Genomic DNA, 57671 nt, shown 5'->3' on the forward strand with positions numbered 1-57671 from the left:
GGTTATCGCCGCTTAAAGTGAGGGTTTTATCTAGCCAACTAGGGCGCTGCTTCATGAGTTGGAAACTAGTGTCAGGCATCTCTACCAATTTGACTTGGTAATTGGCCTTTTCATCTACACAACTCACTCGTAGCGGTGCTGGTAGGGCATAATCAGGCATGGTTAATTGACATACTGTAATCAGCATTTCGTCGTCACTTTGCACCCCACTAATATGCTGGCGATGATCAGAAGCATCTAAACGGAAGCTGCGGCCACTATGCAGTAACTGACGGTATTGTTTATGCAATGCAATGTAATGGGCAAACGCTTTTTTCTCTTCTGCATCCACGTTGACAGGGTCAAGTTCTACTCCCATATGGCCGCTTAATGCAGTCATTCCGCGTAGGTTAATATGGTGACAACGGCGCGTGGTATGACTTTCATCTGGGCCAATGTGCGCGCCCATCACTTCAGGTGGGAAGAAATAGCTCATCCCCCGCTGAATGGTTTGGCGCTCTAAAGCATCATTACAATCTGAGGCCCAAAAACGGTGCGTACGCTTGAGGATTTCAAAATCGATACGACCACCACCCGATGAACAAGATTCAATCTCTACCCTTGGGTGAGCCTCTATTAGCTTATCCAATAGCGCATATAAGGCGGTGGTTTGACCGTTTACCGCAGGGCGACCATTATGGCCAGGTTGCACCAATTCACGATTCATATCCCACTTCAGGTAGGCGATGTTGTAGCGAGTTAATAATTCACTTAAACGCTCAAATAAGTAATTGAAACAGGCTTGATTTTGCAGGTTAAGTACGTACTGCCAGCGCCCTGAGGGCTGATGGTAGCCGCTTAACTCTAATACCCAGTCAGGGTGTTCACGAAACAGGATAGAATCTTTACTGATCATTTCTGGCTCAACCCACAAGCCAAATTCCATGCCCTGTCGGTTGACATGTTCAATCACCGGTTCTAAACCGTTAGGGTATTTTTTCTCATCAAGATACCAATCGCCCAGCGCACTGCGCTCGCCATTTCGGCCAATAAACCAACCGTCGTCAATAATGAAACGCTCTACCCCCATTTCAGCCGCTTCGCTAGCCATTTGCATGATGTATTGAGGGTCATGATCGAAATAGATCCCTTCCCAAGTATTTAGATGTACCGGACGGGGTTTATTTTCTGGGAATTGGATAATGTTAGCGCGAACATAACGATGAAAACGCTCAGAAATACCGTTTAAACCACGGTTACTGCAGCAAGCATACAACCACGGAGAGCTATAACTTTGCAGATAATCGAGGCAAACTTCGCCAGCCAGCAATAGCTCACCCGCCTGTACAAAGCGACGGCCATCACTTTTTACATCAGCACGTAGCTGGTGGTTGCCACTCCACCCCAAATGGAACCCCCACACTTGGCCATGCTGTTGATCAAAGTGCTTACTTCCCGCAAACAGACCCGGAAAGTTTTCATGGGAAGTGCGGCCACGACGATTCTCTTGCATGAAACCACCGTGAGAAAAGGCCTGGCGATGAGTTTGAAACTCTCGGCTCCAACGGCCATGAAAGGTCATTAATTCGTTGGCATGATGTGGCAATGGTAAGGTAGGTGAAAGCTTTGTCAGTAAGTATTCAGTGTGCGCTAAATTCGTCACTGTGATGCGTTTTTTGACAACATCGCTGTCGTAATCCAGCTCTATTTCAATGCTCAGCTCTAAATTAGCCACGTCGTCACGTAGGGTAAACACCGCGCAACTATCACTGGCATAATGATCGGTGGTCTTAAAAACTGGCGCCCAATCAAAACCATGACGGTGCCCCTCAATACCAGGCGCATTAAAGTGCCCACTGCCCAATTCTGGGCATAGCGTTAAAGGGACATCCACGTCTAATCGAGCTTGCGAAATAGGTCGCTCAGTAGACAGTAAAATATCAGCGTCTAGCTGTTCAATTTTATTGCCCCAATGCAAGATTTCAGGGACCCGTTCTAGCTTAATGATCAAACTGCAGTTTTTGCTACAAAGGTGAATCAGCTGGTTCATGGTAACATCCAATTGTTTGCGTAAACATTGGATACAATATGCGCTAGCGGTTATTAATTCGCTAACATACCGCTTCTTTAATGTGACGACGATCAAATAGGTAAACGTTTACTTGTGAGCCAGATCTAACTATGTTTTCGTAAACACCGTGTGTCAGGTTTATCTAACTCGCGTTTTATCGGCTTGGGTAAGATTTCCTAGCATCTCAGTGTTACAATCTGCCTGAGGCTGACTGGTGAGCAATAAAGCTAAGGAATTCAAAGGTGAGTGTTACATTCAAACAAGTGGCTGAGTTAGCAGGAGTATCGACTCAAACTGTGTCTCGCGTCACCAATGGTGCCAGCAATGTAGCCCAAGATACCCGAGATAAAGTCAACGCTGCCATTGCGCAATTGGGTTATGTGCCAAACAAAGGCGCGCAATTATTAAGCGGAGCTAAATCAAAGGTCATTGGCTTAATCACTTTAGATGTATCGCTGCACGGCATTTCACTTATCGCCAATAACATTCGTATTCAAGCGCAGCGGCACGATTTTGGCACCGCGTTCTCAGTGGTCGATGAGCATGCCTTCGACAAAATTGTTAGTGCCACACGCGAGCTAACATCCCAACGTATCGAATACATCATCGTTAACCTACCGCTAACCAAAAACGAAGCCGAGCAATTGGTTGAGCTGTTTCCCAATTTACATTTTGTATTTATTGATGTGCCCGATGACAGCCAGGTTAATTCGGTCAGTGCGGCGCATTACCAAGGTGCAAGTGATGCCGCTAGCTTGATGCTTAAGCAGCAACGACACAGGTTGTTGTTGCTTACCGGTCCGAGTGATTCCAGCGCTTCCAAATTACGTTTACAAGGTTGGTTGGCCCAAATAGAGCGACAAAAAGCGACTGTGGTGGCCCAACTAGAAGGCGATTGGCTTGCCAGCAGTGGCTACCAACTCACCCGCGAAGCACTGCGTAACGGGGCCCAAATTGATGGGGTGTTGGTGGCGAGTGATCAGATGGCCCTTGGGGTATTGCGTGCACTACATGAGCATGCGTTGACAGTGCCTCAGCAAGTGGCAGTGATAGGCTTTGATGATAGTGCCGACAGTGCTTACTTCTACCCGCCTCTCACCACCATTAAACAAGATTTTTCACTTATATCAGAGCGAGCAATAGCCATGTTGTTTGATGATAAAAGCAGTTCGCTGCCTTTAAAAGCGTCTATAGCAACGCAATTGATTGAGCGCCAAAGTACTCAGCTGTTCACCGAGCAGAGCTATAACAAAGCAGCGTTGGAGCGGCTACTACTGCAAATAAAAAACGCCCTGCCTTAAAGGCTGTGTCAGCCCTTTTTTTGCAGGTAAAGCAGACGCTAAACGATAATCAAGTTAACTACGACTAACCAATCAAGTCACTACAAGCAGCCTTAAATCAACTTTTTTCTGCTCAATGGCTGCATTTGCAAGCCAAATCACATATTGTAGTACAATATTAAGATAGCATTAATAACCAGATAGGCTATTGAACTAAACTTGGATTGATTGCTCACAGGCTAATCATCAGGAAACTGCACAGGGATAACGCTCAGACTCGTGTTGGCCCAATAGTGCTCAATCAATAGTTCTTTTTAGTAAGGGCGGTGCTCGCCGACTCTCCTCATTTGAGCGCCGCCTTTACGCCCTCTTTGTATTGTTTTACCTTGCTATAACAAAGACAGCTCAGCACTTAATCAATCGTTATTTTTAGTTAGTTTAGTAAGGGCGGCGTTCACCGACTCTCCTCATTTGAGCGCCGCCTTTACGCCCTCTTTGCTAAACCCCCTCGTTGCCCAAAGGTAGGTGTCCAGTTTTCACCAAAATAATGGTTTCTTGCTCTACAAAAGGATGGTGCTTGCTCATGTGTGGGCTGCGTAGCCAAGTGTGCTTAGGGTAGCTACCATGCTCGTCTTTAAACTCGCCGGTCAATACTAAGATCTCTTCACCGCCAAAATGACTATGTGGCTGAAATACTTCACCCGCAGGCCATTTAACCAAGGCCACATTCTCGTGCTCAAACTGGTGTAAAGGCATGACCTCAAGGCCGCCAATGCCTGGTAACCAGGGCGTGTTATGGGTATCTACGCGTATCTCGGTAAGATCGCGTGTGTCAAACTGATTAAGCTTAACAAAGATCACACAACCGTCTTTACTAAAAGGGCTGTGCGCACTGCCAGGAGGGTTGCGAATGTATGTCCCTGCTGGGTAGTCGCCATGTTCATCAGAAAATATCCCCTCTAGTACCAGAATTTCTTCGCCCATAGGATGTTGGTGCTCGGGGAAGTAGGAGTCTGGCTGATACTGTACAACGCTAGTGACATGGCCCGATTCCTTGGCTTCACGCTCTAATGGTTTGCGCAATACTCCCGCTGATGGGCTTGTCACCCATTCTATTTGCTCGGTGTTAACTGCCAACGCTTGGCTAAAGTCCATGTTCAACATTGTTTTTCCTAACTGAAGGCTATGTTGAATAGAGTTGACTTATTAGCCACAAATTTCAAGTCGAAGACATATTTCTAAGCGTTCTAGTTGAGCTATATACGCTAAATTTGACAGTCAGCAACGAGGTCAGCATGCTAACTAGCATCCTCTTAGGAACAACCACGCAAGGAATGCGCATGTCTGAATATACCGCGACCGTAGAATGGCAACGTCAAGCCGATGAAACGTACATTAACAATCACTATAGTCGCGCTCACTGGTGGCATTTTGATGGTGGTCAAAGTGTGCCGGCGTCTTCTTCACCACATGTAGTGCCACTGCCTTATTCGGTTGAAGGCAACGTTGACCCCGAAGAAGCCTTTGTCGCCTCATTGTCCAGCTGCCATATGTTATTTTTCTTATCGATTGCAGCCAAAAACCGCTTAGTGGTAGACAGCTATGTTGATAATGCCGTAGGCGTAATGGCACTAAATGATCAAGGGCTTATGGCGATGATAGAGGTAAAGCTTAACCCTAAGGTGAGTTTTGCAAACAAAGACATTAGCCTGGCTAAACTTGAAAAAATGCACCATCAAGCCCACCAGCAGTGTTTTATTGCTAATTCGGTAACCAGCAAAATAACGACCCACATTGTGCGTTAAGTTTATCAATCGGCAATAGCTCCCCGCTTTTTATCCTCTGGGGAGCAAATAGCATGCTTGATTACCCCTTGTTTCTCTGTTGCCCCAACACCACCGATCTTCACTTCCTTGTATATCACCATTAGTCGGTCTTATTGGCATTTCGTCGCAAAGCGACTTTACCAGCCCGTAAACTCAGTAGGCTTAGTGATGTACCCAAACCAGACAAGGAAGCATCATGAAAAAGTTAACACTCGCCAGCCTAATACTCATTTGCAGTTATTCAGCACAGGCCACTGTCGATGAACAACTATTGGATCGTTACTTTACCGCCGCGCAAGGTGATTACTCTGAACTGAATCAAGTTTATAAAGATTTACAACACGCCAATCAGCAACAACCCAGTGACCCTTGGGCGCTCTTTTATTTAGGCGCGAGTGAAACCCTAAAAGGTGATGATGCTTGGCTACCGTGGAGCAAATTAAGCTACACCGAAGACGGCCTAGCGCGCATGGACAAGGCCCTTTCAATGATTGACGACAGTCACTGGCAACAACAATACCGTTATTTGCCTAAAGCCATTTACATGCAAGCCACCGCTGCGGTTACTTTTACCAGTGTGCCTACATTTTTTAATTACCAAGAACGCGGAATGGAGCTATTTGACCAAGTGCTAAGTGACTCTCGCTTTCTTCAATCTCCTGCCCAAGCCACTAGCTGGGTCTACCGCTATGCCATAGAAGCTGCCCTGAATGCAGAACAAACAGCGCTGGCCGAACAGTGGTTTGCACAACTTAAGCAGGCCAGCGTAAACGACCAATATAGCCAAATGGCAGCGCAGTTAATGGCCCAACATAGCAACGGCTAAGCACTACACAACTAGATTGATATAAGGACACATCATGCTGCAATTTAATGGTCTTTCTAAGAGTTACCAAACAGGCCAAATCAAACAGCCAGCGCTAACCCAGATTAGTGAGCAGATCCACACCGGCGAAATGATCGGTTTATGTGGCCCTTCAGGCTCGGGGAAAAGCACCCTGCTGAATATTTGTGGCTTGCTAGATCTCAACTACCAAGGTGAATTGTATTTTGACGGCAAGCTGCTCGATAAAGACCCACAACACTGCATGTTACTACGTCGCCAACACCTGGGTTTTGTGTTTCAACGTTTCAACTTGGTCCCGGTAATGAGTGCCTATGAAAACGTAGAGTACCCACTCATTCTAAACACGATTTCACCAACAGAGCGTAAGCGGCGTGTGATGCAAATTCTCGAGGCGGTAGGCATGGCTGAATTTGCTCAATCCAAGCCAGATAGATTATCAGGGGGGCAGCAGCAGCGTATTGCGGTGGCGCGCGCCCTAGTGCACCAACCACGCCTTGTGATTGCCGACGAACCGACAGCTAGCCTAGATAGCCACACCGCCCACCAAGTTGTGGAGTTAATGAAAGCGATAGGCAGAAGCAATAACACCACTTTTGTTATTGCTACTCACGATAGCCGCATGAGCGACCACTGTGACCGCTTAATTCAACTGCAAGACGGACAAATATTAGCCAAGGAGAAAACCGTATGCGTCGCGTAAAACATGCCTTATTGAATGTACAACGTAATCGCCGCCGCAGCATGATGTCGGTACTGATTATCGCTATTGCGGTTTTAGCGCTCGTCAGTGCGGGGGGGTTTGGTTTATTCACTTATCAATCGCTGGCTGAAGCTGCGGCTCGTGATACCGGCCACTTAACCCTGTCGAGCCAACAGTATTTTACTGAACAAGAAGACTCTCCCTTGCAATATGGCCTAGAAAATTGGCAACAACAACGTCAGCAACTGATGGCCTTGAGCGGAATAAAAGCAGTACAACCACGAATTGAATTTAGCGGCTTAATTAGCAATGGTGATAAGTCGGCGATTTTCATCGGCCAAGGCGTATTACCCAGTGAGTTTACTCAAAAAGGGCCGTTTCTTAACGTCAAGGCAGGGCGACTGCTCAACAACAAAGAAAGCCAAGATCAGCCGCAAGTGTTACTCGGCGAAGAGCTAGCCCGCAACATGAAAGCTCAACCTGGCGATTGGATCACCTTGCTAAGCACCACCACCGAAGGCGCGCTAAACGCCTATGACTTTATGGTGCAAGGCATTGTGTCTACTGGGGTACCAGACATGGACAAACGCTTAGTATATGTATCGCTAGATTATAGCCAAGCACTGCTGGCTACCGATAAAGTGAGTCTGATGTCGGTATTTGCCTTTGCTAACCAAGATATCTCTACTCTGGCGCAACAAGTCGCGCAGCAACAGAGCACACTGTTAGTGACACCATGGTGGAAACAAGCCTTTTTCTACGAGGCAGTAAAAGGCTTATATAACCGAATATTTGGGGTTATGGGCATCATTATGGCCTTGGTGGTATTTGTCGCTCTATTTAATACCTTAAGCATGTCGGTCACCGAGCGAACTCGTGAAATAGGTACCTTGTCAGCATTGGGTACGGCCAACTCCGAGCAACTAATTGGCTTTATCTTAGAGGCGATAGTACTGGCGGTGATTGGCAGTGCAATTGGCTTATTGCTGAGTGGTTCAGTATCGGTGCTCTTATTATTCGCCGATATCCAAATGCCCCCCCCACCGGGGCGCAGTGTGGGTTACCCCTTACACATTACCTTCTCCTTTATGCTGGCGGGCATTGTGTCGTTAGGCGTTGTTTGCATCTGCGCCCTCGCGTCTGCCATCGCCGCCAACAAAGGCTTAAAAAAGCCCATCACCGAGGCACTTATCTATGTTTAAGTTTAACATTTCAAAATATTGGCTGTTGGCGAGTTTATGCTGTGGAGGTCTTGCTCAGGCAGGTGAACAGGTCAGTGATCGACTGTTAGAGGCCGACAGTTATCGGCTACAAAGCCGCTCGGCTAAAGTCGTCACCCAAGTGAGCCAGTACCATAACCAACAGCTTAAAAAACAGCACCGTTACAATGTGTATATCCGTCCTGAGCGTGAATCCTTAGTGGTATTTAAGGCCCAATCCGAGTTAGGGCAAAAAATGTTAATGCTCGGGGATAACTACTGGTTATTGATGCCCAATAGTCGTCGGCCTATCCGCATTACACCGATGCAAAAACTACTGGGAGAAGCATCGGTAGGTGATATCTCAACCCTCACCTGGAGTGAAGACTACCAAGGAGAATTAGGCGAACGCAGCGTAATTAATGGGATAAACGCAATTCACTTGGCACTACAAGCCAAAACCAGTGGTGCCAGCTATCAAAAAATAGACTTATGGGTAGCGCTAGATAATAACTTTCCGCTACAAGCCGATCTTTACTTAAAGTCAGGAAAATTAGCCAAGCAAGCTTATTTTGAGCAGGGCCAGCGGAACGGGCAAACGGTGGTGCAAACTATGACGCTTATCGATAGCATTCAAACCTCTAAAAGTACGGTCATTAACTACGAGTCGGTAGAGCCTCACAGCCTAGCCGACAAATACTACAACCCCGCTTATTTGAGTAAACAATCTCTCGAACAACTCTAAATCAACTTAATCACAGTTGAATTGATAAAAATCGTGGGGTAATTACAGTTAATTGCCTCACGATTTAGCAACTTTCGCCGCATTATTGATCGAGAACCCCCGCCAGCCCTTGTTCCCTGCGTTTCAGCTGGTAAAATCCTTTCCAGAATTTTTAAGCATCGATAAAAAAGAGCATCCCCATGGGCAGAAGTTTTGAAGTACGCAAGGCCTCAATGGCCAAAACCGCTGGTGCAAAAACCAAGGTTTATTCTAAATACAGTAAAGAAATCTACGTTATCGCTAAAAACGGCGGTGCCGATATTGAAGCCAATCTGCAACTACGCAGTGTGGTAGACCGCGCTAAAAAAGATCAGGTGCCTAGCCACGTAATCGATAAAGCCATTGATAAAGCCAAAGGCGGTGCAGGTGAAGATTACGTACCGGCGGTTTACGAAGGTTACGGCCCAGGCGGTTGTATGGTGATTGTTGAATGTTTAACTGACAACAACAGCCGAACCTTTACCGACGTTCGCCAAGCCTTTGTTAAAACCAAATCGAAGATTGGCAACCAAGGTAGCGTGGCTCACATGTTTGATCACCAAGCAATTTTTGCTTTTAAGGGTGACGACGAAGACGCGATTCTAGAAATCTTGCTAATGGATGACGTTGAAGTCACCGACGTAGAGAGTGAAGACGGTATGATTACCGTGTTTGCCCCACATACCGAGTACTTCAAAGTAAAAACCTCGCTAACCCAAGCTATGCCAGAGCTAGATTTTGAGATTGAGCAAATTAGCTTCGTGCCTCAAAACTACACCCAAATATCGGGTGACGACGTGGCAATGTTTGAGAAATTCCAAGCGATGCTTGACGACTGTGACGACGTACAAAACGTTTATCACAATGTAGAGCTCGACTAAAAGCTGAGCCTTTCAACCAAGCCTGTTATTCAGGCTTGGTGGTCGTTTACCTTGCATCACGCCCCTCTCTCATTGCACACTAAACCACACCCGTAGCCGCATAAGCCATAGTTATGAGCCAACTCGACTGTCACCACGATCAACAACATCGCCAGCAACTTCGCCAGAGTATTCGCCAACAACGCCGCGCCTTAAGCCCTGAGCAACAACAACAAGCTGGTTTAGCCATTCTAGAACGACTACAGCAAGACCCAACACTGGCCAGCATGCAACGCTGCGCCTTATATTTGGCCTTTGATGGTGAGTTAGATCTAAGCGTGATCATTGGCTGGTTATGGCAGCAAAATAAACAGGTATTTGTTCCCTTAGTAGACCCAAGCACCAGCGGGGCCATGTGTTTTCATCATTACCATGCCAATAGCCCCATGCAGCTCAACCAGTTTGGCATTGCCGAGCCCGTATTTGACCATGCCGAAGTACAAAACTGCCAACAACTGGATGTGATACTAGCCCCCTTGGTTGCCTTTGACTCTAAAGGTAATCGCTTAGGAATGGGCGGCGGCTATTACGACCGCTTATTGGCCCAATGTGATGGCGAGAAACCAGCAGTAGTGGGCGTAGCTCACGATTGCCAGCAAGTAGACCAAGTGCCGATGCAAGATTGGGATCAGCCACTGAAGCGAATTATTACCCCCAGCAAAGACTGGCAATGGTAAGGCCAAACGCTAACCCCCCCTTGACTAACATTAATCAAAAAATCTGCAATAGCAATTGGCGTTAAATCGAGGGCTTGGTTATAATCCGCGCCAAATGAGCCAGCTTTACTGGCCACTCCCCTACACTTTGCTCGGAGCACTGTAATGACACAAGATGAGATGAAAAAAGCCGCTGGCTGGGCTGCCTTAGAATACGTTCAAGAAAACACTATCGTAGGTGTAGGTACCGGCTCTACCGTCAATCATTTCATTGACGCCTTAGCGACCATGAAAGACAGTATTGTAGGCGCGGTATCAAGCTCTGAGGCGTCAACTGAAAAGTTATTGGCTTACGGTATTGAAGTATTTGACTTAAACAGCGTTAGTGAACTGTCTGTTTATGTAGATGGTGCTGATGAAATTAACGCGCAAAACCACATGATTAAAGGCGGCGGCGCAGCGCTTACTCGTGAAAAGATCATTGCGGCAGTAGCCGATCAATTCATTTGTATTGTCGACAATACCAAAGAAGTACCGGTGCTAGGCGGCTTTCCATTGCCGGTTGAAGTGATCCCAATGGCGCGCAGCTATGTGGCACGCCAGTTGGTGAAATTGGGTGGAGACCCGGTATATCGTGAAGGGGTGGTGACCGACAACGGCAACGTGATTTTAGATGTACACAACATGAAAATTACTGATCCACTAAGCATGGAGCGCGATATCAATGCCATAGTAGGTGTTGTGACTAATGGTCTATTTGCGGCTCGTGGTGCAAACCAAGTCATTATAGGCACCCCTGAAGGGGCTAAAAAGCGCTAATCAAGCGGACAAATAAAAAAAAGAGTGCCTAGCGCACTCTTTTTTTTGTGTAATATTCTAACCATCCATAGATTAATCCATACAAACTCTATGGAAACTTATCTCGCCAGTAGTATATTTTTTAAAATCAACTATTGTCAGTTAATTATCTACAATATGAATTTAATTTGATGTAATAAAATTACATTCCCTAAGTGCTGCTTTTTTGCTAAATTTAGCCGCTCAGCGGTAACATGGGTATTAGGAAGCAAACATGGCAAAGTATTCGTTAGGCAAGGAAAAAATTAAGGTTTTGTTGTTAGAGGGTCTGCACCCTAGTTCACTACAATCCTTCCAATCTGCGGGTTATGAAAATGTAGAGATGATCAAAACCTCTCTTGCAGAAGATGATCTGATTGAGAAAATCAAAGATGTTCACTTCATTGGTATTCGCTCCCGTACAGACCTAAACGAACGCGTACTTGCCGCGGCTAATAAGCTAGTTGCTATTGGTTGTTTCTGTATTGGTACCAACCAAGTAGACCTAAAAGCAGCTCAGCAGAAAGGTATTCCTGTATTTAACGCACCGTTCTCTAATACTCGAAGCGTAGCCGAATTAGTATTAGGTGAAATTATCTTACTACTTCGTGGTATCCCAGAGAAAAACGCTAAAGCTCACCGTGGTGAGTGGATTAAATCTGCCGATAACTCTTACGAAGCACGCGGTAAAAAGCTAGGCATTATTGGTTATGGTCACATTGGTACTCAATTAAGTATTCTTGCCGAAACCTTAGGTATGCAAGTCTATTACTACGACATTGAGAACAAATTGTCGTTAGGTAATGCTACTCAAGTCGCCGACTTGGACCAGCTACTGGCTATGAGCGACGTAGTAAGCCTACACGTGCCAGAAACAGCACAAACTAAATACATGTTTGGTGAAGCGCAGTTTGCTGCAATGAAACAAGGTTCTATCCTGATCAATGCATCACGCGGTACTGTTGTAGACATCGACGCGCTAGTCTCTGTATTAGAAAACAAAAAACTGGCTGGTGCTGCCATTGATGTATTCCCAACAGAGCCAAAATCAAACAAAGAAGCCTTTGAATCGCCACTACTCGCTTTTGATAATGTGATTCTTAGTCCACACGTAGGTGGCTCAACTCAAGAAGCGCAAGAGAACATTGGTATTGAAGTGGCGTCAAAAATGGCCAAGTACTCAGACAACGGTTCAACCTTGTCTGCAGTAAACTTCCCAGAAGTTGCACTACCGGGCCACACTGGCACTAGCCGTTTATTGCACATTCACCACAACCAACCGGGTGTGCTAACTAAAATTAACTTGGCCTTTGCTGAAGACTCAATCAACATTGCCGCGCAATACCTACAAACCAACGACAGCATTGGTTACGTAGTCATTGACGTAGAGACCGCTCAATCTGAGCAAGCTATCGCCAAGCTTAAAGAGATTGAAGGCACCATTCGCGCCCGTATTCTTCACTAACAAAATGCCGATACGCGAATCAAACAAGCCAGTCTCAAGACTGGCTTTTTTTATCGCCCAAGGCCTCACTAAAATCACCGCTAGACCCCAAGCCAACTAGCCGTATAATGCCTTTATATATCACCATGTACGGCCTATTTTGCAGCAACTAAACCAACAAATTGAACGGTGCTTTCTGCAAGCAGAACAGCATTTTCAACGGTCCTTTACTCGACCAGAAATAATATTATCGAAGCGACGTAGCAAAGTGGCCGGCAGCGCGAACCTAAGCCAGTGGAAACTGCGTTTTAATGCGCATTTTTACCAGCAGCAACCCGCGGATTTTTTGGCGCAAACCGTGCCGCATGAAGTAGCACATTTACTATGCCACGCACTATATGGACGTGTAAAACCGCACGGTAAAGAGTGGCAACAGATCATGCAGCAGGTATTTAATTGTCCAGCAAACACAACTCACAGTTACTCTATCGAGCAACTACAACTCAGCACATTTGAATACCGCTGTGCCTGCCAACGCCATCTTTTAAGCGTACGCCGACACAATAAAGTGCTGAGAGGAGCGAGTTATCAGTGCACAAAATGCCAGCAACGATTAAGCTTCGTTACAATCCTCAATAGTGATAACCCTGGTCGGTAACCCATTTCTTCCCCCAGTGAAGTTAACCATGTAGCCCATACCATCTTGCAGAGCGCCAAATTCCACATGAGAATTACAAACGTTATTAGCTAATCGAAGCTGAGAGTCAGAAATAGAATTTGCATTCCATTCCCTGCGCTTGTCGCGAAGACGGTGCTCAATAACCAATACATCACCCACAACATAACAATGCGTTTGTAAATAACTCACAGAACTTACTCTTTTATTGCAACGCTCAACGAGTAACTGTTTAGTAGTTTCGGTAACAACCGAAGGAGGATTGGGTTGATAGTTCAACGCTATTTCTTCCACTTTTTGATTGGTCGCAGCGCAACCTAAAAGCCCCATCATAGAAACAACCAAACCAAGTTTAATTACTTTCATATTCAGTCCCTTGAAAAAGGTACAGACTATAATAAATAACGAATAAATCAATATAGAAATATCCTAAGTACTAATGGATTACTAGGCATAAGTAAGCAATAGGTTTATCCTTTAACGGTCAAATCCTTAACCATAAAAACTACCCAAGGGCCTATTTTTAACCATGCGCATACCACGAATTTTCCACTCTCAACCACTCTCGCTCAACATGGCCACAGAACTTGATGATGAAGCTGCTAGTCACGTTGGGCGGGTACTACGCATGGAAGCCGGGCAATACTTAGAACTGTTCAATAGTGATGGTAATAATTATGCTGCGGTGATCGAAACCAGCAGTAAAAAGCATGTTTCAGTGAAAATCACCGCTGTTCAGGCCAACCATTCAGAATCACCACTTAATATTCATCTAGGGCAAGTGATTTCTCGTGGTGACCGCATGGAATTTACCATTCAAAAATCGGTAGAATTAGGCGTAAACAAAATCACCCCGCTCACCAGTGAGCGTTGTGGAGTGAGGCTGAATCAAGAGCGCTTTGAAAAGAAACGCCAGCAATGGCAAAAAATAGCGATCGCCGCGTGTGAACAATCGGGGCGTAGTATCGTGCCTGAAGTGGCCGCACTGCAAAGCCTAGAGCAATGGGCCAGTGAAAACACTGACGCCATGAAGTTGAATTTACATCCAAAGGCCCCATATAGCATTAAGACCCTTCCTATTCCGCAACATGGAGTTAGGTTGTTAATTGGGCCAGAAGGTGGCTTATCAGAACAAGAAATTGACGTCTGTAATCAGCATCAATTTCAGGAAACAATATTAGGCCCGCGTGTCTTACGCACAGAAACCGCCGCGCTTACGGCAATTACCGCTTTGCAATGTCAATTTGGAGACTTAGCATAAATGAGTATTAGACTCGGTATCGTGATGGACCCCATCACCAAAATCAATATTAAGAAAGACTCTAGCTTCGCCATGTTGATGGAAGCCCAAGCACGCGGTTACGAAATCTATTACATGGAAATGCAAGACCTCTATTTAGACGGTGGTCGTGCGGCCGCAAATATGTCTCCCTTAGCCGTTCAGCAAGACTCTCGATCTTGGTTTGAGCTTGGCGAATCGGTGGATCAGAGCTTAAGTGAATTGGATGTGATCTTAATGCGTAAAGATCCTCCATTTGACACCGAGTTTATTTACGCCACCTACATATTGGAGCGTGCAGAGGCCGAGGGCAGCTTAATCATTAATAAGCCACAAAGCTTACGCGATGCCAATGAAAAGCTGTTTACCGCTTGGTTCTCAGAATTTACCCCGACCACTTTAGTGAGCAGTGATATGCCTCGCCTTAAGGCTTTTCATCAACAGCACAAAGACGTGATCATGAAGCCATTAGATGGTATGGGTGGGGCGTCAATCTTCCGCCTTAAAGAAGGCGATCCTAACGTGGGAGTGATCTTGGAAACCTTAACCAATCACGGTCAAGAATACTGTATGGCACAGTGTTTTATCCCCGAAATTGTTGATGGTGACAAGCGTATACTGATCGTCGATGGTGAGCCTATGCCTTATTGTTTAGCCCGTATTCCTTCGAAGGGCGAAACACGCGGTAATTTAGCGGCTGGCGGCCGAGGTGTAGCTCAACCTTTATCGGAAAGCGACTGGAGAATTGCTAAGGCCATTGGCCCAGCGTTGAAAGCAAAGGGTTTGGTGTTTGTTGGCCTAGACGTGATTGGCGACAAAGTCACGGAAATAAACGTCACCAGCCCAACCTGTATTAAAGAAATTGAAGCGGCCTACGATATTTCGATTACAGGCAAGTTAATGGATGCAATTGAAGCTAGACTTAACGCATCAGCCTAAGCAGTAATAAGGTTAACCATTAATAGATGAATACTTTGCAGAATCAATTTTTATTGGCCATGCCAAGCCTCAATGATCCGTTCTTCAAACGCTCGGTTGTCTACCTATGCGAGCACAATGACGAAGGCGCGATGGGTTTGGTGATCAATGTGCCAGTAGATTTATCGGTAGAGTCATTACTTGAGCAAATAGAATTACAAAATCAAGTAGAGTTATTGCGCGAGAATCTTGACCGACCCGTTTACCAAGGCGGGCCGGTAGCCCAAGAACGTGGCTTTGTTTTACATTCGCCGGTAAAGGGCTTTAGTAGCAGTTTAAAAGTCAGTGACGAGCTAATGGTGACCACGTCTAAGGACGTGTTAGATACCTTAGGCACCGAGTCACAGCCTGATGATTATATTGTGACTTTAGGATATGCCAGTTGGGAAGCAGGACAATTAGAGCAAGAGATTGCCGAAAACTCTTGGCTAACCTTACCGGCCAGCGCTGACATTATTTTTGATGTACCCAGCCATAAACGTTGGGAAGCAGCCGCTAAAAGCTTAGGTATCGATATTTGGCAACTGTCTAGCCAAGTGGGACACGCGTAATGGCTAGAGCAGGAGAACGTTCGGCCTTGGCTTTTGACTTTGGTACCAAAAGTATTGGTGTGGCAATAGGTCAAGAGCTCACCGGTACCGCCAAGCCCTTAGCAGCGATAAAGGCCCAAGATGGTATTCCTAATTGGCCCAATCTCGAAAAGCTGCTTGAACAATGGCAGCCCGATTTATTGGTGATTGGCTTACCGCTCAATATGGATGGCAGCGAGCAAGAGCTTACGACTCGCGCCAAAAAATTTGCCAACCGTTTGCATGGCCGTTTTGGTTATGCCATTGAAATGCAAGATGAGCGTTTAACCACCGTCGATGCGAAAGAAAAGCTTTTTGAATTAGGCGGTTATAAAGCCCTTGAAAAAGGCGCCGTCGACAGCCTTGCGGCAGCACTGATTTTTGAGAGCTGGTGCACCGAGCAATACGAAGCCTAAACGCAACACTTTTACCTTCTCATCAGTTATAACAGGTAGCTAAAGCCAAACACTTAAAGGATGTAACTGCACACAACGTAACAACCAGCAGCGCCCTAATACCGCCCCTACTAGCAACAAAACCGGCGCAACGTAGTGCTTAATGCGAGGTTTATTCGTTCGCTACAGGCCTATCTAGCGGCCTCAACAGCCACTCATGGCTTTAATTATGTCTTTGTTAGCCGAAACGAAGCAGAGAGTTTGACGAAAGTGGCAAAGCTTTTGGTCGAGTAGTCAGCGAGAAGTCGGTATGTTTGATAATAAAAGCCTTTGAATAATAAAAAGCCAACTGACCAGCAGTTGGCTTTTAACCCATCAACGTAGGTTTAAGACTTGTTGGAGCCCGACCAAATATCAGAACTGAGCTGCTTCTTAAGCTCGGGGAAATCATCGCTGTTGAACGTAGGCACTTTACCTGCGTCTAATTGGCGGTTGTAATCTTTTGCCAACTTAACCACAACGCCTGACAGCAACAAGATAGCTATCAAGTTAACAATGGCCATGAAGCCCATCGACACATCGGCTAAATTCCAAATGATGTCAATTTTAACCACCGCACCAAACATTACCATTGCTAGCACCAACAAACGGAAAATCCACAAACCCGCTTTATGATTATGCTCTAAGAAAACTAAATTTGTTTCTGCGTAGGAGTAGTTCGCCACAATAGAGGTAAAGGCAAAAAAGATGATTGCCACTCCCACAAAGTAACTGCCCCAATCGCCCACTTGACTGCTCAAGGCTTGCTGAGTTAGCGCAATACCATCACCGGTCAATTGTTCGTTGTGACTCAGTAAGATAATGGCCGCTGTAGCAGTACAAATAACCACGGTGTCAATGAACACACCTAACATCTGCACGTAACCTTGCGAAGCAGGGTGTGGCGGGTAAGGAGTCGCCGTTGCCGCAGCGTTCGGGGCGCTTCCCATACCTGCTTCGTTAGAGAACAAACCACGTTTAATACCATTCATCATGGCGGCACCCAGGGCGCCCGCACCGGCCTCTTCAAAACCAAAAGCAGAACGGAAAATTAAGCTAAACACTTCAGGCATTTGCTGAATGTTCATCATAACAACCACTAAAGCCACGATGACATAAGCTAGCGCCATAAACGGAACCACTAGTTCAGCGAAGCGAGCAATACTGCGAATGCCACCAAAAATAATCAGTGCGGCAGCGGCGACTAATATGCCACCCACAATGGCTTTATCAAAGCCAAAAGCTTCGTTCATCGCTGAGGCGATGGCGTTAGCTTGTACCGCATTAAATACCAGGCCAAAAGCCACGATCAAGCAAATAGCGAAGATCACGCCCATCCAGCGCTTACCTAAGCCTTGCTCCATATAATAAGAAGGACCACCACGGAAATTGCCATCGCTGTCTTTTACTTTGTAAAGCTGGGCTAAGCTGCTTTCCGCAAAGCTAGTTGCCATCCCTAACAAGGCAATTAGCCACATCCAAAATACAGCGCCAGGGCCACCTAATGTCACCGCGATCGCAACCCCCGCGAGGTTGCCAGTGCCGACTCTAGCAGCCAAGCTCGTGCATAAAGCCTGAAATGACGATATGCCGTTGGCATCACCTCTTCGGCTAGACTTCATCACCGAGAACATATGTCCAAAATGGCGAAACTGTATGAACCCAGTACGAAGGGTAAACAGAACTCCAGTGCCCACCAGCAAATAGATCAGCAAGTTGCCCCACAGTACGTCGTTTAACCAGTTAACTATTTCATTCATGGTTCAAAATCACCTTATGTTAGTAGTGCTTCATAAAACTAAGCCCAATTTAAGCGAGCGCAGATTCTAGGTGTCTGCAAACGACTATGCTTTGACTTATAACAAAAACAAGATAAAAACACGCCTATATATAAATAAAAGGTATTAATGTTGCCTATAAACCTAGCGAGAAAGCAGAAGTAACAGATAATTCTAGTGAAAACGCAAAAAAAAGTGACCAAGCATAACCTTTTTGTAACATTTATATTTTACTTTTTGTGTGGGTGTGGTACTTATTAATTGTGACAACATACAAGGAGATAACCATGGATAGGCTAGACTTGGATACTGTTGAAACCAGCAAATCTTCTCGCGGTTCAAACAAAAAACGAAAGTGGCGAGAGATAGAAGCAATTAAAGAAAAAATTCGCTTACAAAAAGAGCTACAGTCAATCGACAGTAGTTTTGACCTTCAAACCGAATACGAATACTAAAATGAAAAAACCCGGCTAAGCCGGGTTTTTTATTGGATTAGCATCCACTTAGTCTTCTTCTACTGGTTGAGACAGTTTGATCCGCTCAGACAAGGCTTTGTATTGCTCCGCAACTCGATGTCCAAATAATGGGTCTTCGTGATTGCCATGTTGCCAGCTTTGCTCTATCGCTCGCCAGTCGTCCGCAGTCAAATGACGCTTAAGCGCTGGGAATACCACCTCTTCTTCATAATTTAAGTGTTCCCATTGGGCTTTAATAAAGGCTTCTAACTTGTCACTAAATTGATCTAGAGGCACTACCGCATCTAACAAAATGATATCTAGAATATCGCTCAGCTCACTGGTCATTTCTAACAAGTGTTCGTGTTGCTGCTTTAGTTGGTTAGATAAATCATCTTCTACCACTCGATATTTAACGTAGTAATCGTAGATAAGATCTTCTTGGGGGTGATGGTAACGATCAGCATACTCTTGCATGTAGCTAATGATATGAGCAATTAATTTGTATTTAACCGCTTTTTCATCACGTATATGAGCTAATTTTTGCTCTAATACCTTAAGCAACTTGGCGATATTTTTATGATCTTCTTGAAGACTTTGTAACATTGCTTCTCCTTGGCTAACCAGCACTCTTTGATTCAGTATAAAGTACTCAATGTTGAATTATTATTGCGCTAGATCGTTAATTAGACAGATTTGTATTTCTCACAGTTCACAGTTTTTACCAATAATTCTATTTTCACTCTATTTTTTATAGGCTTACTCGCTAGAGATGGCCACTTAAACAGCGTTTGTTTAACTAATATACACAATTTGTATAGTGAATACCCAACAGCAATAAAACAACAAGCACAATTTTCACAAGCACCACTTAATCTTAATCAACAAAGAGAATAATAAAAAACAAAAAAAACCCTTTTTTGATTAAGGTCAATTGTAGTATAGTTACAGCAAGTGGCGATATTGATTCAATAAATGGCTCGGGCATCGCTATAACATGTAATAAAATTACAACAATTAGCTAATGAGGTATGTTATGACCACAGGTATTCAAATCACTAAAGCAGACAACGACGCGCTATTAGGCTCTTTTTGGCTACTAGACAACGAGCAAAACCAAGCCCGTTGCTTATGTGTAAAAGATGAGCTTTACGCTGAAGATGAAGTGGTAGCTATCGATGCATTGGGTCAAATCGAGTATCGCGAAGTACCAATGAAAGCTCAGGCTATCGAAGAAGGTGGTCAACACCTTAACGTAAACGTACTACGTCGCGAAACGTTGCAAGACGCAGTTAAGCACCCTGAAAAATACCCACAACTAACCATTCGTGTTTCTGGTTATGCGGTACGCTTTAACTCGCTAACTACTGAGCAACAACAGGACGTAATTACACGTACCTTTACTGAATCTCTATAAGACTCAGTGTCGCTCAATAAAAAAGCATGCCTAGGCATGCTTTTTTGATATCTGAAGCAGGATAAATCGCTTAACTGCGTTCTCTAATTAAGCCTTCCTGAATGGTTGAGGCAACCAGTTTACCGTCACGGGTGAAAAACTGCCCTCGAACTAAGCCCCTTCCCTGTGATGCTGCAGGGCTATCTACCACGTAGAGCAACCATTCATCTAAGCGGAAGTCTTGGTGGTACCACATGCTGTGATCAATCGTCGCGGTTTGAATGGTGGGTTCAATAAACGAACGGCCATGCGGCTGCAATGCTGTGGGTAAGAAATTGAAATCAGACGCATAAGCTAAAAGGTAACGGTGTATTCGGCTGTCATCAGGCATCTGACCATTAGCCTTAAACCAAACGCAACGTTTAGCGGGAAGTATTTCCGGCTGCAAAGGATTAACAAATTCTACCGGGCGCATCTCCAAGGGTTTATCACAGATAAACTTGTCACGAACCGAATCAGGCAACATTTCACGCAACTGGAAAGCGTACTCTTGTTCAGATTGGAGCTCTTCTGGGGCTGGTACGTCTGGCATCTGATCTTGATGCTCAAAGCCGGGAGCCACTTCTTGAAAAGAAGCCGTCATATAGAAAATAGGCTTACCAAACTGAATTGCTTTGATTCGTCGAGTAGATACACTGCGTCCATCACGAATGCTCTCTACGTCGTATACGATGCGATGATTAGTGTCACCAGGTCGTAGGAAGTAAGAGTGGAAGGAGTGAACTTGGCGATGTTCGGCCACTGTTTCTTTAGCCGCAGACAAGGCCTGCCCCATCACTTGACCACCAAACACCGCACCAAAACCTAAATCTTGGCTTTGACCACGATATATACCTTCTTCTATACGCTCTAAGCTCAGTAGCTCAAGCAAATCTTTTAACACTTTACTCATAGATATCGAATCTTTAAAAACTAGTCGGTGCAATATGCGCGAGAAGCAACAAAAGATCAACGTCTACACATTAGAATAAGCTAATTGATAACTAACTAAATGTTAGATAAAGGTATAACAAGAGCTGAAAAACTCGCTTAGACGAAACAATAGCTAAATTTAAACAAAAAAAGCAGCGATAATAATATCACTGCTTAGTTAGAGCCTTACTTCAAATAAACTAGAGTTTTAACAGCACTGCTCGCAATTGAGCAAAGTCTGCAGGCATCTCTAAAGACAGTAACTCTAGATCAGCTCTGTCGGCTAAAGGCTTTGGTATCTCAATAGCACGTTGCAAGATATCTTCTACGCTTTCTTTAAACTTAGCTGGATGCGCAGTACATAAGAATAAACCATGCTCACCCTCAGCTAATTGCTCAGTTAATTGCTGATAGGCAATCGCGCCGTGTGGTTCACACAAGTAACCCTCGGCATCGAGTGCTTTAACCGCTTCAGCTGTTTGTAGATCGGTCATTACCCCTTTACCTAGCTGGTTTAAGTCCCAGCCTTGGGTCTTGAATAGCTCTTCAACACGAGGCCAGTTGTTTGGCTGACTCACATCCATGGCATTAGACAGCGTCGCTTGAGTAGGCTTAGGCTCCCAGTTTCCTGATGCTAAATAACGCGGTACCGTATCATTAACATTGGTCGCGGCAATAAAACGCTTAATTGGCAAGCCCATGGCTTTAGCAATAAGACCCGCGGTTAAATTACCGAAGTTACCAGAAGGTACAGAAACCACTAGCTGAGCGCGTTGTTCTTTAGGTAGTTGAGCCGCTGCTTCGAAGTAATAACAAACCTGTGCCGCTAAGCGACTAATATTAATTGAGTTAGCAGAGTTGAGGCCAATGGCCGCTTTTAACTCTTGGTCATCAAAAGCTTGTTTAACCATCGCTTGGCAAGCATCAAAATCTGACTCTACAGCCACGGTGGTAATGTTGCCACCAAGAGTACAAAACAGCTTCTCTTGTAGAGGGCTAATTTTGCCTTTTGGATAAAGCACTACCACGTTGATGTTTTCCATGCCGTAAAAAGCATGGGCCACTGCTGCGCCAGTGTCTCCAGAAGTCGCCGTTAAGATAGTGGTTTTTTTGCCTTCTGAAAATTGTGCTAAACATTGCGCCATAAACCGGCCGCCAAAATCTTTAAAGGCTAACGTAGGGCCATGAAACAGCTCTAAAGCGCTTATTTGATCAGTCACTTTTTCTAGCGGTGCAGGAAATGTAAACGCTTTGCTTACCATCTCAAACAAGGTGTCTTCAGATAACTCGTTATCTAATAAAGCAGCCAGTAATTTGGCGCAACGTGCATGAAAATCGAGATCTAATACCGCATCAATGTCATCAAATTGCGGAATAGTATCGGGGAAAAACAAACCTTGCTGCTGGCCTAAGCCCTGTTTTACCGCTTGAGTAAAACTCACTTGTTCTTCATGGTGTTTTAGATTGTATAAGTTCATAGCGACGTTCCTGTTACTCGTGTGCCTTGTTCATCGATTTTACAAACATGGCAAAATCCATCTTCGTTTTGAATAAAGTGTTGTTCTAACCAGTCTTTGGCGCGCTGGGCTTGCTCTAATACTGGTGTAACAATGAATATTGTAGGGCCCGAACCCGATATTCCACTAGCTAATGCGCCACTTTGCGCGGCATAACTGCGTACTTGCTCAAAGCCGGGAATAAGCGCAGCGCGGTAAGGTTCTGCAATAATATTGTCTTTTAATAAACTGGCTGCCAATGCAGGCTGCTTACTGTAACTCGCATGTACAAAGCCAGCTAAATTACGGCCAAATTCTAAGGTGTCTTGGCGACGATATTGGGCCGGAAGAATTGAACGAGCTTGCGCAGTAGAAATATTAATACCTGGGTAGGCAACAATCCAATACCAATCTTCAAAGTGAGGAATGGCTTGGCTAGTCGCCCCAGCTTGTTGCAACATAAGTTGCATACCGCCAAGGTAACAAGGTGCAACATTATCGTAATGCACGCTGCCACTAATTTGCCCTTCCAGCTCACCCATCATAATCAGCATTTGCTCTTTATTGAAAGGCGTATTAACAAAAGCATTTAAGCCTTCTAGTGCAGCAACGACCGAGCAAGCACTAGACCCTAGGCCGCTACCAATGGGCAAGTTCTTTTCTAGGGTCATTTTTACACAACCCAGCTGCTTACCATGATGTTCAGCGTACTGCTTAACAAAGTAATGATAACAATCGTAAAGAATGTTTTGTTTAGGATCGGCTGGCAGTTTGTGCGCATAGCTACCCACATTCTCTATGATCACATCACTGCCTTCGGCGGCTTCAACCATGACCCTGTCACCCAGTAGCTGACCATCAATGGGCGATAAGGCCGCACCTAAAGAATCAAAACCGACACTGACATTCGCGGTTGAGGCTGGAGCATAAACAACGACACTCATATTACACCTCTTGGTTCCAGTTTAGTGTTCTTAATACGTCGGCAAACACACCTGCGGCGGTGACTGCTGTTCCCGCACCATAACCACGCAATACTAACGGAATCGGCTGATAGTAACGGCTGTAAAATGCTAAGGCATTTTCACCATCTTTCACTCGGTTAAGCGGGTCATCAGCGGCTACAGCGCTTAGCGATACCTTACACACGCCGTTATCAATGTTACCTAAGTAGCGAAGAACCTTACCTTCGGCCGCCGCGTCTTGCTGTAATTTAGCAAAATAGGCATCGGCTTCTGGCAAACGCGCCATAAACGCTTCAGTGTCACCACTTGAATCAAAGTTTGGCGGTAAGGCCTTATCAATTTGAATGTCTTCAATGCTCAGTGGCATACCCGCTTCACGGGCAAGAATAAGCAACTTACGAGCAACGTCCATACCTGATAAATCATCACGAGGATCGGGCTCGGTAAAGCCATTTTCACGTGCAATAGTGGTGGCTTCTGAGAAACTCATCCCTTCATCTAACTTACCAAAGATGAATGATAATGACCCCGATAAGATGCCGTTGAAGCGCTCTAGTTTGTCGCCCGCTTTTAGCAAGTTTTGTAAGTTTTCAATTACTGGCAAACCCGCACCAACGTTAGTGTCGTATAAGAACTTACGACGCATAGCTAAGGCTGTTTTACGTAATTGCTGGTAATACTCCATACTAGAAGTATTCGCCTTTTTATTGGCGGTCACTACATGGAAACCGTTAGCTAGAAATTCTGCGTATTTACCGGCGATATCATCGTTACTGGTACAGTCCACTATCACAGGGTTAATCAAATGACTTTGATCTACCAAGCTAGCCACATTGTCTAAACTAAAGCCGCCATTTTCGGTGGTTGCTTCTAATTGCTGTTGCCAATGCTCTAAATCAAGGCCCTTAGCGTCGAGCAACAATTTACGGCTATTGGCGACACCGCAAACACGAATACCAATTTGTTGTTCTTTAAGGTGTTGCTGCTGAGCATGAATTTGCTCTAATAACGCTCCGCCTACGCCACCTACACCGATAAGGAATAAATCAATGTAGTGCATGCTGTTAAAGAAGTTTTGATGACAGGCACGTATCGCCTCTGCCGCTTTCTCTTGTGAAACGACCGCTGAGATAGAGCGCTCTGAAGAACCTTGAGCAATCGCCACGATGTTAATCGCCACTTCAGCTAGCGAAGTGAAGAACCGAGCGGCAACGCCTTTACTACGGCGCATGCTATCGCCCACTAGCGAGATAATAGCCAATTTATCAATCGCTTCAATTGGCTCTAATAACTGGTTAGCCAACTCTAACTCAAACTCTTCGTTTAAAGCGCTTAAAGCGCGCGAGGCGTCGATGCTATGGATACAAAAACTAATACTGTATTCGCAGCTAGATTGAGTAATTAAGGCCACTGAAATCTGGCTGCGTGAAATGCTTTCAAAAATTCGGCCAGCCATGCCAACCATACCTTTCATGCCAGGGCCTGAAACAGTAAGCATGGTAAGCTCTGATAAGCTAGATAAAGCTTTAACCGGTAAATCATCTTGGGCCGGGCTTTGTGCGCCAATTAAGGTGCCTTCACCCTGAGGATTAAAGGTATTCTTAATCAAGCAAGGAATATGATATTGAGCAATAGGAGCAATGGTTTTTGGGTGCAACACTTTAGCACCGAAATAGCTAAGTTCCATCGCCTCTGGGTAACTTAAACTGCGTAGCAAACGCGCATCATCAACAATCCGTGGGTCGCAGTTATAAACGCCATCGACGTCTGTCCAAATTTCACAGCACTCAGCGTCTAAACAAGCGGCCAATACTGCGGCGCTGTAATCAGAGCCATTGCGCCCCAGCACTACCGTATCACCGTGTTGGTTTCCAGCGGTAAAGCCAGGCATCAAGTAAATCAGGCCTTCTTGGATCATCGCGCGATTTAAACGTTGTTTACTGGCTTGAATATCGACCACTGCTTCAAGGTAACCACCGGTAGTGGCAACCAATTTTTGCTGTGGAATGATAATTTCAGCACGTTGGCCTCGCACCGACAATAAGTGGTTCATTGTATGAATGCTTAGTTTCTCGCCGGTAGACAAGACCTTAGCGCGAATGTTGTCAGGGCATTGCTGTAATAAGGCAACACCTTTTAATAGTTGACGTAATTCACCGAGCTCTTGATGCACCATCAATTGCATTTGTTCGATGGCAAAACCCGCATATTTTGCTTTTAAATCGGAGAGCAACTGCTGGAACGTTGCTTCAATACGGGTTAAATAGCTTTCACCATCGTTACCGTGGCTAACTTTATCTACCACAGCGACAAGATCGTTAGTCACCCCAGCGGGGGCCGACAACACCACCGCCATTTGCGACTGATGCTGATTACTTAATACAATATCAGCTGCCCGATTAAATCGCTCAGCGTCTGCTAAAGATGATCCACCAAATTTTAAAACTCGCATTGTTCCTCCCAAAAAAAAACCCGTATCGTGAGTGATACGGGCTTTCTTAGATGTAGTTAGTAGCTACAACCAGCCCGACCCGCATGTGGTGGTGCGGGTAATCGTTGTGGTGGTTGTGTAAGCAAAACGTACTGACATCTGAATAAAAAACTAAGTCCAATTTATGTTCATACCATAACCAGCTGTGTTTCAGAGTCAAGTTTTATTTGTTCAAACTACCTTTATAAGGCGAATTTCGCCACCGCTAAACGACAATATGAAACCAGCAAGAGCGAACCGAACTTAACGCATAATGCGCAGCCAATTAATCGCGCATTGCAATGCCCCCAAAACACAAAGGCAAACCCTCATTCACCAAAGCGGGATCATTTGTCATCAGCCACAAACAAAAATTTGAACAGGTGTTTAAATCCTGCCATAGTGAATAAAAAAACAACAATAAGAAGACAAGCATGGATCAACGGATGGAACACCAAGCAGCACATGCGATGCTGCAACGCTTTAATAGTTTTTACCAATGTTTTCTCGAAGTGACTCGCGGTGCTAAACAGCGTTTTGAAGATGCCGATTGGATGTCTGTTCAATTGGCTTCTCGAGAACGGATCCGACTTTATGACCACCACGTTACCGAAGCGCGCGCTGCCATTAAAGCGCTGACTGGTCACATGCAGCGTAGTGATGCTTTTTGTGCAGCGGTAAAATCTCATTACTCAGAGCTGCTTACTCAACATGAAAACTTCGAAGTTGCCGAATCATTCTTCAACTCGGTTTATCAACGTTTATTTCATCATCGCTATATAGAAGAGAACCAGCTATTCATTCGCCCCAGCCGATGCAGCAAATTGTTCGACTACCAACTGCTCACCTGCAGCTACCAAAATACTCACTTGGAAAACCTACTGCATACCCTGTTTGATAACTATAGCTTTAGCATTGCCTATGAGGATCTTGCTCGCGACATCGCCTTTATTTGCCAACGGCTGGTACAAATACCGCAACTCAGTGACCAGCAGCTGCATAAAATCACCATGTTAACGCCGGTGTTCTATCGCAATAAAGCCGCTTACTTAATTGGCCAATATCAAAGTGAAGGCCTGAGTTTTCCTATTGTATTCCCCTTACTTAACCAACAAGGTAAAGTGGCAATAGATAGTGTACTTATCGACACCGACGAAGTGAGTATTATTTTTGGCTTTGCCCGCTCTTACTTTATGGTGGACGCCCCTGCACCACGCCGTATAGTTAACTTTCTTAAACAACTCTTACCCAACAAGACCGATTACGAGCTATTTACCGCCATTGGTTGTCAAAAACACGGGAAAACCGAGCTTTATCGGCATTACCTGAATCACTTACATAATTCGACTGATCAATTCGAATTAGCGCCGGGTATCAAAGGCATGGTAATGACGGTATTTACTCTGCCTTCTTACGATGTGGTATTTAAGATCATTAAAGACGAATTTACCCCCCCTAAGGATGTTAGCCATGCCATTGTTAAAGAAAAATATCGCTTAGTAAAACAACATGACCGGGTGGGTAGAATGGCTGATACCCAAGAATTTTCTAATGTGGAGTTTCCCTTGGCTCGGTTTAGCCAGAGCTTATTGGACGAGTTACAAGCCGTGGCGCCATCGGTGTTATCTATTGAGGGCGAGTCATTAACTATTAAGCACCTCTATATTGAACGCAAAATGATCCCACTAAACATGTATTTAGACCAAGCTGACGAGGCTCAAACTCGCCAAGTCATTGATGAATACGGCAATGCCATAAAACAGCTTGCGGCAGCGAATATCTTCCCTGGAGATATGCTATTTAAAAACTTCGGTGTCACCCGTCATGGCCGGGTAGTGTTTTATGATTACGATGAAATCTCATATATGACTGAGTGTAATTTTAGAGAGTTGCCTAAATCTCAATACCCTGAAGATATGTGGGACTATCAGCCAAGCTTCTCTGTGGGCCCTAACGATATATTTCCTGAAGAGTTTGCCACTTTTCTACTCGGTAAACCGACCGTAAAACAAGTCTTTCAAGAGCTACACCAAGACCTATTTCAAGCCAACTATTGGCAACAACTGCAACGCAACATTGAGAAAGGTCTATTCGAAGACGTATATCCCTATAGAAGACGGAGGCGTTTTATAAATCGTTAATATAATCTGCTATTAAAACCGGTAAACGAATGATTTATTAATCTAATCTCGGTTTTTTTAAGATCAGCAATGATCTTCTTAGGCAGATCAACCATACTAGATTAGGAAATAAAAATAACAATAAGGAGCAGTGATGGCTAAGTTACGTTTTCAGCATACTATTGCTGCTTTATTGGTTATTGCTAGCAGTTCGGTATTAGCCGCTGATATCGAAAGTAAAACAAGCATCAGCTATGGTGACGGAGAGCATCTCAACTTGTCTACCCGTAGCCAACTAAACAATTGGTATTTAACTGGATTTAACTCCAGCCAGTTTGTCAGTAACGGCGAACAAGATAGCAACCAAGAATGGTTTTTCAATGGTGGCTACCAACACAAATTATACAACGAGCTATCGCTATTTGTGGAAGCCGGTGTCAATAACCAATACGACGATATTGCAACACGCAAGGGGTTCAATTTGTCTACGGGTGTGAACTACCAACCACTTAAAAGTTTATCTATTCAAAGTAAGTTAGTTCAAGTTCACCAGCCAAAATACGACAACACCGAGAATAGCTTAGAGTTGTCGAGCACCTATCACCTTTTAAACAACATCGATGTTAAAGCGGTTTATCAAATTGAAGCCCAAAAAGAGCAAACTCAGCAACAAGTTCAATTTGGCTTAGGCTACCGCTTCTAAACAAAACCTTCAGGCAAGTTTAGCATCTGTTGGCTGATCAATACGCCATTCTCGTCTGCATATAAATACATCCCTGAATCTATAGACACTCCAGCAATGCTGACAGTGCCATCAACCTCTCCCAACCCTTTACGTTCGGTTTTCATTGGGCAAGCTGCCAACGCTCGAACACCTAGATCAATAGTGTTAATGGTGGTTACGTCTCGAATAGCCCCATTAATGACGACCCCAGCCCAACCATTGATATAGGCAGAATCAGCGATTAAGTCGCCCATTAATGCGCGTTGAAGATCTCCCCCTCCATCTACCACTAATACTCGCCCCTCGCCCGCAGTGGCCAGCAGCTCTTTTACTCGGCTATTGTCTTGCCAGCATTTTACCGTCACCACTTCGCCATGAAACAGCCTTTTTAAACCATAAATCTGAAATACCGGCGCGAATAACTGGACTTGCTCTGGGTAGAGATCGCATAACTCGGGAAGTAAATCTTGCATCTAATCATTCCTTGATAGCAGTAAGCATGAGCCTGTCATAATTAAAGCACTGTGAAGGTCTAAGGCCAAGTAGCAAATACTTCTATACTCGACTTTCACTGGCCACTTGGCATAACTCGTCAATAAGCCCAGATACGCCACAGCCTTGTTGATTAATTAACGAACATACAACAATCACAGCAAATTATTAAAACTTTCCCTAAAGTTACCTTACAAAGCTGTTTTGCTTCAAGGCATTAGCGCCCTTTAAACATGTAAGTTAATGACAACTTAAGCGCAGGTTAACAATGCGATTTATAAGCATTAAGTACCAACGACAAGAAAAGGTAGCGGCAAGCTTTTGATATTTAAGGCTAGACTTGCTGAAAGCTAGCGCTTAACGACAGAAAACAAGATGTAGTTTATTTTCAGTAATGTTTGCTGAAAATGACAATAATGACTAATTCCGATTGATTTGAATCAAATCCATCGCAGAAAACGTAAGCTTTTTTCAGACTCAAGTTGTTATATCACTGTTAAGCCAATAGAATATGTTTATTGCTTGTAACGAACAATGCATTTAGAAGGTGTCTCTCGCTGATTTATCACGCGTTTTGAACAAACTTATTGCCTATTTTTTTGCCATTCAACGAGTTTTAACACAAACTCAACATGGAAGAATTTGTAGCGTTTGCTTTACCTTCTATATAGCTACTTGTTCGCAAGCCACTTTATTCTAAACAGCATTGGGGAAGACCATGACACCAAATATTTTAATTGTCGAGGACGAATTGGTCACTCGGAATACGCTAAAAAGCACTTTTGAAGCCGAAGGCTACAATGTGTTTGAAGCTATCGACGGCAATGAAATGAATAGCATTCTGGAAGCACATTCGGTTCACCTAATTATCATGGATATCAATCTTCCTGGTAAAAATGGTTTGTTGCTGGCCCGTGAACTTCGCGACCGCGAACAAATAGCCTTAATGTTTTTAACTGGCCGAGACAATGAAGTAGATAAAATCTTGGGCTTAGAAATAGGCGCCGACGATTACATTACTAAGCCATTTAATCCTCGTGAACTTACCATTCGCGCTCGCAACTTGCTAAACCGCACCGTAAACGGTCAAGCAGCCAGTGAAGACAAAGGCACAGTTGAAGAATATCGCTTCAACGGATGGGCCCTAGATATCAATAGTCGCTCGCTAATTAGTCCTAACCAAGAAACTTACAAACTGCCACGTAGTGAATTTCGTGCCATGTTGCACTTTGTTGAGAACCCAGGACAAATACAAACTCGCGCAGACTTATTGAAAAAAATGACTGGCCGCGAGCTAAAGCCGCATGATCGTACTGTAGATGTAACGATTCGTCGCATTAGAAAGCACTTTGAATCGATACCTGAAACGCCTGAAATCATCGCGACGATTCACGGTGAAGGCTATCGTTTTTGTGGTGAAATCGAATAAGTAATAAATAAACACCAAAACCTCGCAGTTTCGCGAGGTTTTTTTATACTTGCAAGATGCTCAAATTATGAGCAGCCCAGCAAGCTTTTACAAAATTGAACAATTAAAAAGCCACATTTGTGAATTATAAATCGACATTATTTTGATCGACATGCTGATTTGTAGTTATTTTTCTACATATCCTTTTGTGATCAATCTTGTATAATGTGCGCAGATTTTTTTACTAGTATCCTTAACGGAGAGTCACTTCAATGAAGAAAACCAAAATAGTTTGTACCATTGGTCCAAAAACTGAATCGGTAGAAATGCTAACTAAGTTAGTTGAATCAGGCATGAACGTTATGCGCCTTAACTTCTCGCACGGCGACTTTGCAGAACACGGCGTTCGCATCAACAACCTTCGCGAAGTAGTGAAAAACACTGGCAAGTCAGCCGCTGTTTTACTAGACACTAAAGGCCCTGAAATCCGTACTATTAAATTAGCTGGCGGCGACGATGTTAGCTTAGTAGCGGGTCAAGAGTTCACTTTCACTACTGACCAAACAGTGATTGGTGATGCCACTCGCGTAGCCGTAACTTACACAGGTTTTGCTGCAGACTTGAAAGTAGGCAACATCATTTTAGTAGACGACGGTCTAATTGAAATGGAAGTTATTGCCGTTTCTGACGACGAAGTTAAGTGTACTGTTCTTAATAACGGTGACCTAGGCGAAAACAAAGGTGTTAACCTTCCTGGTGTAATCGTTCAACTTCCTGCTCTTTCTGCTAAAGACAAAGGCGACTTAGTATTTGGTTGTGAGCAAGGCGTTGATTTCATCGCTGCATCTTTCATTCGTAAAAAAGAAGACGTTTTAGAAATTCGTCAACTACTTAGCGAAAATGGTGGCGAAAAAATCCAAATCATCTCTAAAATCGAAAACCAAGAAGGTGTAGATAACTTCGACGAAATTCTAGAAGTGTCTGACGGTATCATGGTTGCTCGTGGTGATTTAGGTGTTGAAATCCCAGTTGAAGAAGTAATCTTCGCGCAAAAAATGATGATTGAGAAATGTAACCGTGCACGTAAGTTGGTTATTACTGCAACTCAAATGCTTGACTCAATGATCAAAAACCCACGCCCAACTCGCGCAGAAGCTGGCGACGTTGCTAACGCAATCTTAGACGGTACTGACGCTGTAATGCTTTCAGGTGAGTCTGCTAAAGGTAAATACCCTGTTGAAGCGGTATCTATCATGGCAACTATTTGTGAGCGTACTGATGCAGTAATGCCTTCTAACCTTGATCCAGCTCGTGATAGCGGTAAATTACGTATCACTGAAGCGGTATGTAAAGGCGCAGTAGAAGCATCTGAGAAGCTAAGCGCTCCTCTAATTGTTGTTGCTACTGAAGGCGGTAAGTCAGCTAAGTCTGTACGTAAGTACTTCCCTAAAGCTAACATCCTAGCTATTACTACCAACATCAAAACTGCAGCTCAACTTTGTTTGACTAAAGGTGTTGTTCCTCACGTAGTAGACAGCATTGAAAGTACTGACGCGTTCTACGTATCAGGCAAAGAATTAGCGATTGCTTCTGGCCTAGCTAAGAAAGGCGACATCATTGTTATGGTTTCTGGTGCGCTAGTACCATCAGGTACTACTAACACTTCTTCTGTACACGTACTTTAATAGCAACGTTTACTGAAGTTTAAAAAGGCGCCTTAGGCGCCTTTTTTATTGCTTGTTATTCAAGGGATGATAGGCACTGAGGTGCTCCATCTCCGTTAATATCGAATCAATCTGCTGTAACGCCAAACCATCAATATTGGCAGCCCTAGGATAAAGAGGTTGATGGCGGTCATCCACCCAGTGATGGACCCAGTAGTTGGTAGATAATAAAAACTCTCGAGCGTATTGCTCACTAATTGCTAAACACCCTCGCAAACACACATCTAAGTAAGATTGCAAAATAGGGCTAGTCGCTTGGGGGTGCCAATAATCATTAGCCACGTAGGTATAAATTTTGGCCGCTTGCTCTGGTAACTCAGATAAAACCTCTATTTGTGGTAGCTGTATACAGATACGCTGATAATCTCGTTCCCGTTCGTCTAACTCCGGCAAAAATGCTTCATCAAAGGGGATCAAAACCCCGTTCACACTGGCTTTTTCATCGGGGGCAATGACCACCGCTGAGCGATCGTCACCACTTTTCAAACCGCTCCAGTAACGTTGAAAGCCCTTTAACCTAGCGGCATAGGCGTGCTGTGCCGGAAACGTGCATTGCCGACAGTCGGCATCAATTAAGCTGCCATACCCAAAAATATAAACCATTTATTCTCCCTGCTTAAAACAGTGCTAATTGCTGGCTGTCACTGCCCACTGAGAAATCAAACTGTGAACAATCATTGTTTACTGCTGCGCCATTTAGCCATTGTAAACCTTGTTCCAAAGTAAACAACACGGGCATTCGGTGATGATATTCACTTAAGCTAGCCACTGCCGTTTGGGTCAAAACCACCATCGACTGGCTGTCATCTTGGGGCTCAGAAAAATACAGCCCCGCAATAAACAGGGGGGAGACTTGCTGGGTAGAAAACTCGAAGCGTTGCTGGTTACGCCACTCATGCCAAGCTTTAATTGGCACTAAGCAGCGCTGCTTTAGCCAAGCATTTTTAAAAGTGGTTTTATGCGCCGCCGACTCAATACGGGCGTTAATTAATCGTTGAGGGTGATAAGTCGACTTCACTCCCCAGTAATAAGGTTCACACCGCAATTGCTGCCCGCTGAGAGACAAGGCCGGTAACCGCTGACCCGGTCGATATTGTTGGTTATCACCAAACTCTAAAAATAACGAATCTACACCAACGGCTTGTCTTATTTGGTACTCGCCGCCAATCATTACACTACCACACACAGTTTTACCTCACGCCAGAAATAAACCCAGTTCAGCTGCTAGCTAATCATTAATACAAACAGTACCATAAACCCTAGTAAACGCTTTCAAACTACTGGAAAAAAAGAGGTAACATGGACACCACTACCCGCAAGATGCAGGTTAGCAAGCGTATCGCGCTTGTGGCTCACGACCATAAGAAAGGCGCATTAATTAAATGGGCAAATAGGCATCGCGACGAATTAGTTAAGCACCAATTATTTGGCACTGGCACCACCGGTACGCTGTTAAGCCAACAAGGTTTTGAGGTAGAAGCTTTACTGAGTGGCCCCATGGGTGGCGACCAACAATTAGGCGCCATGATTGCAGAAGGAAAAGTCGATCTAATGATTTTCTTCTGGGACCCACTCGATGCGGTACCGCACGACCCAGACGTTAAAGCCTTATTACGCTTAGCGGCGGTATGGAACATTCCTATGGCTACCAATCAAGCAACGGCTGACTTTATCTTAGCCAGCCGCCATTTTAATCAAGAGTTCTCAGTGGACGTTCCTGATTACGCAGGATATTTGAAACAAAGAACCGAGCCAAAGTAGTTTAAGCAGCGGTTCTGCTCTCTTCATCACCAGCGCGGATCCGAAATAACTTACCAGAGTGAGTTCTGTTAGCTTTGTAGTCGGCTTGTAAAAAACGGGGACGGATAGACTTTAAATGCTCTATTTGTTCCTCGTTCAATTTACCCACTGGCAACCCTAAGGCTTTATAGCTTAACAATGGCCGAGCGGCCAAATTGATCATCATGTCAACGTTGGTTCGTTGCTCTTGAACATGCTGCATGTTCATCGGTTTTAATACGCCGTTTTCCATCAAATTCATCACCGCGGGTTCAGCCAAAGGCAGGCTTAACACCGTGCGACGAGTTATCACAAACTCACGTAACACCGCTCGCTCTGAATGGTCAAGACACGCGACCATCGACGACAAACGATGTAACTCTCGGCGATGCTGCATACTGCGGCTTAAACTCGCTACCAACAACAACAAACTGCGACTGATAAAATAAGCCAAACCTGCTACACAGCTAATGGTTAATACCAAACTTAACTGAGGATTTAATCCAGCCTCTGGTAGCCATTGCTTAGGAATAACCAGTAGTAAGCCACTGGCTACCACCAACCACGCCATTAAAACGTCTAATACCCCCCAACGGGCAATTAACCTACTCAAAAATTCCATTGCTTCACTCTCCTGCCAAAATGCTGACGCTTGCAGGTAGTAATAGCAAGGCTTGTGCCAAAGAGTAAATTGACAGTGAGAGCGCTACGCTAAAACCTCACTGAAATTAAACACAAGGTTTAAGCGCTTACCCCCTCGGGCACTAAGGCTAAAGCGGCATGCATCACGTCGATACCGGCACCGCTTTTGTGAGCGTTTTCACTTAAATGTCTACGCCACGCTCTAGCCCCCACACAGCCTTGAAATAAACCTAATATATGACGGCTTATATGCTGTAAACGGCCACCAGCCGCTAGGTGCTGCTCAATATAAGGGAGCATTAATTCGGCCACTTGGTGACGGGTTAAGCTGGCTTCTTTACTGGCAAAAATTTGCTGGTCAACCGCCGCCAATAAGTAGGGGTTATGATAAGCCTCACGCCCCATCATTACGCCATCTAAGTGCTCTAAATGTTCTAGCGATTGCGCTAAGCTAGTAATACCACCATTTACACTAATAGTTAGCTGCGGGTAATCTTGCTTCACTTGATAAGCCCGAGAGTAGTCTAAAGGGGGGATATCTCTATTTTGCTTAGGGCTTAAGCCCGATAGCCACGCTTTGCGCGCATGAATAATAAAGGTTTCGCAGCCCGCCGCGGCAACCTGATCGATAAACGTACGTAGGAACGAGTAACTGTCTTGCTCGTCGATGCCAATTCGCGTTTTCACGGTAACCGGAATATTCACTTGCTGCTGCATAGTGCTAATACACTCTGCCACCAAGCTAGGCTCAGCCATTAAGCAAGCGCCAAACCGGCCGTTTTGCACCCGATCAGATGGGCAGCCTACATTCAGGTTAACTTCATCATAGCCTAGGTCTTCAGCGCGCTTTGCACACTCAGCTAACTCACTAGGGTTAGAGCCCCCTAACTGCAAGGCCACTGGGTGTTCTTGCTCAGAAAACCCTAAATAATCACCTTTACCATGAAGTATCGCCCCGGTTGTAACCATTTCGGTATATAGCAAAGTCTGCTTACTCATCAAACGATGAAAAAAACGGCAATGTCTATCGGTCCAATCGAGCATTGGGGCAACGGAAAAACGAGATGGTAAGTAATTCATTGGTAAACCTTTTATTATCAATACCTTAACCGCAACGCCATTTCGAATTATTTAAGGCTATTCTGTCTGATTTTGTCATATTTTGACATGTCATTGCCCCCTAGGGGGCAAAATTTGGGGGCAAATCCCCCCTTAAATCGGGCCGGAGATTATACAAGGAAACAACTACGCCCACCAACCTTCAGCGGCTTTTTCGTACACTCAAATTTATTTCGACTTTTTATTAAAAGTTTTAGGATTTGTGTCGAAAACGCCTATCTCATCCGCATAAGTAAAGCACTTGTGCGTCTTTTGGAAAGCGTTGAAGGTATTAACATGGCATCTATTGAAATAACACAAGTAAACAACAAAAAGGGCATTAGCTTTAAAGCCCGCGTTAAGTCGACACGAAAGGGGGTTGTTATAAATAGCGCAAGCTGCACATTTGAGACCAAACCTCAAGCTGACAGGTGGGCAAAGAAAAAGAAGGCTGAGTTCGAATACCTTCAAGATAACTCGCTAAGTATCGAACAAGTGCAACAGAAACTTGAACATGCCACCATCTCGACTCTTATCTATAAGTACCTCAACGATCCCGACAACCTAAGAAAATATGAAGGTAGTGACAAATACTACGTTCTACAACGTCTGGCTATTTCTGATTTAGGAATGATTTTCGCACATCAGATCACAGCTAAGGATCTTGAGAGACACTGTAAACAACGAATCAACTCTCCTACGTCGCCTAGCCCATCAACGGTAATGACAGACGTAATTTACTTAAAAACGGTGATGGATGACGCTGGGGAAGAATTCGGTATAAAGGCTAATATTGACTACCATGACAAGGCGTATAAGAAGTTAGTAGACAAAGGGTTAATCGCTAGAAGTAAAGGGCGTACACGTCGACCTACTAGCAGAGAGCTTGATCGAATTATGGGAGAGTTGAAGAAAAGAGAAGTGCATCGTGCCGCACATATCCCTTACAGCTCAGTTGTCCCATTCTCCATCCTTTCTTGCTTACGCATTGGCGAGTTATGCAATGTTAAGCTCTCAGACTACGATGCTGATAAAAAAACACTGTTAGTCCGAGATAGAAAACACCCTACGAAGAAAATCGGTAATGATATGGCTCTCCCACTTTGTGATGAGATGGTAAAAATTATTGAATCTCAGCCTAAAAGCGATGATGGAAGAATCTTCCCTTACAATTCTAAGTCTGTAACGACTGGGTGGCAGCGAGTAAGAAACAAGTTGGGTATAACTGACTTGTGTTATAGAGACCTTAGAGCAGAAGGAGCATCACGCTTAATTGAAAGTGGAATGGATATCGCTATAGTGGCAAAAATTACTGGGCATAAAGACTTTCGGATTCTTCAGGAACACTACAATCGAGTCAAAGCCAGTGACATTAGTGTAATGCTAAACAATGTGCGAAGAGCGTCTTAATCATAATAATTAGAGCGAGCGGATCTAAAAGGCTCGCTCTATCGCATAAATACATTTGCATCCTCTATAGAAAAAATCTACTCATTAAGGACCACACATAAAGCGTGGGACTAAACCCAAATATAATTAATGAAAAAATTTTACAATTTAGTTAACCAACTCAAAAATGAAACAACTAACCACTTAGAGAAATTTGGAAGCCTCATGTTCTCCAGAGGCTCTGCAGGATATGACCAACAATCCCAATGGCTAATCAAAGACTATATCCCAAGCCTTTCATTTGGTGTCGTTTACGGAGCAAGTGGGACCCTAAAATCATTTCAAGCCATCGATTTAGCTTGTTGCATCGCGACTAATAAACCATGGTGTGATAGAGACGTTGACCACGGGGCTGTTGTGTATGTCGCAGCTGAAGGGCAAATTGGAATATCAAAGCGTATAAAAGCTTGGGAGCTAACCAATGGATTGGATGCTAACAACCTATTTGTTTTAGGAACTAGCTTGCTTTTGTCTGAATCTGAAACTCAAGAAGAAATGATAAACGCAATACAACAAATTGAAGAGCGAGAAAATGTAAAAGTAAAGTTACTTATCCTAGATACCCTAGCAAGGTGCTTTAGCGGTGATGAAAACTCTTCACGAGATATGAGCGCATTTATTTCTGGCTGTGACAAAGTAAAAGCAGCCACAAGCACCAGCATTATGTGCGTTCATCATACTGGTAAGGATGCGAGTAAAGGAGCAAGAGGCAGCAGTGTATTAAGGGCTGCATGTGATTACGAGTATCATGTAAAACGCAATGGGCAAGCCAAACGACTCTCATTTAGCAATACCAAGCAAAAAGATGGCACTGAGATGCCCTGTATGGACTTTGAAATGGAGATGGTAGACCTAGGCATAGTATGTGAGGTGCGTAAACCCGTAACATCACTAGCTAGAGTAAAAGAAGCTATTGCTAAAACAACTCATAGCGGCCCCAGAAAAGACCCCATCTTGGAAGTGTTGAATGAAGCCTTCAAAGGAAAGGCAACTCGTGAGCAGTTACGTTCCAAACTCTACCCCGCCGCAACAATGACAGATGCACAAAGAAAGAGTTTTAGCCGCTCAATCAAAACTCTTACCGAAAACAATCTAATTTTCTTAGAACAACTCTCTAGCAAAGCTACAAATAACGATGTCATAACAGCTGTCAGTTAAGCTGTGACATGTGACACACCTATAAGGTGTGTCACTTTGTCACAATGATTATTATCTTAAAACAACGTAGCTTTATACGTTGCCACCAATATGTTCTTGATATGAATGTGGTTTATTAAGGCTAAAGTTCATATTTATTTGATTTATACGCACCATATTCCTGAGCCATAACTATGAAAAACTGAATAATTCCTGGATTTTCTCATGGAGATTGCTTACCATAGCCGTAAGTTAATTTTGAGTATATGACTATGAATCATATTGAATTGTTTGCGGGTTGTGGCGGTCTGTCCTTGGGACTAGAGCAAGCAGGATTTATACGTGTATTAGCCAACGAGTTATCACCTATGGCAGCTGAGACTTTCTCTTATAACTTTCTACATGAAGATTTAGAAGAAATTGCAGTTCAAAAAGACATGCCAATTACTGTGAAGTGGATTAAAAGTGATCATCAGGATCTCAAAAACCGATTAAGAGAGAATCCATTTTCGGTCTCTGGTTTTTTTAGTGATATCGATAGGCTAGATAATTATGAAGATCTTCAAGGAAATCTACTGGTCGGTAGTATTGTTGACTTAAATTCAATAATTACAGCATCTCCCAAGTTGGAAGCTCTTTTATCTCAAGGCTTTGAGAATGGTGGGGACTTAGAACTTGTTTCTGGAGGGCCTCCTTGTCAAAGCTTTAGTATGGCAGGAAAAAGAGAACAAGATAATGAGAAGAACACTTTACCGTGGGAGTTCGCTAGATTTGTTGAGATGACGACTCCTAAGCTCGTCCTTCTTGAAAACGTAACAGGTATACTGAGAGCATTCAAATCATCAGAAACAGGTGAAAAATTCCATGCTTGGTTTGAGGTTGCCAAAGTCTTTGCTTCTATTGGATACGTTCCTTTATGTCTTCACGTAAATGCTCGTCATGTTGGAGTTCCACAAAATAGGCCTAGGTTTATCATGATTGCTGTACGAAGAGATGTTCTTACTATGATTATGGCTAATAGTAATAACGTTGATAATGAATTATGGCGTCAACCTCTTAGTTTTTTTGATTTAGTTAGGAATACGAACGGTGATGTAGATTTTGGAGAGCTAGATTATCTAGACTCAATGAAACAACAAGATAGAGAAAGGTTTGAGAACTCATTCTTAGCACCACTAGTACATATGGCTAATGATGAAGTTTCAGTTGGAGAAGCTATTGGAGACCTCAAGAAAAATAAGCCTGAAGACGAATCACCTTATGTAACTCAACTAAATGAAATGTTTGACTTTTTACACAAACATGCAAAGGAATTAAACCATGAACTTAGAAACAATAGTCCGATAGTTAGACGTAGATTTAGACTATATCAAATATTGAGACAAGTTGATGACCGGCAGATAACGCGCCATGTCTTTGATGTGTTGCGCGGTAATGCAAAGGAATTACCAATAGATATTTGGGAAGTCTTAAGCCAACACCAGTACTTACATGAAGATGGTGAGATTAGACCATTTGATACTAAAGTTAGTTTTGAGAACTACTTATCATCGCACCCGACAAAAAAGCAAACACAAAAGGCTCTTGTTGCGCATGAACCTGCCCCCGCAGCTTTATCTATTCCTGACGATGCATGTCATTATGATGAACAGGAACTGAGAGTATTAAGTGTTCGCGAAATGGCTCGTATTCAATCTTTTCCAGATAACTTTGTTTTTCGTTCAAAAGTCACGACTGGTGGTCAAATGCGTAAGTTTCAAGTACCGCAGTATACTCAAGTAGGTAATGCAGTACCTCCCTTATTGGGAGCAGCTTTAGGTCAGGTCTTATCGGAACTATTAAATAGAACTTAAACTTAAAAAAGAGCGCAGTGCGCTCTTTTTTGCTTTAAAGCTGGAAGACGTTGTCACTTGACCTCATGTTCTGGACTTCAATAGCTATATCATTGTGCCATCCATTGCTGTAGTTACTATGACTTGTGTGGAAGTTGTTCTGAATGATGCCAAAGAGGTTAGATGCAATACCTGTACTAGAAGGTAGCCCCCAATAATTTCCCCCTGACAAATTTTTAACTCGCATAACCGCAGTTGATGTTGCTTTAAATCTACTTGGTTCTACAGTCGGCACTGTTACAAACGAATATGTAAATTTTTTTAGTGTTCTATGACTAAATCCATTCGTGCCGACTTTAGCACTAGATGAAAAGCCTTGAGATGCATAAATTAAGTCCCAAAGCATTGGAATTTGCGCATTATCATTCCAGTTGGTTTTGCACTGGATAATACCCAGCTCTGTATCTGTGAAGTTCTGCTCGACTGCTTCACTTAAGAGCTCCATTAGGGCTTTATGACTTCCAGTGAATGAAACAGATAGCTCTGGAGTATCGGGAAATGTTATGGCTAATAAGTCACTTTCAGTATTGGAAGTAAAATTACCATAATTAACGTTTATACTGTCTGAAATACACTGTGGTATATTAGCTTTTTTCGATTTTACAATTACTGTTCGGCTACCTATTAAACATAAGTTTAAATACCAACAAACTAGAGCTTCCCACGCAGCTCCTCCAGACGATACATCTGATTGCCCCCGCCCATTACTCGTACTCCTAAACGTATCGTATAAATTATTGCCAATTGCAATTAAGTCTCTTGATGTTAACTGAGAAGTATCGACTAGAGAACGAATATGACTTTGCCAGATTGGCCATACGGTTTGGATTGTAGGTAATAAGTGAAGTTCTCGTATCACGGTGTACCGAAGAATTTCTGTTGGTTGCATTTGTATACCTAAGTGGTTGGTGGCCCGTCACATTATCACTGGACATTTTGTATATAACAACCCTAGGTTCAAGGGCATCAATGATTACTTTAAACATTACAAATATTTAAAGTGTTTTATCTGGGATGTTGCCCTTGCCAGTTAACCGTCTCACTAGTCTAATGCAGGAGATGTATCCAAAATTCTTTTTGCTATATTTCGACTTACTGTATCTATCTTCAATTCTACGATGCTCCGAGCCTCTCCTGTAGTAACAGCATTCTTGCCGACCAAAACCATAGGCGCCATCAACTGTTGTGACTGTAGATTTCTCTCTACTGCTGCTAAAAGTAGATTGTAACGAGGTGTGTTTTCCTCGACGTCATACTGTGAAATGTAACCAGCTGAAACACTCCTTTTAACGATTGTTTTTTCAATATGTAATTTAAGTAGTTCAGGTTGATTCAAAATACTAAAAAATGATTTATCCAAAACAGTGTTAGTCATGTTTTTATAAAACATAGTATTTCCAACAGTAAACTCAAAATTTTCATGGGGGTTTCGAAAGGGTCTCCCTTTCGCAAGTAGACATCCCAGCGGAGCTATGGGTTGTCCTATCTTGAATACCTAGCCATAAACATAGTTAGTGAGCAGTTGTATGTAAGCTAAATAATTATTTACACTTAATAAAAACATGCTTAAAAACTGGACTGTAACAACACAAGCGGTAAAAGCCGGAACGGAAGGGGTTATCGCTAGAGAACGCTATTTGTTGGCTCAAAAACACCCTAACCACCGCTGTACTGAAGAACTTTTACCCTTATTCGGAAATGCTTCAACTGCGCGGCGAATAGCTCTTGCAGGTGAACAATTTCGACTTAAACAACAACTAAATAAGAAAGGTGGCAGACCGCTTTCTAGCTACGCCATGGAATACTGTTTAACCCTACCACAAGGATATCGACCGACCTTAACCCAATGGAAAAACGTAATGGCAGATTGCTGTAAAGCGTTAGCTGAATTGCTGCAGCTTAACTCTAGTGAGATGAAGTCATTTCAATCTCAAATACGTGCCGTTCTGCATCAGCAAGAACAAACAAACTCTAGGGGGGCTGGTGACCATGTTCACCTAGTTGTTGGCAAAGTGGTTGATGGAAGAGTGCTAAAAGCACTACAGCAAAAACAAGGGACAAAGATACTTAAAAGCGCCTTCAACACAGCTGTATTAACTCATATAGGCATAGATCATCGAGACTACAAACCACATGAGCTAAGCAGGGGGGAGCGGCTAGAAAAATGGCAATATGAGCAAAGAAATGCTGCCGCTAGTTTAGAAACTCAAAAGCTAACTGCGAAGCTGCAAAATCAAGCTGACAAGTGGTTTGATGCTAGGCTGAACAGAGAGATAAAGCAGCAACAGAGACAGCTAAATAGACTCAAAAAAACGTTTGAAGAACTCAGTGACGTAAGCCTTTCAGACTCGCAAGCCAACTCTATTGAACAACTAAGAGTTCGGCTTAAATTATAATCCGATCATCAAATCGTAAGTGATGACTTCAACTATCATCACTTACAAAATTCAAAGCTATAGGTACAAAGAGTTCATGTACTCTTCATTTAAAATTCGATTTAAACCTTTTTGTTGATTAAATAATCGCATAATAGCAAACACCCCCTCTAACTCTCGAGGTGCTAAACTGCGAAGCAAGTAGCATAAATCGACCGATGGTTCTGAATAAGCATTATTAATGTTCCTAAACACTTGCTTAAGCTCAAATGAGCGACTTGCTGACCGGAAAAGTTCGGTTAAGTTTTGTTTATCTTTCGCATCCGGAAAAAGCTCAATATTTACAAAGTCGGTAACATTGCTCATGAGTTGCTTCTCCGCCACTGTTGTTTTGCGTATTTGCTCTGCTCTTCAACATACTCGGCAAGAGCATTCAAGCATACAAACCAAGGTGCTTTTTGTGTTTTGCCAAGTCTGAATGCTGGGAACGGCAGTTCATTTAATCTAGCTTTACGTTGAGCGGTATTAAACGACATATCAAGAAACTCTTGAGTCACCTCTTGAAGTGGTACGCATGGTTTCATTCCAAACATGCCAGCCAGCATAGCTTTAGTAGAAAATAGATTGTTGTTTACGCGGGTATTTCGTTCTGTCATTTTTACCTCTGATAGATGACGTGAACGTATGAGCAAAATTGCCCATACCCAAAGTTATTACAAAGTATTTTGAGTAAATCCAAATTTATTTGTAAAAAAAGTCGATTTTTTTTTGAAGGGCAATAATATGAGCTTTGAAGGTTGTTCGGAGCATTGTAGAAATAGCTAATCTAAGTTTGCCCCCTAATTGCCCCCTAATATTAACGTAAGACTTTTAGTTATTGATTTTAATGGATATTTTCTAAAAGTTCTTCCAATCGAGCATGGGGGCTACCGAAAAACGATGGGGTTGGAACAGGGAAACTTCAGTCATGGGGCTCAACACATAAAAAGAAAAATTAAGTAGGTACTTTACGTTTATGACCCTACCCCTTTGAGTATGGTCAAACAAACATCAATAGCAACATGCTAGGCTAACGAATCGCTAGCCGGATAGTATACTACCGAGAGCGAAAACTTGGTAATTTTTGCCTAATTAACGAAGGATTTAGCATGGACGCAAAAACCTCTGTCATTATCCCCTATTACAATAATGATCAGTATATTGATAAAGCCTTACAATCAGTGTTTCAGCAAACGGCACCCGCCTTAGAAATCCTAGTTGTCAATGATGGCTCTAAAGAAGACTCCCGCTCATTTCTAGAAAAATATGCTCAGCAAGTTACCATTATTGACCACCCGATGAACCGGGGTATTGCTGAAGCCAGAAATACCGGCGCTAAACAGGCTAAAGGGGAGTTTTTGGCTTTTCTAGACGCTGATGATTATTGGGAAAGCAACAAATTAGCGCTGCAACAACAGCTAATGCAAGACGAAGCAGAGCTGTCGGGCTGTCACTGTGGAACCCGCATTTTTAGTGAAGAAGGCAGCGCCAATGAAACTTGCATCAATAAACCCGAATATTTAGCCTTAAAAGACAGCCTGGTAGATTCTCATATTGTTCCATCTAGCTGGCTAGTAAAACGAGAGCATTTTATTCAAGCTGGCGGCTTTGATCCCAACGTCGTTGCCGAAGATTACGACTTGTTTCTTACCCTGCTAAGTCAGGGTCATCAATACAAGTTTATTAACCAAGCACTGGTGTGGTTTAGACGATCTAATCAAGGCAATGAATCAGCGCGCTGGCAATACATTTATTATGGACGACTCAAGGTTTTCAAAAAACATTGGAAAGATCTTTATAAAGAAGGCGGATTATGGGCGCTTAGTAACAACTTACAACGCACTTTTGAGTTAGCCAGCTGGCGAGCTCAAGGGCTTAGGCATTACCTATTCAGGCTAGTATCTATTGGCCTGCCCCAAAACTATAAGGGTAAGTAACAACATAACCAGAGCAGCAACTGGCCTATAGCGACCACTGTAGGCCACCAACATACCTTTGACATAAGCCTATGCGATGAGCAAATAGAAGCGACTAGCTAATGAGAATAAGCAACTAAGCCTAAAACCACTTGGCCTAAACGCAATGAACAACTAACAAAAGAAATAATAAAGCCTGCTTTAATGCTGCCACTGGAGGCAATCAGGACTATAGTAATCAGTGAGTGAGCTCGTAGTTTTATTTGTAAAAGTTGCAGCACATCGGATCTCATGCGATGCTTAAGCCAAAGCAACGCTATTTGGCTGTAGAATACCTTATTTGCAGCAATGCTAAATTCATTCAGACTAGGAAGTTATCTGAAACTATGGACGTAAATTTTGTAAACCCTTTTCTTAAATCTCTTCTCAATGTTCTGGAAACGATGGCTCAGTTAGAGCTGAAACCAGGAAAACCTGGTTTAAAACGAGATGAATTGGCTCGCGGTGACGTATCAGGGCTGATCGGTATGGTTGGACCGCAAACCAAGGGCTCACTTTCAATTAGCTTTGATAAGGGCTTAGCCATAGAGATCATGCGCCGTATGCTAGGCGAAGCGCCCGACTCTATAAATGAAGAAGTGACCGACATGGTGGGCGAAATCACCAACATGGTAACCGGCGGAGCCAAGCGCTTATTAGCCGACAGTGGTTATGACTTTGACATGGCTACACCGGTTGTTGTGTCTGGCCCATCTCATACTATTACCCATAAAACCGAAGGCCCTAAGGTGTTGATCCCTTTCACTTCAATTCATGGGCACGCCACCATTGAAATTTGTTTTGAAAACGTCTAACTAATCTTTAACGATAAAATGTAAGGCCTGCTCGAGGAGTTTAGTTCTCATTATTTACCGTGGGCGGGCTTACATTTAGCTATTAGCACTTTCTTCCACAGCCCACGCCTTAATCATTACTCGACAAGAACACACCCAGCAAGCCCACGGTTACCCAAACGTTGGCGAAACCATCCACCAGCGGTAGCTCATCTGCAACGCTCCGTTCGCAGCCTTTAACTCATGCTATGGCTTTTGAGGCGGTGAGTTATTCTTTCAACCAAGCGGTAATCACCTCCTTATTGGGTACGCCGCCAGAATGCACTAACTGTTCATTGAGCACCACAGCGGGTGTAGACATCACCTGATAATTCATAATGGTTTCAAGATCCGTGACTTTTTCGACTACCACCTTGATATGTAGATCATTGGCCGTTTGTTCAATCCGTTTGGCCGTGTTTACACAGTTGGCACAACCCGAGCCTAGCACTTTAAATGTTTTCATTTTTCTCTCCTAAAAACCCCATATAGATAAATTAAATACCCAACCCATTACGGTAAATGCCGTAAGTAGCAAGGCAAACAGTAACCCTAATAGGCGCCATTGCATGACTTGTTTTAGCATCACAAACTCAGGGATACTGGCCGCAACCGTACTCATGCAAAACGCCAAAGTAGTACCTATTGGTAATCCATTTCTGAGCAAACTTTCCATAATCGGAATCACGCCAGTAGCATTTGAATAAAGCGGAATGCCCACCAATACAGCGGCAGGTACAGACCACCATTGCCCTGCCCCCAAATGCGCTTCTATCCAGCCCTCTGGAACAAAGCCATGCAAACCGGCACCAATGCCCACACCAATAAATACCCACTTCCAAACCCGCCCCACTATCTCAGCCATCTCTTGTTTGGCGAAAGTATGCCTAGCACTTAATGAGAGCCTGCCGGATGGCTGATCGCCTAAAGGAGATTGCCGTTGCGCCTTAGCGGCTTTCATCGCTTTGGTCGCAAACGGTTGCAACCAACGCTCTGCCCCTATCACATCCAAAAAAAGGCCACTTAATACCCCAATCAACATCCCTACACCCACATACAGCAAGGTAAACTTCCAACCCAGCAAGCTAAATAGCAACAGAATGGCAATTTCATTAATCAATGGAGAGGTGATCAAAAATGCCATAGTAATGCCCAGCGGAATGCCTGCCGACGTAAACCCTAAAAACACCGGAATACTAGAACAAGAACAAAAAGGTGTAATGGCCCCAAAAAAACTGCCGCTCAAATAACCAAAAACCCGCTTTTTACCCGCCAAATAGTAACGAACCTTCTCCACATTGAGCGAAGCACGAAACAGGGCGATGACATAAATCATTACCACTAATAGCAGCATGATTTTGCTGGTATCTTCGATAAAAAAATGTACTGCCCCCGCCAACTTCGAAGCGCGAGGCAAAGCCAATACCTGATAAGTTAACCAGTCGGCCAGCAGGGCAAAAATTTCAAACATATCGGCTCCTATATTCCTACAAGCAAGGCTTAGCGATGTTTAGCCGATGCTTTCTAATAAGACGCATGCACGCCCTAAAAGATGCACATTAATCTTGGCTGAGAATATAAAGAGATGTGAAAGAGGGCTTAACTCGAGGTTTTTGGTACATAGCAACAAACCCGCTGCTGCTCATCTAGCCGAATTTGACACTGCTTTTTTAGGGTGAGTTTAAGCTTATTGCGGGCGCGTTGAATGCGCGACTTGGTGGCACTTAAGCTTAAGCCATGTTGGTTTGCGAACTGTTGCTGCGCCATGCCTTTCAGATCACAAGCTTCTATGATGTTTTGATCGGCCGGGCTTAACTGCTTTAGGGCGATAGGTAAACACTGAGCAAGGCTATCAACAACGGGCTGCTCCTCCGTAGTGTCTGCGTAAGCAGAAAGCAATAAGCCATCATCATAGCTAAGTCGCTTAGATTGCCTCAACATATCTACATACAAATTTCGGGCAACCCGAAATAGCCACGAACGTTGGTTTTTGATATCACAAAAGGCTTTTTTTTGCTGTAAGGCCCGTAGAAAGGTTTCTTGTAGCAAATCAAAAGCAATGTCTTGATTGGCCGATTGTTTAAGTAACCAGTAATAAAGTTCAGACTCGGTTAAATGCCACGTGTCTAGAAGGCATGGCACTGTTAACGAATCACATATATCAGACATGGTATTATCACTTATCATCTAATGGGCAATATTTGGCGTAGCGGGTAAGCCCTATTAACGAGTGTAATGGATTAAAACAGAATCTGTAGTGTGGCGGGTTAAAGTTTCGCTCATACCCAGAAGTGTTGGCAAAGATATCCCGAACAATCAGCACTTGGTTAAGCTTACTACTCAACTGCCCCCGCCAAACAAATCGAGGAAACGGTCATGAAGGATATTGTCTTAGAATCTGAGATAACGTGCCCAAACTGTGGCCATAAAAAAGTAGAAATGATGCCCACAAACGCCTGCCAGTGGTATTACCCATGTGAACAATGCCAACAGCTATTAACACCTAAAGCCGGGGACTGTTGTGTGTATTGCTCCTACGGCACGGTGCCTTGCCCCCCAATACAACAAAACCCCGCTAACAAAGGTTGCTGCGCGAGTTAAACCAATAAAGCCCAATAACAACGGGAGCATGGGCCTAATGGGTTATTAAGGTTGAGAGGCATTAAGGAAATTTAAGACACTAATTTGAACTGCTTTTTTGCGGTACTATGTCTGCTTATCAAAGCCGACAACCGATAAACACGGGTTATAATTGACTACCAGCGTAGCTCAACATAATGGAGATGGTTACTCACATGGAATTAGTTGATTGGTATAAAGCTAAGCACTCTGACTTCAAAGGCTGTAATCTACCGAATGCAAGCTCATTGACCTACCTTGAAACGCTGCAAGAAAGCATTCTTACCCCTATAGAGCATGCCTTAGGAAAAACAACAATTTCTTATGGTTTTACCAGCTTTGAGTTGCTTCGGTATATCACAAAATACAGCGATGGTGATATGGCTCCTGATATTGACCAGCATGCCGCAATGGAGTTGAATTCGCGAAACAACCCTATATGCAAACGCGATGGTGCGGCTTGCGATATTTTGGTAGAAGGCTACGAACACCAAATGCACCTTGTTGCTCAATACATTTGTAAAGAACTGCCATTTGATAGGCTCTATTTCTATGGGAAGTGTCGTCCTTTGCACGTCAGTGTTGGCCCTGAAGAATCCAAATATGCATTGATACGTATGCCGAATACTCTGGGTGTTCGTGTCAATTCAAAAAGTGCGACGGGCGATGCCACAACTAGCCTTTTCGAACATCTATAATTGTTGTTCAAAGAACTGAGGCCACATATGGACGCACAACGATACTCGCAACTAGTGAAACAAGCTAAAATCGGCAAACAACTGCCCGACGCCATTTATCTACACATAGACGCGATGTTTAGTTTGCCGAGTGAGCTACAAAGCTTTATCCCCGCTGTAGCAAACGCAGTAAAGTTAGGGCCTGAACAATGGAATATCATCAAGCTATTTAAGCGCGATTTTCGCTTATCATTACTGCATTACCCTAACTTTTATGATGACCCTTACCCAGCCTTATCGCAGAGCTTAAACGTCGACTTAACTCGTTTGAATCACAAAATCACCAGCTACTCAGAGACAGATAACCCGCCGATACTGCACCGCAAAGAAACCATGATTGACCCGAATCATCCAGAATTTGAAAACTTTAAAATGATAACTCAAGAAGGTGAAACAGCAGGCCTATATGAGAATTCTAGGCTCATTGGTTTTAAAAGTTCTTGGCTACATCTAATTGCACGACATGGGTATGAGTTAGTCGACGGCCGGTTATTTCGCTCATCGGCACTAGCAGCGCCAACGCAGGTAGCGGGTATAGATAGACACCGCACTGCTATTGTCAGACACGAGTTGTCGTCACCCATGAAAACCTTGGTTAAACATGGGTATTTGGAAGGTGATTACTCTATTTTTGATTATGGTTGCGGACGCGGTGACGACCTGCGTGAGCTAGAAGCTCACGGACTAGATGCCATAGGCTGGGATCCTAACTTTAGCCCCGATACTGAAAAACTAAACTCTGATATCGTTAATATTGGTTTTGTACTTAACGTTATCGAAGACCAACACGAACGCCTAGATGCACTGCTTGGCGCTTGGGAGTTAAGTGGCAAGTTACTGGTGGTTTCTGTGATGTTGGCTAACGAGAGTTACATTGCCCAGTTCAAGCCATATAAAGATGGAGTAATCACCTCCCGTAATACCTTTCAAAAGTATTATGCCCAATCTGAAGTTAAGTCTTATATCGAACGCAGTTTACAAGAACAAGCTATCGCCGTGGCCCCCGGCATATTTTACGTGTTTAAAGACAAACTAGAAGAACAAAGCTACCTACAACGTAAATACAAACGAAACCAACGTTGGGAGCAACTGACAAGCCCGCAAACCTTAGAGTCCAAAGACAAAGCCAAGTTGGTCATAGCTCAACAGCAAGAACTGTTTACTCGCTTTTGGAATCAGTGCCTAGCGCTGGGCCGCATTCCTGCCAACGACGAGTTTGCAGAGTCTGAAACAATCAGGGCTTTAGTTGGCTCGCACAAAAAAGCCTTTGGCCTGCTCAAAGAACTATATGACACCAGCGAATATGAAAAAGCTGAGAAAAGCCGTAAAGAAGATTTACTGCTCTACTTTGCAATGGGACTGTTCGAAAAAAGAAAGCCATATACCCAACAGCCTGAAGAATTAAAGCGCGACATAAAAGCGTTGTTTGGGGAATACAAAACAGCACTGAACTTGGCCACAGAACTACTGTTCGCAATTGCCGATACCAAGCTGATTAACAGCCAATGCGAGAAGGCCCATAAAACCATGTCGGCCAGCCTTCTCAATCAAGGGCACTCGCTAATATTCCACAAACAGTTTGTAGACCAGCTACCGCTATTGCTGCGCACCTACGTGGGCGCAGCCCTACAAATGTATGGTGAGCTAGATGAAGCCATTGATCTTATTAAAATTCATAGTACCTCGAGCAAACTAACACTTACCGCCTATGACGATTTCGAAAAGTCAGTGCCCTTTTTAGTTGAGCGAATAAAGATAAAAATGGCAGACCAAGACATCGACTTTTTTGACTATGTGGATGAGAAGCTTAGGCCGCCGCTACTGAATAAGCATTTGTATCTAACCACCGATGCGGAGAACTACAAGAAACAGTATAGTTTTGATAAACGGCTTCAATCATTGTTAAGCGCTGTTGAAATAATGAATACAGAAAACATCACGTTTCAGCAATTGCAGTTTGCGCTATCCTCTTCAAACAAGCACATAGTAAACTACACGCTGAAAACAGGTAATTGAGGTAGCTAAGCATAAAGCTACGTAAGACTAAGAGAAAATCTAGAACATATAATTTGCTTCCAAATGCATAAGCTATTTAATTACTTGAACCCTTGCATTAGAATACGAAATCATGAAATCCAGTAACGTTTCCTCAAAACAAACTAACGTGATTGAATAACGTTTGCTATACTGTAAAAACGTTAATTAACACGTTAGGTGCACTTCGTGAATACAACTCAAGACGGATACTGCTTTTCGTTCCCCGCAGTCCGGGGGCTACAGGCCGGAAAACCCTTCTTTATTGCAACTTGTCCACTAAATACAATCCCCAAAATATTTGTATTCGATGAAGACGAAGTGCCGCCGGAGCTGCGTGCTCAACGTACATTGAATAAAGCGCGAATTCCAGAAATGGTTCGTTACTTGGTAGAAAACCCCAAGGAATATGTGTTTTCGGCGCTTACCGCTTCGGTTGCGTCATCCGTGTCTTTTATTGAGCACGATGAAATCAATACACCTAACTTAGGTACTTTGCGCATCCCTATGGATGCACAAATACTGATTAATGACGGTCAGCATCGACGCGCTGCAATTGAAGCCGCACTTAAAGAAAACCCGGATATAGCACACGACAATATTGCTGTTTTGTTTTTCGTTGATGAAGGCTTAGCCCGCAGTCAGCAAATGTTTGCCGACCTAAACAAGTACGCAGTTAAACCGAGTCCTTCGTTAGGTGCGCTCTATGACCACAGAGACGAAAGCGCCCTACTAGCGAGGCACCTAGCCAAAACGATAAAACCTTTTGATGGATTTACTGAAATGGAAAAATCCAGCATCAGCTCTAAAAGTGGCAAGTTGTTTACCCTAAGTAGTTTAAAGCAAGCGAATCGAGCTTTATTGGGGAAAGGAGTTAAAGATGGTTACACCGAGCAAGAAACTGCATTGGCTGTCGAATATTGGAGCGCTGTGTACCAAGCCACACCTGAATGGCAAATGGTCATCGATAAAAAGCTAGCGCCTTCTTCATTTCGTCAAGATTATATTCATGCTCACGGTTTAGGGCTACATGCTTTGGGCGCACTGGGCTGCGCCTTAATAACAGCTCAACCAGAACACTGGAAAGAAACGGTCAAAAACCTTAAAGCGGTTGATTGGCGCAAGTCAAACCCGCTTTGGGCTAATCGCAGTATGCTGCACGGAAAACTAAGTAAAGCCCAAACCAACATTATCCTAACCACCAATGCCTTAAAACAAGCTTTGTCGTTACCATTAACACCGGATGAAAGAGCATTAGAGCATCAACATATACCTACGAGTGAGAACCATAATGGCTGATACCTTTAATGCTGCCGGACTAAGTGAAGAGCAGCTTGCATATGTACAAGCCGAGTATTTTGCCGGATTCCAGCGCTATAAAAATGCGGATACACTACCCACAGATTTAGGTCGCTATAACGCTTTAGATGACGAGCTTAAACATGTGGTCAGTCTTAATCTAAGTCGTGACTTAATTCGCGAACAAGAAGCATCAGAAGGGTTACCATTAAAACATTTTATTGATGATGTTCAGGCCGTATATTGCGCGGATAAACGCCCATGGGTGATAGGCTACAGCGGTGGCAAAGACTCGTCGGCGGTCGTGACCTTAATCTATCTAGCTCTACTTGCTTTAGATGAATCTAAACGCACCAAGCCTATTTACGTGGTTGCCTCTGATACCCTGGTTGAAACCCCCTTAGTCGTTGACCATGTAAATCGTTCTTTAGAAAGCATTGGCTCGCAAGCCAAGCGTGACGGGCTACCAATTACAACGCATAAAGTGCTACCAAAACCAGACCAATCCTTCTGGGCTTGTCTTCTCGGTAAGGGCTACCCAGCACCGACTCAAAGTTTTCGTTGGTGTACAGAGCGTATGAAGATTGACCCGGTGAGCGACTTTATCAAAGACAAAGTTTCTCAACACGACGAAGTGATTGTGATTTTGGGTTCAAGAAGCCAAGAAAGTGCCTCTCGTGCGCAGGTGATTTCGAAACACAAAATCGACAACTCTAGGTTGGCGCGTCACACCACCCTTGCCAATGCGTTCATCTATACGCCAATTGATACCTGGAGTATGGATGATGTTTGGAAACTGATTCGAGCTTGCAGCCTAGAAGTGACCGTTTCCCCTATGGGGATTGGTAAAAAATGGGCTGATGACTACGAGCTTGAGTGGGAAAACCCATGGGGCGGCAAAAACCTCACCCTTTGGAATCTATACAAAGACTCCTCTGATCAGGGCGAATGCCCCATGGTGATTGATGACAGCACACCGTCTTGTGGTAACTCTCGCTTCGGCTGCTGGACTTGCACAGTGGTAACCAAAGACCGCGCCATGGAGAGCCTGATAAAAAATGGCGAAGAATGGATGCAACCGCTACTTAACTTTAGAAATAAGCTTGCAAAAACTAACGTACCGGCCAATAAAGACATTTACCGTAACTTTAAGCGCCGACAAGGCCGCGTTAATTACCAGCGAGTAAAAGAAGGCCAAGAGTTAAGTGAAACCCGAGCCCATGTACCCGGCCCTTATTGGTTAAAATACCGTAAAGCCTGGGTAAAAGAGTTGCTAGCCCAGCAGTTTGCCTTTAACCAAGACGGCTACCAAGTAACGCTGATCACCGAGCCAGAGCTACATGCTATTCGTCAAGAATGGTTAAACGACCCTAACGAACCGGACTGGGCAGACTCCTTGCCCAAAATCTACCGTGATATTTTTGGTAAAGATCTAAATTGGGTGATTAATGACAACAATAGTTTTGGCGAAGTCGAAGCACAATTACTGGCAGAGCTGAGCCAGAACTATGCTGTGGAGCCAGAAATGGTTCAAAAACTACTCGATTTGGAAGTATCACTCGAGGGCCTAAGCCGGCGTACCGGCGTATTTGATAAGCTCGGTAGTCTTCTACGAAAAGATTGGGGCAGTCTTGAGGAAATTAAACTTCGGCACTCCCAGCACCAAAGCAAAGCGGACTTTGATGTGCATAAAGACCAAATATCAAAATACGAAGACGAAATTTTGGCCCTAGACAAACAAGCAAAAGTGGAGCTGTAAATGATAATCAAAAGTTTGATCATCAATAACTTTCGAGTATTTCGCGGCGTACACGAGATTGACCTCGCACCACGCGCTAAAAGCAAATTTGTAGACCCCTCGCCCATTATCTTGTTTGGTGGATTAAACGGTGCAGGTAAAACTTCTATTTTGTCTGCAGTGCGCGTGGCCCTTTACGGACGTGCTGCTTTTGGCCGCGGCATGCATGCGGCTGAATATCAAAAACAACTCGACGCTCTCATTCACAAGGGCGTTGGCATCAGCGACGATAAAGCATCTATTCAGTTGGTATTTACCCATAGTCAAAATGGCGTAGAAAGCGAATATCGTATTACCCGTGGATGGAAGCGCGGCCAAAAAGACAAGTTAGTGTTAGAGCAAAACAACGCTGAGCTCAGCAGCATGAGCTACGACCAATGTCAGAGCTTTCTTAACGAGTTAATCCCCGCGGGTATATCTGAGCTATTCTTCTTCGATGGTGAAAAAATTGCTGATCTTGCAGAAGATGAATCCGGTGAAGTACTGCAAACCGCCGTACGTCGACTATTAGGCATAGACGTAGCCGAGCGACTACGTAACGATTTAGCCATCTATTTGAAGCGCAACGACGTGGCAGCCATGCCTGACAACATCAAACAACAAATAGAAAAGCTCGAACAACAACGTAAAGCCCACGAGCAAGCGGCGCAGGAACTTAGCAACAATGCATCCTTATGTAGAGCTAAGATTGACCTAGTCAAAAACGACATCGCAAAAACCGAGCAAGAGCTCTCGCAGCGCGGCGGTGCTTGGGCGCAAAGTCGCGAGCAAGAACAAGCAAAACAGGCCGAACTAGAAGCTGAGCGTAAAGAACTTGAGCGCACCCTACGCAACGAAATAGAAACTGACTTGCCCTTTGCGCTGGCTCCAAAGGCGATGCAAAACCTGCTTGCGCAACTAGAAGCAGAAAAACAAAGCAAACAAGCGCTGAGCTTTAATAACGAGCTTGATAGCTTTATGAGCGCGGTCGAAACTAAACTAACCCACTCACTACCCAATCCCGAACAAGTACTTGCTACAATTAAAGGTTGCGCGGCTGATAGACAAGCTCAAACACAGCTAACCGAAATAAAACTCGACCTTTCTGAGCGCGAATATGAGCAAGTAAAGGCGCAAGTTAACATTCAAGCACCTGCATCATACAAGCGCTTTAACACGGCTCGCATTCGCTTAGCAGAAGTTGAAGAGCTGGTAGCTTCCATATCTGTCAATATCTCTCGGGCTCCAGAACAAGAACAGTTAGAAACTCAGTTGCAAGCATTGAATGCCTTGAACCAACAACGCACCCAAAAAGTAGTGGAACATAAAACCATTACTGAAGCCGCCAAAAAAGCCTACCGCGAAGCAATTGATTGTGCGCGTAAAATCCAAAAGCTACATGACAAGCATAAAGTAGCAGCAAACGCAGAAGCATCGCTTACCAATGCGCAGAACACCCATGCGCTGCTGGCAGAATTCAGTGAACAGTTAACCACGATTCGGGTTAAGCAATTAGAAGCTGAGTTTATCAAAAGCTATCAAAAACTAGCGCGTAAAGACGACCTACAGCTCTCTGCTCGCATCAATACCCAAACCTTTGATGTCGAACTCATCGATGAACATGAACATGTGATTAATCGTAAAGGTTTATCTGCCGGTGAAAAGCAAATATATGCGATTTCAATACTTGAGGCCTTGGGTAAAACTTCAGGTAAAAAGCTTCCAATTATTATCGATACACCCTTAGGCCGGCTTGACTCAAAGCACAGAGACAAACTAATCGAACACTACTTCCCAGAGGCTAGCCATCAAGTGATTATTCTCTCAACCGATACAGAGATTGATGAGTCTTATTTCAGTAGTGACTACCTAAAAGACGATATTTCGCATGCTTTTGAGATTCAATTTGATGGCAGTACTAAATCATCCAAACTTCGAGAAGGCTACTTCTGGGAAAAGAATCTAAGCGAGGCAATATAATGCTACCTAACAGAATGAACTTGAGCCGTTCAACAGAAGAACAGTTAAAAAAGCTGAAAGCCTACACTGGGGTTACCCCTAATGTGTCTGCTCGTATTGCATTTTTTCGCTCTATCGAAAGCGATTTTCGTTTCCAAGGCCAAGAAACCAAATTAGATGGCTCACTAGTCTTAGATAAGTACACTTGGCTAGGTGAAACAGGTGATGTGACTGAGTTAGTTCTAAATATGTACTACTCAGAATTGGACACGAAGCAATACCAGCAGGCTTGGGCTGCTCATGTTGAGGATGGAATTGCTTCTTTAAGAAACCATAAAAACCTCCGCGACTTTGCGATGGCTATCTAGCCTTATCCACCGAGAAGTGTTCGCTTTCTCGGTGGATAAGCTCTACTATAAATCTAATTGTTCTTTCAATTCATCTCTTATCTGACCCCGACCAATACCAGAAAAATTAACATCCAGAACTTCAATTTTCTTTATGTCTAATTTCTCCAGTTGTCTTAATATTTCCTGTATATTTGTACCATGTACTTTTGTCAATTCTCTTAGAACATCAAACAGAGCCTGAATACCAATTGTCTTGTACATAAATGAAGCAAGTCGATTATTCCAAGCAAATCCTCTCCAAAAATTGAAATAATCATTTACCAAATCATAGAGCTGACCATCTTGATTTTTAATATAATATTCTCTTAGCGGTGCATTAGATTTTATTTTATTCAACACCTCTCGTTTATTTCTTATGATTTTTTTCTTGTGTAAGACATACCTGTCTGCGGTTGGATTAGTAGAAATCAATCTAGTTATTCCTTCTACAATTGTGGATGTTGATATCGACCATTCATCTAATACGTCTAGAGTTTTTGGGGGATCTATTTCAACTACTTTTTTCTTCATCCCAAAATTAACTTTGTTATAAAACGCAGAGTCTTTTTCTTTATTTAAAAGACGGGAAAAGTATATTGCTAAAGTATCTGGAGCCCAATAATCACTTTCAGTCGAGTCTAAGTCATAACCAAATAGTTGGTAGGCTAGGCTTTTATCCACTTTCTGCTGATTAAAGTTAATGGTAGCAAAAACTTCTGCTTGTTGTGGGGAAGTCAACTCAAAATATATTGCGCATACAACTGAAAAATCTTCATCTAACTCCCCTTCATTCAATGCTTTTTTTAATCCTTCTATTCTATGCTGTCCATCCACAATAGATGCTAATTCGTCATTGGTAGGGATAATCAATTCACTATTATCATTAATTTCCCATGCCCCTTCTTCTGGTGTAGTACCATCTTTTAGGATATTGGCAGATAAAATAATTGAGTTTGGAAATAATGCAGAATCTGTTTGACTATATTCAGAAATATCCTTAATTCTTTTCTTATTCAAGCCTCTTTGCACACCATTAAGTATCTCATCTCCGTACACAGCAGGAAATGAGTAACAGACTTCAATTAGCTTGCTAACGGGAATTGCTGCGATGTAAAAACCACCAAATGGTTGGTTGACATATATTGCTGCAGTTTCAAAAAAATTCTTCACTTTAACCTCCGCGCTTAAGCAATCCACGAT

At 43.7% G+C, this 57671-nt stretch carries 58 protein-coding genes (2 of these 58 cut by a window edge); 35 read left to right on the forward strand and 23 right to left on the reverse strand.

The features are described from left to right. On the reverse strand, positions 1-2029 hold the 5' portion of the coding sequence (locus ACVFI8_RS06005; protein WP_457873346.1) for an alpha-galactosidase. Its footprint begins 74 nt before the window's first position; 2029 of the gene's 2103 nt are visible here — the first part of the coding sequence; the start codon lies at positions 2027-2029; its stop codon lies off the left edge, out of view. 263 nt (positions 2030-2292) lie between these two features. Between ACVFI8_RS06005 and ACVFI8_RS06010 the strand changes: the two genes are divergently transcribed. Continuing rightward, the gene (locus ACVFI8_RS06010; RefSeq protein ID WP_457873347.1) at positions 2293-3351 is read left to right on the forward strand and encodes a LacI family DNA-binding transcriptional regulator; all 1059 of its coding nucleotides are present in this window, start codon (positions 2293-2295) and stop codon (positions 3349-3351) included. 477 nt (positions 3352-3828) lie between these two features. Here ACVFI8_RS06010 and ACVFI8_RS06015 read toward each other — a convergent pair whose 3' ends face one another. Then, positions 3829-4494, reverse strand: coding sequence for a cupin domain-containing protein (locus tag ACVFI8_RS06015; protein ID WP_248714364.1), 666 nt, complete (start codon positions 4492-4494; stop codon positions 3829-3831). Between the two features lie 176 nt (positions 4495-4670). On the opposite strand from ACVFI8_RS06015, the gene ACVFI8_RS06020 reads away from it, so the two are divergent. The 10 genes from ACVFI8_RS06020 (at position 4671) to ACVFI8_RS06065 (ending at position 13180) form a co-directional block, all read left to right on the forward strand. Further along, entirely contained in the window at positions 4671-5135 is a 465-nt protein-coding gene (locus ACVFI8_RS06020; RefSeq protein ID WP_248714363.1) for an OsmC family protein, read from the forward strand. 217 nt (positions 5136-5352) lie between these two features. Beyond that, positions 5353-5982 carry a hypothetical protein gene (locus ACVFI8_RS06025; RefSeq protein ID WP_248714362.1) on the forward strand — a complete coding sequence of 210 codons (630 nt, stop codon included), beginning with the start codon at positions 5353-5355 and terminating at the stop codon, positions 5980-5982. Positions 5983-6016: 34 nt separating this feature from the next. Next, positions 6017-6703, forward strand: a complete 687-nt coding sequence (locus ACVFI8_RS06030) for an ABC transporter ATP-binding protein (RefSeq protein WP_457873348.1) — start codon at positions 6017-6019, stop codon at positions 6701-6703. Further along, positions 6691-7905, forward strand: a complete 1215-nt coding sequence (locus ACVFI8_RS06035; RefSeq protein ID WP_457873349.1) for an ABC transporter permease — start codon at positions 6691-6693, stop codon at positions 7903-7905. Before ACVFI8_RS06030 ends, ACVFI8_RS06035 begins: the two co-directional genes overlap by 13 nt. Continuing rightward, complete coding sequence (locus tag ACVFI8_RS06040; protein WP_457873350.1) at positions 7898-8647, forward strand: outer membrane lipoprotein-sorting protein; 750 nt, start codon at positions 7898-7900, stop codon at positions 8645-8647. The genes ACVFI8_RS06035 and ACVFI8_RS06040 overlap by 8 nt, the downstream gene beginning before the upstream one ends. A 179-nt stretch (positions 8648-8826) precedes the next feature. Beyond that, the gene (locus ACVFI8_RS06045) at positions 8827-9546 is read left to right on the forward strand and encodes a YebC/PmpR family DNA-binding transcriptional regulator (protein WP_248714358.1); all 720 of its coding nucleotides are present in this window, start codon (positions 8827-8829) and stop codon (positions 9544-9546) included. 113 nt (positions 9547-9659) lie between these two features. Further along, a complete protein-coding gene (locus ACVFI8_RS06050) occupies positions 9660-10262 on the forward strand; it encodes a 5-formyltetrahydrofolate cyclo-ligase (protein ID WP_457873351.1) in 603 nt (200 codons plus the stop codon). Between the two features lie 144 nt (positions 10263-10406). Continuing rightward, on the forward strand, positions 10407-11060 hold the full coding sequence (gene rpiA, locus ACVFI8_RS06055; RefSeq protein WP_248714356.1) for a ribose-5-phosphate isomerase RpiA: 654 nt from the start codon (positions 10407-10409) through the stop codon (positions 11058-11060). 253 nt (positions 11061-11313) lie between these two features. Continuing rightward, on the forward strand, positions 11314-12543 hold the full coding sequence (gene serA, locus ACVFI8_RS06060) for a phosphoglycerate dehydrogenase (RefSeq protein WP_248714355.1): 1230 nt from the start codon (positions 11314-11316) through the stop codon (positions 12541-12543). A gap of 139 nt (positions 12544-12682) precedes the next feature. Further along, positions 12683-13180 (forward strand): SprT family zinc-dependent metalloprotease, encoded by a 498-nt coding sequence (locus ACVFI8_RS06065; protein WP_457873352.1) that lies wholly within the window; start codon positions 12683-12685, stop codon positions 13178-13180. On the opposite strand, the gene ACVFI8_RS06070 is transcribed toward ACVFI8_RS06065, so the two are convergent. Continuing rightward, positions 13136-13564, reverse strand: a complete 429-nt coding sequence (locus ACVFI8_RS06070; protein ID WP_457873353.1) for a hypothetical protein — start codon at positions 13562-13564, stop codon at positions 13136-13138. The genes ACVFI8_RS06065 and ACVFI8_RS06070 overlap by 45 nt on opposite strands. A 163-nt stretch (positions 13565-13727) precedes the next feature. On the opposite strand from ACVFI8_RS06070, the gene rsmE reads away from it, so the two are divergent. From rsmE to ruvX, 4 genes are read left to right on the forward strand one after another with little or no spacing between them, the layout of a single operon-like run. Next, a complete protein-coding gene (rsmE, locus tag ACVFI8_RS06075; RefSeq protein WP_248714352.1) occupies positions 13728-14459 on the forward strand; it encodes a 16S rRNA (uracil(1498)-N(3))-methyltransferase in 732 nt (243 codons plus the stop codon). Next, positions 14460-15416 (forward strand): glutathione synthase, encoded by a 957-nt coding sequence (gene gshB / locus ACVFI8_RS06080; protein WP_457873354.1) that lies wholly within the window; start codon positions 14460-14462, stop codon positions 15414-15416. A gap of 26 nt (positions 15417-15442) precedes the next feature. Next, positions 15443-16006 (forward strand): YqgE/AlgH family protein, encoded by a 564-nt coding sequence (locus tag ACVFI8_RS06085; RefSeq protein ID WP_248714350.1) that lies wholly within the window; start codon positions 15443-15445, stop codon positions 16004-16006. After that, complete coding sequence (gene ruvX, locus ACVFI8_RS06090; protein ID WP_457873355.1) at positions 16006-16440, forward strand: Holliday junction resolvase RuvX; 435 nt, start codon at positions 16006-16008, stop codon at positions 16438-16440. Before ACVFI8_RS06085 ends, ruvX begins: the two co-directional genes overlap by 1 nt. A 365-nt stretch (positions 16441-16805) precedes the next feature. Here ruvX and ACVFI8_RS06095 read toward each other — a convergent pair whose 3' ends face one another. Beyond that, complete coding sequence (locus ACVFI8_RS06095; protein ID WP_457873356.1) at positions 16806-18218, reverse strand: alanine/glycine:cation symporter family protein; 1413 nt, start codon at positions 18216-18218, stop codon at positions 16806-16808. A 305-nt stretch (positions 18219-18523) separates the two neighbouring features. Between ACVFI8_RS06095 and ACVFI8_RS06100 the strand changes: the two genes are divergently transcribed. Further along, entirely contained in the window at positions 18524-18691 is a 168-nt protein-coding gene (locus tag ACVFI8_RS06100; protein ID WP_248714347.1) for a DUF3545 family protein, read from the forward strand. A gap of 48 nt (positions 18692-18739) precedes the next feature. On the opposite strand, the gene ACVFI8_RS06105 is transcribed toward ACVFI8_RS06100, so the two are convergent. Continuing rightward, complete coding sequence (locus tag ACVFI8_RS06105; protein ID WP_248714346.1) at positions 18740-19297, reverse strand: hemerythrin domain-containing protein; 558 nt, start codon at positions 19295-19297, stop codon at positions 18740-18742. Between the two features lie 430 nt (positions 19298-19727). Between ACVFI8_RS06105 and grcA the strand changes: the two genes are divergently transcribed. Beyond that, positions 19728-20108 carry an autonomous glycyl radical cofactor GrcA gene (gene grcA / locus ACVFI8_RS06110; RefSeq protein WP_248714345.1) on the forward strand — a complete coding sequence of 127 codons (381 nt, stop codon included), beginning with the start codon at positions 19728-19730 and terminating at the stop codon, positions 20106-20108. 70 nt (positions 20109-20178) lie between these two features. On the opposite strand, the gene tesB is transcribed toward grcA, so the two are convergent. From tesB to thrA, 4 genes are all read right to left on the reverse strand, one after another. Beyond that, positions 20179-21039: an acyl-CoA thioesterase II gene (tesB, locus tag ACVFI8_RS06115; protein ID WP_457873357.1), complete on the reverse strand. Its 861-nt coding sequence runs from the start codon at positions 21037-21039 to the stop codon at positions 20179-20181. Positions 21040-21259: 220 nt separating this feature from the next. Next, on the reverse strand, positions 21260-22537 hold the full coding sequence (gene thrC / locus ACVFI8_RS06120; RefSeq protein WP_457873358.1) for a threonine synthase: 1278 nt from the start codon (positions 22535-22537) through the stop codon (positions 21260-21262). Continuing rightward, positions 22534-23499, reverse strand: a complete 966-nt coding sequence (thrB, locus tag ACVFI8_RS06125; RefSeq protein WP_248714342.1) for a homoserine kinase — start codon at positions 23497-23499, stop codon at positions 22534-22536. The genes thrC and thrB overlap by 4 nt, the downstream gene beginning before the upstream one ends. A 1-nt stretch (position 23500) precedes the next feature. Further along, positions 23501-25972 carry a bifunctional aspartate kinase/homoserine dehydrogenase I gene (thrA, locus tag ACVFI8_RS06130; protein ID WP_457873359.1) on the reverse strand — a complete coding sequence of 824 codons (2472 nt, stop codon included), beginning with the start codon at positions 25970-25972 and terminating at the stop codon, positions 23501-23503. Positions 25973-26424: 452 nt separating this feature from the next. On the opposite strand from thrA, the gene aceK reads away from it, so the two are divergent. Then, a complete protein-coding gene (gene aceK, locus ACVFI8_RS06135; RefSeq protein WP_457873360.1) occupies positions 26425-28131 on the forward strand; it encodes a bifunctional isocitrate dehydrogenase kinase/phosphatase in 1707 nt (568 codons plus the stop codon). Between the two features lie 133 nt (positions 28132-28264). Then, complete coding sequence (locus ACVFI8_RS06140; RefSeq protein WP_457873361.1) at positions 28265-28813, forward strand: hypothetical protein; 549 nt, start codon at positions 28265-28267, stop codon at positions 28811-28813. Here ACVFI8_RS06140 and ACVFI8_RS06145 read toward each other — a convergent pair. Beyond that, on the reverse strand, positions 28810-29307 hold the full coding sequence (locus tag ACVFI8_RS06145; RefSeq protein WP_248714338.1) for a putative 4-hydroxy-4-methyl-2-oxoglutarate aldolase: 498 nt from the start codon (positions 29305-29307) through the stop codon (positions 28810-28812). The genes ACVFI8_RS06140 and ACVFI8_RS06145 overlap by 4 nt on opposite strands. 737 nt (positions 29308-30044) lie before the next feature. Between ACVFI8_RS06145 and arcA the strand changes: the two genes are divergently transcribed. Then, entirely contained in the window at positions 30045-30755 is a 711-nt protein-coding gene (gene arcA, locus ACVFI8_RS06150; protein WP_248714337.1) for a two-component system response regulator ArcA, read from the forward strand. 251 nt (positions 30756-31006) lie between these two features. Then, positions 31007-32419, forward strand: a complete 1413-nt coding sequence (gene pykF, locus ACVFI8_RS06155) for a pyruvate kinase PykF (RefSeq protein WP_248714336.1) — start codon at positions 31007-31009, stop codon at positions 32417-32419. 45 nt (positions 32420-32464) lie between these two features. On the opposite strand, the gene ACVFI8_RS06160 is transcribed toward pykF, so the two are convergent. Both ACVFI8_RS06160 and ACVFI8_RS06165 read right to left on the reverse strand, forming a co-directional pair. Next, positions 32465-33061 (reverse strand): gamma-glutamylcyclotransferase family protein, encoded by a 597-nt coding sequence (locus tag ACVFI8_RS06160; RefSeq protein ID WP_248714335.1) that lies wholly within the window; start codon positions 33059-33061, stop codon positions 32465-32467. Between the two features lie 13 nt (positions 33062-33074). Beyond that, positions 33075-33644: an SOS response-associated peptidase family protein gene (locus ACVFI8_RS06165; RefSeq protein WP_457873362.1), complete on the reverse strand. Its 570-nt coding sequence runs from the start codon at positions 33642-33644 to the stop codon at positions 33075-33077. 113 nt (positions 33645-33757) lie between these two features. Here ACVFI8_RS06165 and ACVFI8_RS06170 point away from each other — a divergent pair, with 113 nt between their 5' ends. Then, positions 33758-34219 (forward strand): methylglyoxal synthase, encoded by a 462-nt coding sequence (locus ACVFI8_RS06170; protein ID WP_248714333.1) that lies wholly within the window; start codon positions 33758-33760, stop codon positions 34217-34219. 1 nt (position 34220) lies between these two features. On the opposite strand, the gene ACVFI8_RS06175 is transcribed toward ACVFI8_RS06170, so the two are convergent. Both ACVFI8_RS06175 and dusA read right to left on the reverse strand, forming a co-directional pair. Continuing rightward, positions 34221-34859: a super-infection exclusion protein B gene (locus ACVFI8_RS06175; RefSeq protein ID WP_248714332.1), complete on the reverse strand. Its 639-nt coding sequence runs from the start codon at positions 34857-34859 to the stop codon at positions 34221-34223. A 119-nt stretch (positions 34860-34978) separates the two neighbouring features. Beyond that, entirely contained in the window at positions 34979-35959 is a 981-nt protein-coding gene (dusA, locus tag ACVFI8_RS06180) for a tRNA dihydrouridine(20/20a) synthase DusA (protein ID WP_457873363.1), read from the reverse strand. Positions 35960-36274: 315 nt separating this feature from the next. Between dusA and ACVFI8_RS06185 the strand changes: the two genes are divergently transcribed. From ACVFI8_RS06185 to ACVFI8_RS06195, 3 genes are all read left to right on the forward strand, one after another. Then, positions 36275-37387: a site-specific integrase gene (locus ACVFI8_RS06185; RefSeq protein WP_457873364.1), complete on the forward strand. Its 1113-nt coding sequence runs from the start codon at positions 36275-36277 to the stop codon at positions 37385-37387. Positions 37388-37516: 129 nt separating this feature from the next. Continuing rightward, complete coding sequence (locus tag ACVFI8_RS06190; RefSeq protein ID WP_457873365.1) at positions 37517-38584, forward strand: helicase RepA family protein; 1068 nt, start codon at positions 37517-37519, stop codon at positions 38582-38584. A gap of 251 nt (positions 38585-38835) precedes the next feature. Then, positions 38836-40416, forward strand: a complete 1581-nt coding sequence (locus tag ACVFI8_RS06195; protein WP_457873366.1) for a DNA cytosine methyltransferase — start codon at positions 38836-38838, stop codon at positions 40414-40416. Positions 40417-40450: 34 nt separating this feature from the next. Here ACVFI8_RS06195 and ACVFI8_RS06200 read toward each other — a convergent pair whose 3' ends face one another. Both ACVFI8_RS06200 and ACVFI8_RS06205 read right to left on the reverse strand, forming a co-directional pair. After that, positions 40451-41344 (reverse strand): hypothetical protein, encoded by an 894-nt coding sequence (locus ACVFI8_RS06200; protein ID WP_457873367.1) that lies wholly within the window; start codon positions 41342-41344, stop codon positions 40451-40453. Positions 41345-41497: 153 nt separating this feature from the next. Then, positions 41498-41845, reverse strand: coding sequence for a hypothetical protein (locus ACVFI8_RS06205; protein ID WP_457873368.1), 348 nt, complete (start codon positions 41843-41845; stop codon positions 41498-41500). A 172-nt stretch (positions 41846-42017) separates the two neighbouring features. Between ACVFI8_RS06205 and ACVFI8_RS06210 the strand changes: the two genes are divergently transcribed. Further along, complete coding sequence (locus ACVFI8_RS06210) at positions 42018-42851, forward strand: hypothetical protein (RefSeq protein WP_457873369.1); 834 nt, start codon at positions 42018-42020, stop codon at positions 42849-42851. Between the two features lie 57 nt (positions 42852-42908). On the opposite strand, the gene ACVFI8_RS06215 is transcribed toward ACVFI8_RS06210, so the two are convergent. Together ACVFI8_RS06215 and ACVFI8_RS06220 are read right to left on the reverse strand one after the other, a co-directional pair. Next, entirely contained in the window at positions 42909-43196 is a 288-nt protein-coding gene (locus tag ACVFI8_RS06215; protein WP_457873370.1) for a hypothetical protein, read from the reverse strand. Then, positions 43193-43486: a pyocin activator PrtN family protein gene (locus ACVFI8_RS06220; protein WP_457873371.1), complete on the reverse strand. Its 294-nt coding sequence runs from the start codon at positions 43484-43486 to the stop codon at positions 43193-43195. The genes ACVFI8_RS06215 and ACVFI8_RS06220 overlap by 4 nt, the downstream gene beginning before the upstream one ends. A 492-nt stretch (positions 43487-43978) precedes the next feature. On the opposite strand from ACVFI8_RS06220, the gene ACVFI8_RS06225 reads away from it, so the two are divergent. Next, positions 43979-44806: a glycosyltransferase family 2 protein gene (locus ACVFI8_RS06225; protein ID WP_457873372.1), complete on the forward strand. Its 828-nt coding sequence runs from the start codon at positions 43979-43981 to the stop codon at positions 44804-44806. A gap of 365 nt (positions 44807-45171) precedes the next feature. Further along, positions 45172-45639 carry a chemotaxis protein CheX gene (locus tag ACVFI8_RS06230; protein WP_248715590.1) on the forward strand — a complete coding sequence of 156 codons (468 nt, stop codon included), beginning with the start codon at positions 45172-45174 and terminating at the stop codon, positions 45637-45639. Positions 45640-45886: 247 nt separating this feature from the next. Here the strand turns inward: ACVFI8_RS06230 and ACVFI8_RS06235 are convergent, their stop codons facing one another. The 3 genes from ACVFI8_RS06235 to ACVFI8_RS06245 form a co-directional block, all read right to left on the reverse strand. Then, entirely contained in the window at positions 45887-46123 is a 237-nt protein-coding gene (locus ACVFI8_RS06235) for a thioredoxin family protein (RefSeq protein WP_457873373.1), read from the reverse strand. Between the two features lie 9 nt (positions 46124-46132). Beyond that, the gene (locus ACVFI8_RS06240; protein WP_457873374.1) at positions 46133-47128 is read right to left on the reverse strand and encodes a permease; all 996 of its coding nucleotides are present in this window, start codon (positions 47126-47128) and stop codon (positions 46133-46135) included. A gap of 128 nt (positions 47129-47256) precedes the next feature. After that, positions 47257-47826, reverse strand: a complete 570-nt coding sequence (locus ACVFI8_RS06245) for a sigma-70 family RNA polymerase sigma factor (RefSeq protein WP_457873375.1) — start codon at positions 47824-47826, stop codon at positions 47257-47259. Positions 47827-48033: 207 nt separating this feature from the next. Between ACVFI8_RS06245 and ACVFI8_RS06250 the strand changes: the two genes are divergently transcribed. The 7 genes from ACVFI8_RS06250 (at position 48034) to dndE (ending at position 56450) form a co-directional block, all read left to right on the forward strand. Then, positions 48034-48258, forward strand: a complete 225-nt coding sequence (locus ACVFI8_RS06250) for a GDCCVxC domain-containing (seleno)protein (protein ID WP_457873376.1) — start codon at positions 48034-48036, stop codon at positions 48256-48258. 194 nt (positions 48259-48452) lie between these two features. Continuing rightward, the gene (locus ACVFI8_RS06255) at positions 48453-48974 is read left to right on the forward strand and encodes a hypothetical protein (RefSeq protein WP_457873377.1); all 522 of its coding nucleotides are present in this window, start codon (positions 48453-48455) and stop codon (positions 48972-48974) included. 27 nt (positions 48975-49001) lie between these two features. Continuing rightward, positions 49002-51029: a DNA phosphorothioation-associated putative methyltransferase gene (locus ACVFI8_RS06260; RefSeq protein WP_457873378.1), complete on the forward strand. Its 2028-nt coding sequence runs from the start codon at positions 49002-49004 to the stop codon at positions 51027-51029. Positions 51030-51236: 207 nt separating this feature from the next. Continuing rightward, positions 51237-52346 (forward strand): DNA sulfur modification protein DndB, encoded by a 1110-nt coding sequence (dndB, locus tag ACVFI8_RS06265; protein WP_457873379.1) that lies wholly within the window; start codon positions 51237-51239, stop codon positions 52344-52346. Beyond that, entirely contained in the window at positions 52339-54105 is a 1767-nt protein-coding gene (locus ACVFI8_RS06270; RefSeq protein WP_457873380.1) for a DNA phosphorothioation system sulfurtransferase DndC, read from the forward strand. Before dndB ends, ACVFI8_RS06270 begins: the two co-directional genes overlap by 8 nt. Further along, positions 54106-56103 (forward strand): DNA sulfur modification protein DndD, encoded by a 1998-nt coding sequence (gene dndD / locus ACVFI8_RS06275; protein ID WP_457873381.1) that lies wholly within the window; start codon positions 54106-54108, stop codon positions 56101-56103. Then, a complete protein-coding gene (gene dndE, locus ACVFI8_RS06280; protein WP_457873382.1) occupies positions 56103-56450 on the forward strand; it encodes a DNA sulfur modification protein DndE in 348 nt (115 codons plus the stop codon). Before dndD ends, dndE begins: the two co-directional genes overlap by 1 nt. 45 nt (positions 56451-56495) lie before the next feature. Here the strand turns inward: dndE and ACVFI8_RS06285 are convergent, their stop codons facing one another. Continuing rightward, the gene (locus ACVFI8_RS06285; protein WP_457873383.1) at positions 56496-57641 is read right to left on the reverse strand and encodes a DGQHR domain-containing protein; all 1146 of its coding nucleotides are present in this window, start codon (positions 57639-57641) and stop codon (positions 56496-56498) included. A gap of 1 nt (position 57642) precedes the next feature. Then, positions 57643-57671, reverse strand: partial view of a hypothetical protein gene (locus ACVFI8_RS06290; protein ID WP_457873384.1) — the end only. 496 nt of this gene lie beyond the right edge of the window; the window shows 29 of its 525 coding nt (coding positions 497-525); its start codon lies off the right edge, out of view; the stop codon is at positions 57643-57645.

The organism is Agarivorans sp. MS3-6 (genome assembly GCF_054112545.1).

What these genes read in the sequence shown, in the direction of transcription:
- ACVFI8_RS06230 (WP_248715590.1), top strand. Translation starts at nt 45,172, where the DNA reads ATGGACGTAAATTTTGTAAACCCTTTTCTTAAATCTCTTCTCAATGTT.
- ACVFI8_RS06195 (WP_457873366.1), top strand. Translation starts at nt 38,836, where the DNA reads ATGAATCATATTGAATTGTTTGCGGGTTGTGGCGGTCTGTCCTTGGGA.
- ACVFI8_RS06175 (WP_248714332.1), bottom strand. Translation starts at nt 34,859, where the DNA reads ATGGAATTTTTGAGTAGGTTAATTGCCCGTTGGGGGGTATTAGACGTT.
- ACVFI8_RS06235 (WP_457873373.1), bottom strand. Translation starts at nt 46,123, where the DNA reads ATGAAAACATTTAAAGTGCTAGGCTCGGGTTGTGCCAACTGTGTAAAC.
- gshB (WP_457873354.1), top strand. Translation starts at nt 14,460, where the DNA reads ATGAGTATTAGACTCGGTATCGTGATGGACCCCATCACCAAAATCAAT.
- ACVFI8_RS06040 (WP_457873350.1), top strand. Translation starts at nt 7,898, where the DNA reads ATGTTTAAGTTTAACATTTCAAAATATTGGCTGTTGGCGAGTTTATGC.
- ACVFI8_RS06250 (WP_457873376.1), top strand. Translation starts at nt 48,034, where the DNA reads ATGAAGGATATTGTCTTAGAATCTGAGATAACGTGCCCAAACTGTGGC.
- ACVFI8_RS06030 (WP_457873348.1), top strand. Translation starts at nt 6,017, where the DNA reads ATGCTGCAATTTAATGGTCTTTCTAAGAGTTACCAAACAGGCCAAATC.
- ACVFI8_RS06050 (WP_457873351.1), top strand. Translation starts at nt 9,660, where the DNA reads ATGAGCCAACTCGACTGTCACCACGATCAACAACATCGCCAGCAACTT.
- ACVFI8_RS06095 (WP_457873356.1), bottom strand. Translation starts at nt 18,218, where the DNA reads ATGAATGAAATAGTTAACTGGTTAAACGACGTACTGTGGGGCAACTTG.
- ACVFI8_RS06215 (WP_457873370.1), bottom strand. Translation starts at nt 43,196, where the DNA reads ATGAGCAATGTTACCGACTTTGTAAATATTGAGCTTTTTCCGGATGCG.
- thrA (WP_457873359.1), bottom strand. Translation starts at nt 25,972, where the DNA reads ATGCGAGTTTTAAAATTTGGTGGATCATCTTTAGCAGACGCTGAGCGA.
- ACVFI8_RS06205 (WP_457873368.1), bottom strand. Translation starts at nt 41,845, where the DNA reads ATGTTTTATAAAAACATGACTAACACTGTTTTGGATAAATCATTTTTT.
- ACVFI8_RS06025 (WP_248714362.1), top strand. Translation starts at nt 5,353, where the DNA reads ATGAAAAAGTTAACACTCGCCAGCCTAATACTCATTTGCAGTTATTCA.
- ACVFI8_RS06220 (WP_457873371.1), bottom strand. Translation starts at nt 43,486, where the DNA reads ATGACAGAACGAAATACCCGCGTAAACAACAATCTATTTTCTACTAAA.
- ACVFI8_RS06170 (WP_248714333.1), top strand. Translation starts at nt 33,758, where the DNA reads ATGGACACCACTACCCGCAAGATGCAGGTTAGCAAGCGTATCGCGCTT.
- ACVFI8_RS06200 (WP_457873367.1), bottom strand. Translation starts at nt 41,344, where the DNA reads ATGCAACCAACAGAAATTCTTCGGTACACCGTGATACGAGAACTTCAC.
- dndD (WP_457873381.1), top strand. Translation starts at nt 54,106, where the DNA reads ATGATAATCAAAAGTTTGATCATCAATAACTTTCGAGTATTTCGCGGC.
- ACVFI8_RS06105 (WP_248714346.1), bottom strand. Translation starts at nt 19,297, where the DNA reads ATGTTACAAAGTCTTCAAGAAGATCATAAAAATATCGCCAAGTTGCTT.
- serA (WP_248714355.1), top strand. Translation starts at nt 11,314, where the DNA reads ATGGCAAAGTATTCGTTAGGCAAGGAAAAAATTAAGGTTTTGTTGTTA.
- ACVFI8_RS06020 (WP_248714363.1), top strand. Translation starts at nt 4,671, where the DNA reads ATGTCTGAATATACCGCGACCGTAGAATGGCAACGTCAAGCCGATGAA.
- ACVFI8_RS06245 (WP_457873375.1), bottom strand. Translation starts at nt 47,826, where the DNA reads ATGTCTGATATATGTGATTCGTTAACAGTGCCATGCCTTCTAGACACG.
- ACVFI8_RS06255 (WP_457873377.1), top strand. Translation starts at nt 48,453, where the DNA reads ATGGAATTAGTTGATTGGTATAAAGCTAAGCACTCTGACTTCAAAGGC.
- ACVFI8_RS06160 (WP_248714335.1), bottom strand. Translation starts at nt 33,061, where the DNA reads ATGGTTTATATTTTTGGGTATGGCAGCTTAATTGATGCCGACTGTCGG.
- ACVFI8_RS06015 (WP_248714364.1), bottom strand. Translation starts at nt 4,494, where the DNA reads ATGTTGAACATGGACTTTAGCCAAGCGTTGGCAGTTAACACCGAGCAA.
- ACVFI8_RS06210 (WP_457873369.1), top strand. Translation starts at nt 42,018, where the DNA reads ATGCTTAAAAACTGGACTGTAACAACACAAGCGGTAAAAGCCGGAACG.
- ACVFI8_RS06140 (WP_457873361.1), top strand. Translation starts at nt 28,265, where the DNA reads ATGGCTAAGTTACGTTTTCAGCATACTATTGCTGCTTTATTGGTTATT.
- ACVFI8_RS06185 (WP_457873364.1), top strand. Translation starts at nt 36,275, where the DNA reads ATGGCATCTATTGAAATAACACAAGTAAACAACAAAAAGGGCATTAGC.
- ACVFI8_RS06035 (WP_457873349.1), top strand. Translation starts at nt 6,691, where the DNA reads ATGCGTCGCGTAAAACATGCCTTATTGAATGTACAACGTAATCGCCGC.
- dndE (WP_457873382.1), top strand. Translation starts at nt 56,103, where the DNA reads ATGCTACCTAACAGAATGAACTTGAGCCGTTCAACAGAAGAACAGTTA.
- pykF (WP_248714336.1), top strand. Translation starts at nt 31,007, where the DNA reads ATGAAGAAAACCAAAATAGTTTGTACCATTGGTCCAAAAACTGAATCG.
- rsmE (WP_248714352.1), top strand. Translation starts at nt 13,728, where the DNA reads ATGCGCATACCACGAATTTTCCACTCTCAACCACTCTCGCTCAACATG.
- aceK (WP_457873360.1), top strand. Translation starts at nt 26,425, where the DNA reads ATGGATCAACGGATGGAACACCAAGCAGCACATGCGATGCTGCAACGC.
- ACVFI8_RS06270 (WP_457873380.1), top strand. Translation starts at nt 52,339, where the DNA reads ATGGCTGATACCTTTAATGCTGCCGGACTAAGTGAAGAGCAGCTTGCA.
- ACVFI8_RS06070 (WP_457873353.1), bottom strand. Translation starts at nt 13,564, where the DNA reads ATGAAAGTAATTAAACTTGGTTTGGTTGTTTCTATGATGGGGCTTTTA.
- grcA (WP_248714345.1), top strand. Translation starts at nt 19,728, where the DNA reads ATGACCACAGGTATTCAAATCACTAAAGCAGACAACGACGCGCTATTA.
- rpiA (WP_248714356.1), top strand. Translation starts at nt 10,407, where the DNA reads ATGACACAAGATGAGATGAAAAAAGCCGCTGGCTGGGCTGCCTTAGAA.
- ACVFI8_RS06045 (WP_248714358.1), top strand. Translation starts at nt 8,827, where the DNA reads ATGGGCAGAAGTTTTGAAGTACGCAAGGCCTCAATGGCCAAAACCGCT.
- thrC (WP_457873358.1), bottom strand. Translation starts at nt 22,537, where the DNA reads ATGAACTTATACAATCTAAAACACCATGAAGAACAAGTGAGTTTTACT.
- ACVFI8_RS06145 (WP_248714338.1), bottom strand. Translation starts at nt 29,307, where the DNA reads ATGCAAGATTTACTTCCCGAGTTATGCGATCTCTACCCAGAGCAAGTC.
- ACVFI8_RS06190 (WP_457873365.1), top strand. Translation starts at nt 37,517, where the DNA reads ATGAAAAAATTTTACAATTTAGTTAACCAACTCAAAAATGAAACAACT.
- arcA (WP_248714337.1), top strand. Translation starts at nt 30,045, where the DNA reads ATGACACCAAATATTTTAATTGTCGAGGACGAATTGGTCACTCGGAAT.
- ACVFI8_RS06240 (WP_457873374.1), bottom strand. Translation starts at nt 47,128, where the DNA reads ATGTTTGAAATTTTTGCCCTGCTGGCCGACTGGTTAACTTATCAGGTA.
- ACVFI8_RS06085 (WP_248714350.1), top strand. Translation starts at nt 15,443, where the DNA reads ATGAATACTTTGCAGAATCAATTTTTATTGGCCATGCCAAGCCTCAAT.
- ACVFI8_RS06260 (WP_457873378.1), top strand. Translation starts at nt 49,002, where the DNA reads ATGGACGCACAACGATACTCGCAACTAGTGAAACAAGCTAAAATCGGC.
- ruvX (WP_457873355.1), top strand. Translation starts at nt 16,006, where the DNA reads ATGGCTAGAGCAGGAGAACGTTCGGCCTTGGCTTTTGACTTTGGTACC.
- dusA (WP_457873363.1), bottom strand. Translation starts at nt 35,959, where the DNA reads ATGAATTACTTACCATCTCGTTTTTCCGTTGCCCCAATGCTCGATTGG.
- thrB (WP_248714342.1), bottom strand. Translation starts at nt 23,499, where the DNA reads ATGAGTGTCGTTGTTTATGCTCCAGCCTCAACCGCGAATGTCAGTGTC.
- ACVFI8_RS06100 (WP_248714347.1), top strand. Translation starts at nt 18,524, where the DNA reads ATGGATAGGCTAGACTTGGATACTGTTGAAACCAGCAAATCTTCTCGC.
- ACVFI8_RS06225 (WP_457873372.1), top strand. Translation starts at nt 43,979, where the DNA reads ATGGACGCAAAAACCTCTGTCATTATCCCCTATTACAATAATGATCAG.
- tesB (WP_457873357.1), bottom strand. Translation starts at nt 21,039, where the DNA reads ATGAGTAAAGTGTTAAAAGATTTGCTTGAGCTACTGAGCTTAGAGCGT.